The sequence below is a fragment of the Pseudomonas sp. WT-JTC genome, assembly GCF_056711565.1.
This window is the reverse complement of the sequence record NZ_CM160042.1, coordinates 4,971,605-5,028,621: the sequence shown is the minus strand read 5'-3', so window position 1 is coordinate 5,028,621 and position 57,017 is coordinate 4,971,605. Positions and strand designations below refer to the sequence as shown.

Here is a 57,017-nt window from a genome sequence, read left to right as displayed (position 1 = left end):
TATCCGTTCCCTGTGCTGTGCCGCTTTGGCGGTCTCGGCGGTCAGCCTGAGCAGCACGCTGCTGGCGGCCGAGGAAGTGAAAATCGGTTTCCTGGTCAAGCAAGCGGAGGAGCCCTGGTTCCAGACCGAATGGGCATTTGCCGAAAAGGCCGGGAAAGAGAAGGGTTTCACCCTGATCAAGATCGCCGTGCCGGACGGTGAGAAAACCCTGTCTGCAATCGACAGTCTTGCGGCCAATGGCGCCAAGGGGTTCGTGATCTGTCCGCCAGACGTGTCCCTCGGCCCGGCGATCATGGCCAAGGCCAAGCTCAACGGGTTGAAAGTGATCGCCGTCGATGACCGTTTCGTCGATGCCAGCGGCAAGTTCATGGAAGACGTGCCGTACCTCGGTATGGCTGCGTTCGAAGTCGGCCAGAAGCAGGGCAGTGCCATGGCCACTGAGGCGAAGAAGCGCGGCTGGGACTGGAAAGACACCTATGCGGTGATCAACACCTACAACGAACTCGATACCGGCAAGAAGCGCACCGACGGTTCGGTGAAAGCCCTGCAAGATGCCGGCATGCCGAAAGACCACATCCTGTTCGCGGCCCTGAAAACCCTCGATGTGCCGGGTAGCATGGACGCCACCAACTCGGCCCTGGTGAAACTGCCGGGTGCGGCGAAGAACCTGATCATCGGCGGCATGAACGACAACACCGTGCTCGGCGGCGTGCGTGCCACCGAGAGCGCAGGCTTCGCTGCGGCCAACGTGATCGGCATTGGCATCAACGGTACTGACGCCATCGGCGAGCTGAAGAAACCCCACAGCGGCTTCTATGGCTCGATGCTGCCGAGCCCGCACATCGAGGGCTACAACACCGCAAGCATGATGTACGAGTGGGTCACCACCGGCACTGAACCGGCGAAATTCACCGCCATGGACGATGTGACACTGATCACCCGCGACAACTTCAAGCAGGAACTGGAAAAGATCGGCCTGTGGAACTGACGGCTGTTTGATTTCAGTGGCGGCCTCGGCGACGGGGCTGCCTGATCGGTGTGAAGAGGTGGGTTATGCACGCGCAAACAAATACACGACAAAACAGCGGCAGCTTGCGCTTCAACGGGATCGGCAAGACCTTTCCCGGGGTCAAGGCGCTGGACAACATCAGCTTCGTCGCCCATCCGGGGCAGGTTCATGCCTTGATGGGCGAGAACGGCGCCGGCAAGTCGACGCTGCTGAAAATCCTCGGCGGGGCCTACATTCCCAGCAGCGGTGCCTTGCAGATCGGCGAGCGGACGATGGACTTCAAGTCCACCGCCGACAGCATCGGCAGTGGCGTCGCGGTGATCCATCAGGAGCTGCATCTGGTGCCGGAAATGAGCGTGGCGGAGAACCTGTTTCTCGGGCATCTGCCAGCCAGTTTCGGCCTGATCAATCGCGTTACCCTGCGCCAAAAGGCACTGGCCTGTCTCAAAGGCCTGGCCGATGAAATCGACCCGCAGGAGAAAGTCGGGCGCCTGTCCCTCGGCCAGCGACAGCTGGTGGAAATTGCCAAGGCGTTGTCCCGTGGCGCCCATGTGATTGCCTTCGACGAACCCACCAGCAGCCTTTCGGCACGGGAGATCGAGCGCTTGATGGCGATCATCGGCCGGCTGCGGGATGAGGGCAAAGTGGTGCTCTATGTCTCTCATCGCATGGAAGAGGTGTTCCGCATCTGTGATGCAGTGACGGTGTTCAAGGACGGGCGGTACGTGCGCACGTTCGACGACATGAGCCAGTTGACCCACGATCAATTGGTCACCTGCATGGTCGGGCGCGACATCCAGGACATCTACGATTACCGCCCCCGCCAACGCGGCGCCGTGGCGCTCAAGGTCGACGGTTTGCTCGGGCCCGGGTTACGCGAGCCGGTGAGTTTCGAGGTGCACAAAGGCGAAATCCTCGGCCTGTTCGGCCTGGTTGGCGCCGGTCGCACCGAGCTGCTGCGCCTGCTCAGCGGCCTGGCGCGCAACAGCGCCGGACGCCTGGAGCTGCGAGGCCATGAACTGCAACTGCATTCACCCCGGGACGCCATTGCCGCCGGAATCCTGTTGTGCCCCGAGGACCGCAAGAAGGAGGGCATCCTGCCGCTGGCCAGCGTCGCCGAGAACATCAACATCAGCGCACGCGGCGCCCATTCCACCTTCGGCTGCCTGTTGCGCGGCTTGTGGGAAAAGGACAACGCCGACCGGCAGATCAAGGCGCTCAAGGTGAAAACGCCACACGCCGGGCAGCAGATCAAGTTTCTTTCCGGCGGTAATCAGCAGAAGGCCATTCTCGGCCGCTGGCTGTCGATGCCGATGAAGGTGCTGCTGCTTGACGAACCCACCCGCGGCATCGACATCGGTGCCAAGGCCGAGATCTACCAGATCATCCATAACCTGGCGAAAGAGGGGATCGCGGTGATCGTGGTGTCCAGTGACTTGATGGAAGTCATGGGCATTTCCGACCGCATCCTGGTGCTCTGTGAAGGCGCGCTGCGTGGCGAACTGAGCCGCGACCAGGCCAACGAATCCAACCTGCTGCAACTGGCTTTGCCGCGCCAACGCGCCGACGGCGTGGCGAACTGAGAGGTGACTATGATGACAACCCAAAACAATACCCTGCCGACCACGCGCAGACCGCTGGACCTGCGGCGCTTCCTCGATGACTGGGTGATGCTGCTGGCAGCCGTCGGCATCTTTGTCGCCTGCACCTTGCTGATCGACAACTTCCTTTCACCGCTTAACATGCGTGGCCTGGGCCTGGCGATTTCCACCACCGGCATTGCTGCCTGCACGATGTTGTATTGCCTGGCGTCCGGGCATTTCGACTTGTCGGTGGGCTCGGTGATCGCCTGTGCCGGAGTGGTCGCGGCGGTGGTGATGCGCGACACCAACAGCGTGTTTCTCGGTGTCTGCGCGGCGCTGGTGATGGGGCTGATCGTCGGGCTGATCAACGGCATTGTCATTGCCAAACTACGGGTCAACGCGTTGATCACCACGTTGGCGACCATGCAGATCGTGCGTGGCCTGGCCTACATCTTTGCCAATGGCAAAGCGGTGGGTGTGTCCCAGGAATCGTTTTTCGTCTTCGGTAACGGCCAGTTGTTCGGCGTGCCGGTGCCGATCCTGATCACCATTGTCTGCTTCCTGTTTTTCGGCTGGCTGCTGAACTACACCACCTACGGGCGCAACACCATGGCGATTGGCGGCAACCAGGAAGCGGCGCTGCTGGCCGGGGTGAATGTCGACCGGACCAAGATCATCATCTTCGCCGTGCATGGCGTGATCGGCGCGTTGGCCGGGGTCATCCTGGCGTCGCGCATGACCTCGGGGCAGCCGATGATCGGCCAGGGTTTCGAACTGACCGTAATCTCGGCCTGCGTGCTGGGCGGGGTGTCGTTGAGTGGCGGGATCGGGATGATCCGGCACGTGATTGCCGGGGTGTTGATCCTGGCGATCATCGAGAATGCGATGAACCTGAAGAACATCGATACGTTTTATCAGTATGTGATTCGGGGTTCGATCTTGCTGCTGGCCGTCGTGATTGACCGTTTGAAACAGCGCTGACACTCATTACACCTGTGGGAGCGGCGGTGCGGCGATCTGACTTGCTCGCGAAGGCGTTGGCACATCCGGCATCAATGTGTCAGAACCACCGCTTTCGCGAGCAAGCCCGCTCCCACAGGGTTCTGTGGTTCCAAACCGGATGTTATTGGCTGTCGCTGTCGTCATCAACCGAGTCACCGCTAGTGGTCGAGCCAAGTCCGCCACTGCTGGGTGTTTTGCTGCCTGGCAAACTCGTACCACCCTGACGTCCTGCATCATTGCCTTGAACCCGTGGATCTGTGCCGGTAGACGGTGGCAGTTTGTGGTCGATCGTGGTGCCATCGGTGTTCATGCCGGGGGCACTCTGGATGGCAGGCGCCCTGGGTTTTTCCACCGGATTGGTCGGGCCGGTGCTGGAACCGAGGGCCGCGGCGAAAGTGGCAGTAGACAAAAGGGCCACGAGAACGAGGGCGATCAACCTGGACAGGATCATGGTGTTGTCTCCAACGATTAGAGTCCTTACCTGATTAGTCCACACTCGATCTGAATGGGTGCATTATCAGCGACGAACGGCTCAGGCTTGCTCCAGTGCCCTGACCGCCGTGGCTCTTCGCCAGATCAATCGGCCCACGGTGATCATCCAGTTGAGCGAAGCGACTGCCAACACCGTGAGCAACAGCGTGGCCATGCCTTGCTCGACGATGATCTTCCCGGCCAGCAAGGGAAAGCCGAACACGCCGATGAAGTACGACAGGCTGAACAGCAGCAAGGATTGCGCGGTGGTGCCGTTCGGCGCTTCATTGGCGGCCAGGCCGTTGATCACCGAGTAGGTCAGGCCGTAGCCGATCCCGAGCATCACCGCCGCGAGCACGTAGCTGAAGCTGCTGTCGACGACAAAACCGAACATCACGATCGATGCCAGCATCAGCCCCGACAGCAGGCACGATGCACGCAATGGATCGCGCTTGACCACGAACCCGGCAACCAGCATGCGACTACTGATCGCCGCACTCATGAAGCCGAGGAAGAACAGCGAATAGTCAAGCGAGCGCGCTGCGGCATAACTGGTTTGAAAGCTCGACAGACCGCCAAACACACAGCCGCCGAGACCGACCATGATGATCGGGAAAACGGCCCTTGACGACAACACTTGACCCGCTGCACGCCAGGAAATCCGCGACACGCTGCTCGATTGCGCGGGCGCCGGTTGCAGTTGTCGGCCCAGGTGCCAGAACAGCAGGACTCCGATCAGGCTGGCCAGCGCCGCCAGATAAAACGCCGCGGTCACCGGATAGCCCAGCACAGTCGCCGCGCGGCCGAGCAACGGGCCGCTGCCAATCCCGGTCATCATGCTGCCCGACAGCAAAGCGAAGTACCTGGCGCGCTGTGCGGGTGTCACAAGGCCCGCCACGATGATCGGGCCGAGTGTGTAGAACACACCCCAGCCCAGGCCCAGCAGCAATCCGAAAAACAACAGCAGATGGCCAAAGCCCGGAGTCAGGGCGAAGCCCAGGCTGGCCGCTACCAGCAATACACCGAACAGTGCCACCGATCGGGCGGCACCGAGCAAGTCGGACAAATGACCGGAAACAATCACCGCCGCAAAGGTGCTGAGCATCGCCGCCGAAATTACACTTCCGGCGTCGTGTTCGTTGCCGCCACGAGAACCAATCAGCAACGACAGCAAGAACGTCGAGCCGTAGGACAACGACAACAGGTAGCTGGCGAGGCAAAACAGGCCGAACAACTTGCTTGAGACAGGAGGTGTTGCGGTAGACATGACGCGGTTCCTTGGCCGGATAAATGAGCGGCGCGTCTATCTAACCACGCAGTGCCCGAATGTCAGGTCCGAGTTTATCGATTCCAGGGTTAGTGCCGGCCGGAGTAAACCCCCTTTGTAGGAGCGAGCTTGCTCGCGAAAAACACAAGGACACCGCATTTATTCAGGCCGCACACGTAATCGTTGACGACCATCGCGAGCGAACTCGCTCCTACAGGTGTTGGGACAGTTCCCTCGCCACAAATACCGCGCCGACTTAGTATGGCGTTTTCCATTTTTGACAAGGCACGTCCATGACGATCGAAATCCGCCCGGCGACCCCCAGTGACGCACCGCAAATCCTCGCGTTCATCACTGAACTGGCCGACTACGAACGTGCCCGCCATGAAGTCATCGCCAGCGTTGCCGACATCGAGCGCAGTCTGTTCAGCGAAGGTGCCACCGCCCATGGCCTGATCTGCCTGCGCGACGGTGCGCCCATCGGTTTCGCGGTGTTCTTCTTCAGCTATTCCACCTGGCTTGGCAGCAATTGCCTGTACCTCGAAGACCTCTACATCACCCCGCAACAGCGCGGCGGCGGTGCGGGCAAGACCCTGCTGCGGCATCTGGCGAAAATCGCCTGCGCCAACGACTGCGGCCGTTTCGAGTGGAGCGTGCTGGAGTGGAATACCCCGGCCATCGAATTCTACAAATCCCTGGGGGCGCAGCCGCAGGAGGAGTGGGTTCGGTATCGGATGGACGGGGCAGTGCTGCGGGAATTCGCAGTGGGTAACTGATCGCTTTTAAAAGATCGCAGTCTTGGGCAGCGCCTGCGGGTGCTGTCGAAGGCTGCGATATTTTTTGTCTTGTCTCATAATATGGGATTGATATTTATATATTGAGATTTTGCCCTGCGCAGGTTTATAGTCCCGCTCACTCACTGCCAAAAACCAAAACAGGTGAAGCGATGCAGGCGCAATTGATCGCGCTCGACTGGGGGACGACCTCATTACGTGCTTACAAACTGGCTGAAGGCGGGCAGGTGCTCGAACAGCGTTCGCTGTCGTCGGGGATCATGCAACTGCCGAAGGCGCCGCGAATCATTGGCGGCCGCGAATCCACCGATGGTTTCGAACTGGCCTTCGACGAAGCTTGCGGCGACTGGCTAGATGCGCAGCCGCAATTACCGGTGATTGCCTGCGGCATGGTCGGCAGCGCCCAGGGATGGCGCGAAGCGGCCTACCGCGATACGCCGGCGAACGTCGCCAACCTTGGTACTTCCTTGCAAACCGTGCGTAGCCTGCGCGGCGTCGATGTGCACATTGTGCCTGGCGTCATCCAGCGTTCGCGTTTGCCGAACGTGATGCGCGGCGAAGAAACCCAGGTGCTCGGTGTGCTGCAAAACCTGACGAACGAGGCGGGCGCCGACCTGTTGATCGGCCTCCCGGGCAGTCATTCGAAATGGGTGGAAGTGGCCGATGGCTGCATCGTGCATTTCGATACGTTCATGACCGGCGAAGTCTTCGCCGTGCTCAGCGAGCACAGCATTCTCGGACGCACCCAGCAGCGTGGCGGGTCCTTCGATGGCGAGGCGTTTGATCGCGGCGTGCTGGTCGCGTTGTCGACGGACGGTGAAACCGGTCCGCTGTCGACGATGTTCAGCGCCCGTAGCCTGGGCCTGACGGGCGAATTGAGCGCCACCGCCCAGGCGGATTACCTGTCCGGCCTGCTGATCGGCCACGAGTTGGCGGCCCTGGCCAATGTCCAGCGGCGTCGGCGCAACAGCGTGCACCTGCCGTCGATCATCCTCATCGGCAATACCCAACTCTGTGCCCGCTACAGGCGGGCGCTCGACGCCTGCGGTTTTGCCCGGGTGACCCTGGCCGAACAGGCCACCGAACGTGGATTGTGGCAACTGGCGCTCGCCGCCGGCCTGGTCACGTCCACCGCATCCCGTTAATCCTGCCTGGAGGTCTGACATGCTCAAACAAGCGCTGGCGCAAAACGGCCTGATCGCGATCCTGCGCGGCCTGCGTCCACAGGAAGCTGCCGCCATTGGCGAAGTCCTGTACGCCGCCGGATTTCGCGTCATCGAAGTGCCGCTCAACTCCCCTGAACCGTACGACAGTATCCGCATCCTGCGCAGTACCTTGCCTGCCGATTGCCTGATCGGCGCCGGCACGGTGTTGACGCCGGAGCAGGTCGAGCAAGTGAAAGCGGCGGGCGGCCAGGTGATCGTCATGCCCCACAGTGATCCCAAGGTGCTGCGCGCGGCGAAGGCGGCCGGTTTGTACCTGTCTCCGGGTGTCGCCACGCCGACCGAAGCCTTCGCGGCGTTGGCCGAAGGTGCGGATGTACTGAAGATGTTTCCGGCCGAGCAGATGGGGCCGGCAGTCGTCAAAGCCTGGCTGGCGGTGTTGCCGGCCGGAACCCTTCTTGTGCCGGTCGGCGGGATCACCCCGGACAACATGCAGGTGTTTATCGACGCAGGCGTCAAAGGCTTCGGCCTGGGTTCCGGCCTGTTCAAACCGGGCATGACGCCTGCGCAAGTGGCGGCCAATGCCAAGGCTTACGTCGCTGCCTGGAAAGCCCTCCGCTAAGACTTTTTGGCGCTGCGAGCGCTGCATCTATCAAGAGCTGCATTGATAAAAAGAGAGCACAGATGAAAATCACCAAACTGACTACCTTCATCGTTCCGCCGCGCTGGTGCTTCCTCAAGGTAGAAACCGACGAAGGCGTCACCGGCTGGGGCGAGCCCGTAGTCGAAGGCCGTGCCCACACTGTTGCCGCTGCCGTTGAAGAATTGTCCGACTACCTGATCGGCAAAGACCCCCGCAACATCGAAGACATCTGGACCGTGCTCTATCGCGGCGGCTTCTACCGTGGTGGCGCTATCCACATGAGCGCCCTGGCCGGTATCGACCAGGCCTTGTGGGACATCAAGGGCAAGGCGCTGGGCGTGTCGGTCAGCGATCTGCTGGGGGGGCAGGTGCGGGACAGGATTCGTGTGTATTCGTGGATCGGCGGCGACCGTCCGGCAGACACTGCGCGTGCGGCGAAAGAAGCGGTCGAGCGTGGTTTCACCGCGGTGAAAATGAACGGCACCGAAGAACTGCAGTTCCTCGATACGTTCGACAAAGTCGACCAGGCCCTGGCCAATGTCGCTGCCGTGCGCGATGCGGTCGGTCCGAACGTGGGTATCGGCGTGGACTTCCATGGCCGGGTGCACAAGCCCATGGCCAAGGTACTGATGAAAGAACTCGATCCGTACAAGCTGATGTTCATCGAAGAGCCAGTACTCAGCGAAAACTACGAAGCGCTGAAGGAACTGGCGCCGCTGACCAGCACACCGATTGCCCTCGGTGAGCGGTTGTTCTCGCGCTGGGATTTCAAGCGCGTGCTCAGCGAAGGCTATGTCGACATCATCCAGCCGGATGCGTCCCACGCTGGCGGCATCACCGAGACGCGCAAGATCGCCAACATGGCCGAAGCCTACGACGTGGCGCTGGCGCTGCATTGCCCGCTGGGCCCGATTGCCCTGGCCGCCTGCCTGCAACTGGACGCGGCTTGCTACAACGCATTCATCCAGGAACAGAGCCTGGGCATCCATTACAACGAGAGCAACGACCTGCTCGACTACGTGAAAGATCCACGGGTGTTCGACTACGACCAGGGCTTCGTGAAGATCCCGAACGGCCCGGGCCTGGGTATCGAGATCAATGAAGAATACGTGATCGAACGTGCGGCCATCGGTCACCGCTGGCGCAACCCGATCTGGCGCCATGCCGACGGCAGTTTTGCCGAGTGGTGATCACTCCCTGACCTACCACTGAACCCTGTAGGAGCGAGCTTGCTCGCGATGGTGTGTCAGTCGACATCAGGCTGAATGACACACCATCGCGAGCAAGCTCGCTCCTACAAGGGGCTGCGCGAAGTTTCGAATCGACCTCAATAAACATAAGAAGAGGCACCCCGCCATGCAATCGCAAACTCTCACCGGGCAGGCGTCGTTGGTGACGCCCAGCCGCAAGCGTTTTTTCATCATGGTGCTGTTGTTCATCACCGTGGTGATCAACTACCTGGACCGCAGCAACCTGTCGATTGCCGCCCCGGCGCTGACCAGTGACCTGGGCATCGATCCGATCCACGTCGGCCTGATTTTCTCCGCCTTCGGCTGGACCTACGCCGCCATGCAGATCCCCGGCGGCTGGCTGGTGGACCGCGTGCCGCCACGGATTCTGTACAGCGTCGCATTGCTGCTGTGGTCGGTGGCCACGGTGATGCTCGGCTTCGCTGCGAGCTTTATCGCGCTGTTCGTGTTGCGCATGGCGGTCGGTGCCCTGGAAGCGCCGGCCTATCCGATCAACAGTCGCGTGGTCACCACCTGGTTCCCCGAGCGCGAACGCGCCACGGCCATCGGTTTCTATACATCCGGGCAGTTCGTCGGCCTGGCCTTCCTGACGCCGGTGCTGGCCTGGCTCCAGCACGAATTCGGCTGGCACATGGTGTTCGTTTCCACCGGTGCGGTGGGCATTGTGTGGGCGGTGATCTGGTACGCGGTGTATCGCGAGCCACGGGATTTCAAAGGCGCCAATGACGCGGAAATTGACTTGATCCGCGAGGGCGGCGGGTTGGTGGACATCCAGGCCGAGCAGGCCAGGGTCAAAGCCAGATTCAGCTGGACGGACCTGGGGATTGTCCTCACCAAGCGCAAGCTCTGGGGCATCTACCTCGGGCAGTTCTGCCTCAACTCGACGCTGTGGTTCTTCCTCACCTGGTTCCCGACCTACCTGGTGAAATATCGTGGCATGGACTTCATCAAGTCCGGCCTGTTGGCGTCGCTGCCGTTTCTCGCCGCGTTTGTCGGTGTGCTGTGTTCCGGTTTCTTCTCGGACTTTTTGATCCGTCGCGGCTGCACGGTAGGTTTCGCCCGCAAGTTGCCGATCATCAGCGGCTTGCTGATTTCCACCTCGATCATCGGCGCCAACTTTGTCGAGTCGACGCCGCTGGTGATTGCCTTCCTCGCGCTCGCATTCTTCGGCAACGGCCTGGCTTCGATTACCTGGTCGCTGGTGTCGACGCTTGCTCCGGCGCGCTTGCTCGGGCTGACCGGCGGGGTGTTCAACTTCATTGGCAACCTGTCGGCGATTGCCACGCCTATCGTGATCGGCTTTCTCGCCACGGGTGATTCCTTTGCTCCGGCGATCACCTACATCTCGGTGCTGGCATTGATCGGCGCGCTGTCCTACATCCTGCTGGTGGGCAAGGTCGAGCGTATCAAGTTGTAGTCGTGGCATCCGGGCGACCATAATGCCGCCCGTTCACTCGCTCAACGGTAAAGGCTGGATATGCAGGAAGACGCCCCAAAAATCGCCAAGGACGCCGCGCCGACCGGTACCCAGACCCTGCTTCGCGGGTTGGGTGTGGTCCAGGCCGTGGCCAGCGGCGCCCGCGATCTCAAGGAAATCGCCCGGCTGATCGGCACTACGCGCAGTACCACCCATCGCCTGGCCAGTTGCCTGGTCGACGAGCGTTATCTGCGGGTGGTGCCGCAAGTCGGTTATCTGCTGGGGCCGAAACTGATCGAGCTGGGCTTTCAGGCCCGTGAAGAATTGCCCTTGGTGACCCTGGCCGGGCCGTATCTGGATGAGCTGTCGGCGTTGACCGGCGACACCGTGCACCTGGGCATTCGCGAAGGCGACGAGGTTTTGTACCTGCTGAAGAATCCGGGGCGCAATGGTCCGGAAATGCGTTCGCGGGTCGGCCATCGCATGCCGTTGGCACGCACCGGGATTGGCAAGGCGTTGATGCTCGATGATTCGCCGCAGGATTGGCAGCGGCTGTACGACATCAGCCTGCCAGCGGGTGGGAAAAGTCAGTTCTGGCCGCAGCATCCCCAGCAGTCTTGGGAACAGCTTGAGCAGCGCATGACCGAGTACGTGGCCGGTGGCTACGCGTTCGATCTGGAAGACAATGAACCGTCGATCCGCTGCGTGGCGGCGCCAATTCGTGATGCGAGCAAGCGCATTGTGGCGGCGATCAGCATTGCCAGCACCGTGCCTTACATGCCACTGGAAAAAATGGCCGAGCTGATTCCCCTGATCAAAGGGGTCACGGCGCGGCTGTCGGCGGAGCTCGGTTGTAGGAGCGAGCTTGCTCGCGAAGGTCGATAACGCTAACGCGTATTGTCTGAATGCACGCGGTGTATTGGCGTTTTTCGCGAGCAAGCTCGCTCCTGCAGGCAATGATGTAATGCCCGGAATTGCGGGCAACAAAAAGGCCCCCGTTTCGGGAGCCTTGATGTTCGCGGTTCGGCTTACATGTTCGGGTAAGTCGGGCCGCCGGCGCCTTCCGGCGCCACCCAGGTGATGTTCTGTGCAGGGTCCTTGATGTCGCAGGTCTTGCAGTGAACGCAGTTCTGGGCGTTGATCTGGAAGCGCTTCTCGCCGTCTTCCTTGGTGATTACTTCGTACACGCCGGCCGGGCAGTAGCGTTGGGCCGGTTCGTCGTACAGCGGCAGGTTCTTGGTGATCGGGATGCTCGCATCAGCCAGCTTCAGGTGACACGGCTGCTCTTCTTCATGGTTGGTACCCGAGATGAACACCGAGCTGAGTTTGTCGAAGCTGATCTTGCCGTCCGGTTTCGGGTAGTCGATCTTCTTGCAGTCGGCCGCCAGTTTCAGGCACGCGTAATCCGGCTTGGTGTCGTGCAGGGTGAACGGCAGTTTGCCGCCGAAGATGTTCTGGTCCAGCCAGTTGAAACCGCCACCGACGATGGCGCCGAACTTGTGGATCGCCGGGCCGAAGTTGCGGCTGGCGAACAGTTCGTCGTAGAGCCAGCTCTTCTTGAACGCGTCAACGTAGGTGGTCAGTTCTTCGGTGCCGTCCTTCTCTGCGAACAGTGCGTCAGCCACCGATTCTGCGGCGAGCATGCCGGACTTCATCGCGGTGTGGCTGCCCTTGATCTTGGCGAAGTTCAGGGTGCCGAGGTCGCAACCGATCAGCGCGCCGCCCTTGAAGACCATTTTCGGCAGCGAGTTCAGGCCGCCCTTGCAGATGGCGCGGGCGCCGTAGCTGATGCGCTTGCCGCCTTCCAGGTACTGCTTGAGCACCGGGTGATGCTTGAGGCGCTGGAACTCGTCGAACGGCGACAGGTAGGTGTTGTTGTAGGACAGGTCGACGATCAGGCCGACGACCACCTGGTTGTTTTCCAGGTGATAGAGGAACGAGCCGCCGGTGTTCTCGGCGCCCATGATGTCCATCGGCCAACCGGCGGTGTGCACCACCAGGCCTGGCTGGTGTTTGGCCGGGTCGACTTCCCAGATTTCCTTCAGGCCGATGCCGTAGTGCTGGGCGTCGGCATCGCTGTCGAGGTTGAAACGCTTGATCAGTTGCTTGCCGATATGGCCACGGCAGCCTTCGGCGAACAGCGTGTATTTGCCACGCAGTTCCATGCCCGGGGTGTACAGGCCTTCCTTCGGATTGCCTTCGCGGTCGACACCGAGGTCACCGGTGATGATCCCGCGCACCACGCCATTCTCGTCGAACAGCGCTTCCTGAGCGGCGAAGCCCGGGTAGATCTCCACGCCCAGGTTCTCGGCCTGCTGGGCCAGCCAGCGGCACAGGTTGCCCAGGGAGATGATGTAGTTGCCTTCGTTGTGCATGGTCTTGGGCACAAAGAAGTCTGGAACTTTCTGCGCGCTTTCAGCGTTCTTCAGAACGAAGATGTCGTCGCGGGTGACGGGGGTGTTCAGCGGCGCGCCGAGTTCCTTCCAGTCCGGGAACAGTTCGTTCAGGGCGCGTGGTTCGAACACGGCACCGGACAGAATGTGAGCACCGACTTCGGAGCCTTTTTCGACCACGCAGACGCTGATTTCCTTACCGGCTTCGGCGGCCTTCTGCTTCAAGCGGCAGGCGGCGGAAAGACCAGCGGGGCCGGCACCGACGATGACCACGTCGAATTCCATGTATTCGCGTTCCACAGGTTATCTCCTACTCAAGGCTCAACAGTTTTTTTTCTAATTTGGAGGTTGGGTGTCGCATCCATGAATCCCGGCGCAGCGCCGGAAGCGGACAATCGATTGACCACCTTTCTCTTTGGGTGGCGCATTATATCTACACCACTCTCAGCGTCCAATACAAACGTTTGTTTGAATTGGCTCAAAGCCAGAGAAATCAAAGTCACGCGCCTTATGAACGGCTGTTTTGGCGTATTGACCGGAATAGGCGTTCCGGTCAAGATACGGGCGGTTTTGCGCTCGCCGTAGGCTGACTGTTGGTTTCAAGAGCACCTCTAAAGACAGGGCGATGGCAGTAGAGAGTGATGCGCCGCGCGGGTTTGCTGTGCAGTTTACACGCCGCGATGTTGAATGACTTGTCAGTCACCACTGACGAACGGTCATCCACAGCATGAGCGTTGGTCACTTGACACATTTGCCGGCGTTTTTGGAGGTGCCCTTGCGCCCGATGAGCATCAACCGCCAGGTTCGCCTAGGCGACTTTCTTTTCACCGGAGAGTAACGAGGAATCCATGAAGGTTCTTGTAGCTGTCAAACGCGTTGTGGATTACAACGTCAAGGTTCGCGTCAAGGCGGACAATTCCGGCGTCGATCTTGCCAACGTCAAGATGTCGATGAACCCGTTCTGCGAGATCGCCGTGGAAGAAGCCGTACGCCTGAAAGAGAAGGGTGTTGCGACTGAAATCGTCGTCGTCTCCGTAGGCCCGTCCACCGCTCAAGAGCAACTGCGCACCGCGCTGGCTCTGGGTGCCGACCGCGCCATCCTCGTCGAGTCCGCCGAAGACCTGACTTCCCTGGCCGTTGCCAAGCTGCTGAAGGCCGTTGTCGACAAGGAACAGCCTCAGCTGGTGATCCTTGGCAAACAAGCCATCGACAGCGACAACAACCAGACCGGCCAGATGCTCGCTGCATTGAGCGGCTACGGTCAGGGCACGTTCGCTTCGAAAGTCGAAATCAGTGGCGACAGTGTTGCCGTGACTCGCGAAATCGACGGCGGCGCGCAGACAGTTTCCCTGAAACTGCCGGCCATCGTCACCACCGACCTGCGTTTGAACGAGCCGCGCTACGCGTCTCTGCCAAACATCATGAAAGCCAAGAAGAAGCCTCTCGAGACGCTGACTCCGGACGCTTTGGGCGTTTCCACCGCCTCCACCAACACAACCTTGAAAGTCGAAGCGCCGGCTGCACGCAGCGCGGGTATCAAGGTCAAGTCGGTGGCTGAACTGGTCGAGAAACTGAAAAACGAAGCGAAGGTAATCTAAATGACTATCTTGGTTATTGCTGAACACGACAACAAAGTGCTGGCCCCGGCCACGCTGAACACCGTTGCTGCTGCCGCCAAAATCGGTGGCGACATCCACGTTCTGGTTGCCGGCCAGGGCGCTGGCGCCGTGGCTGAAGCCGCTGCGAAAGTGGCTGGCGTGGCTAAAGTGCTGGTGGCCGACAACGCCGCCTACGCTCACCAGTTGCCGGAAAACGTTGCTCCGCTGGTTGCAGAGCTGGGCAAGGGTTACAGCCACATCCTGGCTGCCGCCACTTCCAACGGCAAAAACATCCTGCCGCGCGTTGCCGCTGCACTGGACGTTGACCAGATCTCCGAGATCATCTCGGTAGAAAGCGCTGACACCTTCAAGCGTCCGATCTATGCCGGTAACGCCATCGCTACCGTTCAATCGAACGCTGTGGTCAAAGTGATCACCGTGCGTGCCACCGGTTTCGACCCGGTTGCAGCTGAAGGTGGTTCGGCTGCCGTTGAAGCCGTTGGCGCTGCTCACGACGCTGGTATCTCCAGCTTCGTTGGCGAAGAGCTGGCCAAGTCCGATCGTCCGGAACTGACCGCTGCCAAGATCGTCGTTTCCGGCGGCCGCGGCATGCAGAACGGCGACAACTTCAAACACCTGTATGCCCTGGCCGACAAGCTGGGCGCAGCCGTGGGCGCTTCCCGCGCCGCGGTCGACGCAGGTTTCGTACCGAACGACATGCAGGTCGGTCAGACCGGCAAGATCGTTGCTCCACAGCTGTACATCGCCGTCGGTATCTCCGGCGCGATCCAGCACCTGGCCGGCATGAAAGACTCCAAAGTGATCGTGGCGATCAACAAGGACGAAGAAGCGCCGATCTTCCAGGTGGCCGATTACGGCCTGGTGGCGGACCTGTTCGAAGCCATCCCTGAGCTGGAGAAGCTGGTCTAATCCGGCTGCTTCACTTATAAAGAGCCCGGCCTTTTGGCCGGGCTTTTTTTTGCCCTTCATTTACCTGTAGGAGCGAGCTTGCTCGCGATGGACTCAAATGCGCCGCGTTTTTCCAGAATGAACGCGTCATCGTTAACGTACATCGCGAGCGAGCTCGCTCCTACAAGGGGGGCATCACCAGGTTTGAGTGGAGTGTGTCGTCATGGATCTGCGCCTTGTGTGGAGCATGCTGGGATTGACGCTATTGCCGGCGCTGTCTTTTGCCGCAGGCAAATGCGAACGCCTGGTGGTAACCGGCAGCCCGGACGCGCCACCGTACCTGTGGCAAGACCCGCAGAATCCCAAACACCTGATCGGTGCAAGCGCCGATTTGCTGCAGCAAGTGGCGGGTGAGTTGGGGCTCAAGGTCGAACTGCTTTATGCCGGCAAACGGGCCCAGGCCCTTGACGAAGTGCGCAGCGGGCGAATGGATATGCTGGCGGACGCAGCCTTGACGGTCAGCGAGCTGGAAACCCTGGATTACATCCATCCACCCTTACTGGAAAACGACTATCTGGTCTGGACGCGCAAGGACTCGACGCTGGTCTACAACCAGGCACAGGACCTGCACGGCCACCCCGGAGCCGTGTCGGAAAAGGCCCGATTGACTCCGCAATTCAGCACGTTTGCCGGACAGCAATTAACCCTCGCACGTACGTCCAGCCTGACCCAGGCCTTTCAGAAACTGCTGTTGGGTGAGGTCGAGTTCGTACTGGCAGGACGTTACTCGGGCATGGCAACCGCACAGACACTGGGCATGGCCGGTGATTTGGTCGCACGCTCGCAACCGGTCGACAAGCCTGGCCTGTACCTGGCGATTTCCCATGACTCGGCCTGCAACGATCCGTGGTTGCGCGGACAGTTGGCCAAAAAGATGACAGAATTGCCCGCGTCCGGACTGACGGAGACCGTGCTGATGCGCAACATCGAGCGTTGGAAGGCACAGCGCTCACAATCGCAGCAATCCTCGCAACAACCCGTCAGTACCCCAAAACAGTAGGGATATTTAGTGAGTATTCGACCTCTTTTCGCTGCCGTGGCCTTTGTGCTCCTGGCCGGTTGTGCAGCCGATCCTGCGCCGAATGAACAGATTCGCCTGACCGAACAGGCACTCGAACAGGCCAAGGCTGTGGGCGCCACCGCTGACGATGTGCCGGAAATGAAACTGGCCGAAGACAAGTTCAACCGCGCCAAGGGCAACATGACTGACCAATCTTTCAAAAACGCACGCATGCGGGCCGAACAGGCCGAGCTCGATGCGCGTCTGGCTGAAGCCAAGGTGCTGACGGCCAAGAGCGAGGAACAGTTGAACGTGCTTGACGCCCGTATCGCCCGCCTGCGCAAGCAACTGGGAGATGCCGAATGAGCCTCAAGAGCAAAGCCGTCGGCGGTTTGATCCTGGCCGGCTGCGCCGTGCTGTCCGGTTGCGCCAGCCAGCACAGCGAGAGCGCGTTGCAGCAGGCTGGAGCCGACTTTCAGAAGGTCAAGGAAGATTCCAATGTGCTGCGAATCGCCCCCAAGGACGTGATTCGCGCTGGTGAGTCCCTGGCCCGCGCCGATCGTTTGTCCAGCTATTGGGGCAGCGGTTCGGACGTGGTGCATTACGCCTACCTGAGCCAGCGCTATAGCGCCATTGCCCGGGAGCACACCAATCAGGCGCTTAACGAAGAGCAAGCGGCGAAGCTCGAACTGGAGCGGCAGCGCCTGCAACTGGCACTGCGTGAATCCAAACTGTTCAGTGTGCAGCAGCAGGGCAAATGGCTTGAAGAACAGATCCTGGCATTGACGACCGCCCAGACCGACCGTGGTCTGGTGATGACACTGGGCGACATGTTGTTCGACACGGGCGAAGCGGAATTGAAACCTTCGGCCAACCGTGTGGTGCTGAAGATTGTGCAGTTCCTGCAACTCAACCCCAAGCGCGTGGTGCGGATCGAAGGTTATACGGACAGTACCGGGGGCAAACAGGAAAACCTCAAGCTGTCCCGTGACCGCGCACAATCGGTGGCCGACGTGCTGATGGACCTGGGCATCGACGACAGGCGCATCCAGGTCGAGGGTTATGGTGACGAGTATCCGGTGGACGCAAATGCGTCGGAACGGGGGCGAGCGCAGAACCGTCGGGTGGAAATTGTGTTTTCCGACGAAAAAGGCCAGCTCGGCGCTGCCCGCTAGGGGTTGCGTCGCTGGAAAGCCCGGCCTGCCACGCAGCGCCGGGTTTTTTTATGCCTGCCGATTACCGCACAAAACAGTACAGATTTTGCTGACACTGCACTGTACGGTCGACTATTGTGGCAACTGTCCCCGTACACTTCTAAACTGTTCCGGTATTGTTTCACACAAGAATAAAATGCCCGTGAAATCGAGTGCTGCGTCATGACCAATCTTTTGCTCTATCAACGTATTGCTCAACAACTGGCCGAAGACATCCGCCGTGGGGTCTATCAGCCGGGAGAGCGCGTGCCTTCGGTGCGCAAGATGAGCTCGCAGCTCAATGTCAGCCATGCGACGGTGTTGCAGGCGTATGCCAATCTCGAAGATCAGGGGCTGATCCGCGCCCGGCCGCAGTCGGGTTACTACGTGCACCAGACGCCGGCACTCACCGCACCTACGCCGGACATCGCCCGGGTCGAGCGCCCCGGCCTGGTCACCCGCAGCAGCATCATTCAACAGGTTTTGGTGGAATCCCGTCGCGAAGGCGTGTTCCCGCTGGGCGCTGCAGTACCGAGTGTCGACTATCTGCCGGTGCGGGCACTGCATCAGCAATTGGCCAAAGTCACCCGTTTCCATAGCCCGCGGGCCTTCAGTTACATGTTCAGCCCCGGTTTCGAGCCGTTGCGCCGACAAGTGGCGATCCGCATGCGCGATGCCGGCGTGGTGGTCGATCCGTCGGAAGTGGTGATCACGCACGGCTGTGTCGATGCGCTGCAGATGTCTTTACGCGTGTTGACCCGTCCGGGCGATCTGATTGCGGCCGAGTCGCCGACCTATTACGGGTTGCTGCAACTGGCCGACCTGTTGGGCCTCAAGGTCATCGAGATCCCCAGTGATCCAGCCACGGGCATGAGCCTGGAAGCCCTGCAACTGGCAGCCAACCAGTGGTCGATCAAGGCGTTGGTGCTGACCACCCGGCTGAGTAATCCATTGGGCGGCACCATGCCTGAAGAGCGGCAGAAACAACTGCTGCGCCTGGCGTCGGATTTCGATATCCAGATTGTCGAAGATGATATCTACGGTGAGCTGATGTTCGAGCAGGGGCGCACCAAGTCCCTCAAGGCCTACGATCGGCTGGACCGGGTGATCTATTGCTCAAGCTTCTCTAAAACCCTGTCGCCGGGAGTGCGGATCGGCTGGATGATTGCCGGTAAGTATCAGCAGGAAATCCAGCGCTTGCAGACGTTCAGTACGCATTCTGCGTGCAGCGTCACCCAGATGGGTATCGCCGCTTACCTGGAAAATGGCGGGTACGATCGGCATTTGCGCTTCATCCGCCAGGAATACCGCAAGAACCTCAGTGCCTTCCAGCTGGCGGTGCAGCAGTATTTCCCGGAAGGCACGCAGATGACCCGGCCTACCGGTGGCTTCATTCTGTGGGTGAGTCTGCCGGGCCGAGTCAACACCCAGGAGTTGCACGTGCGGGCCTTGCAGCAGGGCATCAGTATTGCGCCGGGACTGATTTTCAGTAATACCGAGCAATTCAATCACTGCATTCGCCTCAATTGCGGCACGCCATGGAACCGTGAAGCCGAGCGTGCGTTGATGACCCTGGGCATGCTGGCCACCCAACTCTGCCAGGAGATGGCCGGCGGTTTGTAACAGGCTGCTACTGTGCTTGTCTTGTGGGCTGCAACAGGCGAGCATATGCACCTCTGCCGTTTGCACCCACCGTGGGATACATGAAACCTATTCTTCCTGCCGCCTGGCTATTGCTCTGTCTGTTTGCGAGTATTCAGCCGGCATCCGTCGTTGCCGCTTCCGAGCAGGAACAGGCTACCGGCAGTTTCCACGTAGCACCGATAAAAGCCGAACCCGCAAAAAAAGCCTCGTCGGCCAAAAAACCGGCGACGCCCGCGAAAAAGCATCCACCCATTGCCTCCAAGTCGAAACCGGCCAGCGAAGTGGTAAAGACTGAGCTTCCATCCGCCAATCTGGACCTGAGCTTGCCCAAGGATATGGTTCAAGAACTGAAGCCTGTCGGAACGGTACCGTTGACCAAGCGTGAATCGCTGTTGCCCCAGATGTTCGGTGACAAAAGCGGTAGCAGCCCGTTCCAGCTCAACGGACGCCTGCTCAGCAATGAAATGCAGCTGCAACTGCGCAATGAAGAGCGCCGCGAGGTCGAAGGCGCAGCACTGGATTTCGAGTTCAAACAGTAAGTCGTCAAGATCCACGTGCCGCAGGACAGACGCTTTGTCGGAGACTGCATGGTCACGTTCGTTTGCGTTGAAAAACCCGCTCGCAGGTAATTTAAAACAACTGTTTTAGCGGGTACTCTGTGCCCCGTCCTTTAACACATTGCTCGTCGCGAGGAGCTTGTCGTCATGAAATGCCGTGAGGGCTGTGGCGCGTGTTGCATTGCCCCGTCCATCAGTTCACCGATTCCCGGTATGCCCAACGGCAAAGCCGCGGGGCAGCGTTGCCTGCAACTTTCCCCGGATAACCTGTGCAGCATTTTCGGCCAGCCGGAACGGCCGGCGGTGTGTTCGGCCTTCGAGGCCGACCCCGAGGTGTGCGGAAGCAGCAGCGAGGAAGCCATTCGGCTGATCGGCTGGTGGGAGCAAATGACGGCGGCGTGATGTGTTTTACGAACGGAACTTCAACAATAAGGAATAAGACTATGGGTTCGCTGCATCGTATTGCTGTGCTGTGTGGTTTGACGGTCGTGCTGGCCACCTCGGCGGCCCAGGCCGAAGACTGGAAAGTCGCGAAAAACGAAGACGGCATCAAGATCTCCCTGAGTGAAGTGGCCGGGTCCGACTACAAGGCCTACCAGGGCGTCACGCTGATGAAGACCACCGTGGCCAAGCTGCGTGCGTTGCAGGAGGATGTGCCCGGAGCCTGTGCCTGGATTCACGAATGCAAAAACCAGAAGCTGCTCAAGCACGAAGGTGACCAGAGCTGGACCTACACTCAGTTCAACACCCCGTGGCCGGTTACTCCGCGTGATTCGGTGCTGCACGTCACCACCATCGAAGGTGCCGATGGCAGCCTGACCCGCAAGCTCGAAGGTGTACCGAAATACATTCCTGAAGAAAAAGGCTTCGTCCGGGTCGCCAAAGTCAATGGTTTCTGGAAGTTCGTACCCAAGGGCGACCAGATCGAAGTGACCTATCAGGTGCACACCGAACCGGGCGGCAGCGTGCCGTCGATGGTGGCCAACAAGTTTGTGGTGGATGCCCCGTTCAATACCTTGAAAGCCCTCAAGGAACGCGCCGAGAAGTAACGGTTTCGTTCTTTCAAGATGACTTCGTAGCGCCCCGACCGGTTCGGGGCGTTTGCATTTTTGACGGGGGAGGTGGGCGCTTTAATTTGTTTCCGAATATGCGTTGCACGAAATTTTCACCAAGTCTCCAAGACAATTCGCCGGCTCTCCCGCCACACGCTGCATAGTCCTGAATGCAGGATGAAAGAGTCGGGATGAGGGTAGTAATCAATGGCAATGCAGCCGTTGATCGTGCAACATTTGCGCACCGCGCAAACCCCGGGCCTTGTTACGGGCCGAAAAGAGGGCAAGGCGCAGCTGTATTTTCGAAACTTAAACTTCCAATGGGTCCTAAAACGACATGGCAATCCCGGACGCCCTGAATCAGCAGCGAGCCTCTAGTCGCCTGCTGCAACCGACCGTCAAATCGCATCTGGCCTACACGCTGTTGTGTGCCTTGGTCATGATGGTCATGTTCAGCCTGCTGCGCGTCGCGCTGCTGGTTTACAACCGCTCGATGATCCTCGACACACCGGCCTCGACCTTCCTCGAGGCATTCGCCAACGGTCTGCGCTTCGACGTGCGTCTGGTGGTCTATCTGAGCATTCCGTTGCTGCTGGCATTGTTCAGCGCCCGGGCCATGGCGGCACGCGGGCTGTTCCGTCTCTGGCTGACGATCGTCTCCAGCATCGCGCTGTTCCTGGGCCTGATGGAAATGGACTTCTACCGTGAGTTCCACCAGCGCCTCAACGGCCTGGTCTTCCAGTACGTCAAGGAAGATCCGAAAACCGTGATGAGCATGCTCTGGTACGGTTTTCCGGTGGTTCGCTACCTGCTGGCATGGGCCGTGGGCACCTGGATCCTGAGCCTGGCATTCAAGGGCGCCGACCGTGCAACCCGTCCCCGTGGCCCATTCAGTGGCGGCAGCATCGGCACCCGCCAGGTTGCCCCATGGTATGCGCGCATTGCGGTATTCGTGGTGTGCCTGCTGATCTGCGTGGTTGCCGCACGTGGCACCCTGCGCCAAGGCCCGCCATTGCGTTGGGGTGACGTCTACACCACCAACTCGATTTTCGCCAACCAGTTGGGCCTCAACGGTACCCTGCAATTGGTGGCGGCTGCCAAGAGCCGGATGTCCGAGGAACGCGACAACATCTGGAAGGCCACCTTGCCGCAGGAGCAAGCCCAGCAAATCGTGCGTGACATGTTGGTGCTGCCGGACGAAAAACTGGTCGAGGCCGACATGGCCGCCGTACGTCGTGACTACACGCCACCGGCCGACAAGACGCTGCCGATCAAGAACGTCGTGGTGATCCTGATGGAAAGCATGGCCGGTCACTCGGTCGGAGCGTTGGGTGGCCCGGACAACATCACGCCGTACCTCGACAAACTGTCGAAGGAAGGCCTGATGTTCGACCGCTTCTTCTCCAACGGTACCCATACCCACCAGGGTATGTTTGCCACCATGGGTTGCTTCCCGAACCTGCCGGGTTTCGAATACCTGATGCAGACCCCGGAAGGCAGCCACAAGCTGTCTGGCCTGCCGCAATTGCTCAGCGCCCGTCACTATGACGACGTGTACGTCTACAACGGCGATTTTGCCTGGGACAACCAGTCGGGGTTCTTCAGCAACCAGGGCATGACCAACTTCATCGGCCGTAACGACTTCGTTAACCCGGTGTTCTCCGACCCGACCTGGGGCGTGTCCGACCAGGATATGTTCGATCGCAGCCTGCAAGAGCTCAAGGCGCGGGAAAACGGCAAGCCGTTCTATGCGTTGCTGCAAACCCTGTCCAACCACACGCCATACGCCTTGCCGACGCCATTGCCGGTCGAGCGCGTGACCAATCGCGGCACCCTGAACGAGCACTTGACCGCCATGCGTTATGCGGACTGGGCGCTGGGCCAGTTCTTTGAAAAGGCCCGCAAGGAGCCGTACTTCAAGGAAACCCTGTTCATCATTGTCGGTGACCACGGTTTTGGCAACGAACAGCAGATCACCGAAATGGACCTGGGCCGCTTCAACATCCCGATGCTGATGATCGCACCGGGCATCCAGGAGAAGTTCGGCCAGCGTGACCACACCGTGGGCACCCAGATCGACATCGTACCGACCATCATGGGCCGCCTGGGCGGCGAAACCCGCCAGCAATGCTGGGGCCGCGACCTGCTCAACCTGCCTGAGGGCGACAAGGGTTTTGGTGTGATCAAACCTTCGGGTAACGAGCAGACCACGGCCATCCTCAGCGACGACCAGATCCTGGTGTTGCCGAAGGAAAAGGACATGGCGCCAAAGTTGTACCAGTATGAAATGGGCGCTACGCCGCACGCCGAGATCATTGACGATGCACCGCGTACCGCCGAGTTGAAACTCAAGCTCGAAGCGTTCCTGCAAACCGCGACCAAGAGCCTGCTGGACAACACCGCCGGTGTCGTTCACGGCACGCCGCAGTAAGTTGTGACGCAATGGAAAAGAGGCCCTTCAAGGGCCTCTTTTTTTTGTCTGGCGAATTTTTATATTCGCCCGAGCAAGAGCAGGATCAACAGTACCACCAACACCACACCGAGGATTCCGGATGGGCCATAACCCCAACTTCTGGAGTGCGGGAAGACCGGTAAACCACCGATCAGTAACAGGATCAGAAGGATGATCAGTATTGTGCTCATGTCTGTTTCCTTGTTGAAAATGCAGCGGATTGACCATGCCAATCAAGGTCAGTGGGATTGAATTGAATTCGAGCTGCTTAAAAAGTCCGACTCTCGCGCTTGCAGGATAATTCCAGGTTATTTTCAAGTAATTTGAACAGGCCTTTAACTTTCTTGTTGTTGCATCAGTTGCTTCAGGCACTCCCGCGGTTTGCTCGGGCCATTCAGCAATCTGATGGAGCATGGGTCGGGCAATTTCCTTCGCTACACTCGATGCATCTTCCGAGAACAACAAGGCTGTTTGCTATGCAAAATCGCATGATGATCACTGGTGCAGGCTCTGGCCTGGGTCGCGAAATCGCGCTGCGCTGGGCGCGTGAAGGCTGGCAACTGGCCTTGTCGGACGTCAGCGAGCCCGGCTTGCAGGAAACCCTCAAGCTGGTCCGCGAAGCCGGTGGTGATGGTTTTATCCAGCGCTGCGACGTGCGCGACTACAGCCAGCTGACGGCGTTCGCCCAGGCCTGCGAAGTCAAGCTCGGTGGCATCGATGTCATCGTCAACAACGCGGGCGTAGCGTCTGGCGGCTTCTTCAGTGAGTTGTCCCTGGAGGACTGGGACTGGCAGATCGCGATCAACCTGATGGGCGTGGTCAAGGGCTGCAAGGCTTTCCTGCCGCTGCTGGAGAAAAGCAAAGGCAAGATCATCAACATCGCGTCCATGGCCGCGCTGATGCAAGGTCCGGCGATGAGCAACTACAACGTGGCCAAGGCGGGCGTGGTGGCGTTGTCCGAAAGCCTGCTGATCGAACTGGCGCATCAGGAAGTCGGCGTGCATGTGGTGTGTCCGTCGTTCTTCCAGACCAACCTGCTGGACTCGTTTCGCGGCCCGACACCGGCCATGAAAGCCCAGGTCGGCAAATTGCTGGAGAGCTCGCCGATCAGCGCCGCCGACATCGCCGACTACATCTACCGGCAGGTCGCTGCCGGCGAGTTCATGATCCTGCCCCACGAACAGGGCCGCATGGCCTGGGCGATGAAGCAGAAGAACCCGCAACTGCTCTACAACGAAATGACCGCCATGGCCGACAAAATGCGCGCCAAGGCCAGGCAATCCGCAAGCTGATCTTGCTCGCAGGCAACGCTGTGGTTAGGGTGGCCGCCATCGGCCATCCTAGCGAGACACGTGCATGCTCAATTACCTGTGGTTTTTCCTCGCCGCGCTGTTCGAGATTGCCGGTTGTTTCGCCTTCTGGATGTGGCTGCGACAGGGTAAAAGCATGTGGTGGGTAGTACCGGCGCTATTGAGCCTGACCCTGTTCGCCCTGCTGCTGACCCGTATTGAAGCCACCTACGCCGGCCGCGCGTACGCCGCTTACGGCGGCATCTACATCATTGCGTCCATCGGCTGGTTGGCCGTGGTCGAGCGGATTCGTCCGCTGGGGTCGGACTGGCTCGGCGTGGCGCTGTGTGTGGTCGGCGCAAGTGTCATCCTGTTCGGGCCGCGATTCTCCGCGTCCTGACGGATCGGCCTTACAATCAAGCGGCCTGTCAGACCTTTCTGTAAGCCTTGTGCGTGATGGCTGTCAGTCCGGTCTGGATTGCTGTCGGAGCATTGTAGGCCTGCAGCGAGCTGGGCATCTTCAAGGGCCAGTAACCCCTGAAGGACACTCCTCATGCTCGTACTCACCCGCGTTGTGGGCGAAACCATTTCCATCGGTGAAAATATTTCCGTGCGTGTTCTCGCGATCAACGGAAGCAACATTCGCTTTGGCGTCGAAGCGCCTCAGGAAGTCAACGTGCACCGCTGCGAAATCTACGAACGGATCCAGAAAAAACTGGCGAAAACCAAGGAACGCTGAACACTTCAGTCAAACAGGTGCTTGGGCACGTCGTGCTTGAGCATCAGTTGGCATTGCTCGCTTTCCGGGTCGAAGACAATCAGTGCCTGCCCCTTGGTCAAGGCCTGGCGCACGCGCAGTACGCGGGTTTCCAGTGGCGTGTCGTCACCATTGTCCGTGCCGTCGCGGGTCACGAAATCCTCGATCAGGCGGGTGAGGGTGTCGACTTGAAGTTGGTCGTAGGGGATCAGCATAGGCACCTCGGTTCAATCAATGGCGCGATGCTACGGCGAATGTCTGGTATCGGCTAGCCTGGGATCCTGTGTTGTCTGATCTGCCGCCTTCGCGAGCAAGTCGAATCGTCGCACCGCCGCTCCCACAGTTGACCGAGTTATTCCATGAAAACGCGGTCGAATGTGGGAGCGGGCTTGCTCGCGAAGACTACCTGTCAGACACCGAATATCTCAGCGTTGCAACTCAACTCTACGACCGCTGCCCCACCAGGCTGTCCACCGAAGGCACCCGCGTATCGCTTTCCATCTGGGTATCGTGTTCGAGCTGATGGCTGAAGCGGTCCAGTGACCCTTTGGCCGGTTGCGCATCGCTGGCAAACACTGGCGGGCTGAGGATGTACGCACCGAGCAGGCGACTCAGGGCGGCGAGGCTGTCGATATGGGTACGTTCGTAACCATGGGTGGCGTCGCAGCCGAAGGCGAGCAGGGCGGTGCGAATGTCGTGGCCGGCGGTAACCGCCGAATGTGCATCGCTGAAGTAGTAACGGAACAGGTCCCGGCGCGCCGGCAGCTCGTTGTCGCTGGCCAGGCGCAGGAGGTGGCGCGACAGGTGATAGTCATAGGGCCCGCCGGAGTCCTGCATCGCGATGCTCACCGCGTGCTCGCTGGAGTGTTGGCCGGTCGCGACCGGTGCAATGTCGATGCCGACGAATTCACTGACGTCCCAGGGCAATGCCGCCGCGGCGCCACTGCCGGTTTCCTCGGTGATGGTGAACAGCGGATGGCAGTCGATCATCAGGTCCTGGCCGCTGTCGACGATGGCTTTGAGCGCTGCCAGCAGCGCGGCCACCCCGGCCTTGTCGTCGAGGTGGCGGGCGCTGATGTGGCCGCTTTCGGTGAACTCCGGCAGCGGGTCGAAGGCGACGAAGTCGCCGACGCTGATGCCCAGCGACTCGCAGTCGGCGCGGGTGGCGCAGTAGGCGTCCAGACGCAATTCGATGTGATCCCAACTGATCGGCAGCTCATCCACGGCGGTATTGAACGCGTGCCCGGACGCCATCAGCGGCAAGACGCTGCCGCGGATCACGCCGTTGTCGGTAAACAGGCTGACCCGACTGCCTTCGGCAAAGCGGCTGGACCAGCAGCCGACCGGCGCGAGGGTCAGGCGACCGTTGTCCTTCACCGCCCGCACCGCCGCGCCGATGGTGTCCAGGTGGGCGGAAACGGCGCGGTCAGGGCTGTTCTTCTTGCCCTTGAGCGTGGCGCGAATGGTGCCGCGGCGGGTCATTTCGAAGGGAATGCCCAGTTCTTCAAGGCGCTCGGCGACGTAGCGCACGATGGTGTCGGTGAACCCGGTGGGGCTGGGAATGGCGAGCATTTCCAGCAGGACTTTTTGCAGGTAACCGAGGTCCGGTTCAGGGATTTTGCTGATCATGGAAACTCCTGATGAGTTGAGGCCATCGATGGTTTCGATGAGAAGATTTTTGGCTGCCAGTCATGCCGCCTTCGCGAGCAAGCCCGCTCCCACTTTGGATCGCATTCCCCTGTGGGAGCGGGCTTGCTCGCGAAGGGGCCAGCCCAGGCAATGCATCACTAAAAGACCACCGGCTGACTGTGCGGAAACAACAAGTCCACAAATCGCTCCGCCGTGGGCTGCGGTTCATGATTGGCCAGCCCGGCCCGCTCGTTGGCTTCGATAAACACGTATTCGGGCTGATCGGCGGCGGGCACCATCAAATCCAGGCCGACCACGGGAATGTCCAGCGCCCGCGCGGCGCGGATGGCAGCATCTGCCAGCGTCGGATGCAAAATCGCAGTGACGTCCTCGAGAGTCCCGCCGGTATGTAGATTTGCCGTGCGCCTTACGAACAGACGCTCGCCGGCCGGCAGAATGCTGTCGTAGTCATGACCGGCTGCATTCAAGGTGCGCCGGGTCTCGTGATCCAGCGGGATCTTGCTTTCACCACCCGTGGCCGCTTGTCGCCGCCGGCTCTGGGCTTCGATCAAGGCGCCGATGGAGTGTTGGCCGTCGCCGACCACCTCGGCTGGCCGGCGAATGGCGGCCGCGACCACTTCATAACCGATCACCAGAATCCGCAGGTCAAGGCCTTCGTGGAAGCTTTCCAGCAGTACGCGGCTGTCGAATCGGCGGGCGGCTTCGATGGCTTGCTGGACTTCTTCGATGGTCTGCAAATCCACCGCCACGCCTTGGCCCTGTTCGCCGTCCAGCGGTTTGACCACCACTCTGAGGTGCTCATCGAGGAACGCCAGATTGTCATCGGCGGTACCGGCCAGTTGCTGCGCCGGCAGGTTCAACCCGGCAGCCTTGAGCACTTTGTGGGTCAGGCTTTTGTCCTTGCACAGGCTCATGCTGATGGCGCTGGTCAGGTCGCTCAGGGATTCACGACAGCGTACCCGGCGCCCGCCATGGCTGAGGGTGAACATCCCGGCGTCGGCGTCATCGACTTGCACATCGATGCCACGACGGTGTGCTTCCTCGACAATGATCCGCGCATACGGATTGAACGCGGCCTCCGGGCCGGGCCCGAGAAACAGCGGTTGATTGATACCGTTCTTGCGCTTGATGGCGAAGGTCGTCAGGTTGCGAAAACCGAGCTTGGCGTAAAGGTTTTTCGCCTGGCGGTTGTCGTGCAGTACGGACAGGTCGAGGCAAGCGAGCCCGCGACTCATGAAATGCTCGATCAGATGCCGCACCAGCACTTCACCGACACCCGGCCGCGCACAATGCGGGTCGACCGCCAGGCACCACAGGCTGCTGCCGTTTTCCGGATCGTTGAAGGCCTTGTGGTGGTTGAGGCCCATGACGCTGCCGATGATCGCGCCGCTGTCCTCGTCTTCGGCCAGCCAGTACACCGGGCCGCCCAGGTGACGCGCAGTGAGCAGGGTGGGATCGACCGGCAGCATGCCGCGCGCCTGATACAGCTGATTGATCGCCTGCCAGTCGGCATCGCTTTGCACGCGTCGAATGCGGAACCCGCGAAACACCCGGGTCGCTTGGCGATAATCGCTGAACCACAGACGCAAGGTATCGGACGGGTCGAGAAACAGCTGTGTCGGCTCCAGCCCCAGCACTTGCTGGGGCGCGGCGACGTACAGCGCAATATCCCGCTCGCCGGGCTGTTCGTTGAGCAACTCCCCGGCGAGGCTTGCGGCATCGGCAAAGGTGTGGCCGATCAACAAGCGCCCCCAGCCGCAATGCACGGCAATCGGAGCTCCGCCGAGTTCACTGCGATCCTCGGCCAGACGAGCCTGCAAGCGTTCGTAGGAAGGTGACTGGCCGCGCAACAGGCGTTGGCTGAAAGCCGTGGCATGAGGTTTCATCGGTCATATTCCTTGTTCGCTGAGCCACAGGTTGAGGGCCGCCAGTTGCCACAGCTTCGAACCGCGCAACGGCGTCAATTGTCCCTGTGGATCAGTCAGCAGACGGTCGAGCATCGCGGGGTTGAACAGCCCGCGATCCTGGCTGGGATCGAGCAGCAACTCGCGCACCCATTCCAGCGTATCGCCCTGCAAATGCTTGAGGCCCGGCACCGGGAAGTAACCTTTCTTGCGGTCGATCACTTCACTGGGAATCACTTGTCGCGCAGCTTCTTTCAAGACCTGCTTGCCGCCGTCCGGCAGTTTGAAGCGCCCCGGAATCCGTGCCGACAACTCCACCAGGCGGTAGTCGAGAAACGGCGTGCGTGCTTCCAGACCCCAGGCCATGGTCATGTTGTCGACGCGCTTGACCGGGTCGTCCACCAGCATCACCGTGCTGTCCAGGCGCAAGGCCTTGTCCACCGCGGCATCGGCACCGGGCTGGGCGAAATGGGCTTTGACGAAGTCACCGGCGGCGTCATTCGCGGTCAGCCATTTCGGTTGCACGGTGGCGGCGTAGTCGTCGTAGCTGCGATCGAAAAACGCTTCGCGGTACGCGGCATACGGATCACTCGCTCCGTCCACTTGCGGATACCAGTGGTAACCGGCGAACAGTTCATCCGCGCCCTGGCCGCTCTGGACCACCTTGCAATGTTTGGCCACCTCCCGTGACAACAGGTAGAAGGCGATGCAGTCATGGCTGACCATCGGTTCACTCATGGCCCGGAACGCGGCGGGCAGCTGCTCGATGATCTGTTTTTCATCGATGCGCAATTGGTGGTGCCGGGTGCCGTAGTGTTTGGCGATCAGGTCCGAATACTGGAACTCGTCACCGCGCTCGCCACCGGCGTCCTGGAAGCCGATGGAGAAGGTCGACAGGTTGTCCACGCCGACCTCCCGTAACAAGCCCACCAGCAGGCTTGAATCGACGCCACCGGACAGCAGCACGCCGACATCCACCGCCGCACGCTGACGAATCGCCACCGCTTCGCGAGTGCTGTCGAGTACACGGTCGCGCCAGTCTTCGAGGGTCAGGTTCATCTCATCGGCATGCGGGCCGTAGGGCAGGGTCCACCAGGTTTTCTGCTCGGTGCGACCATCGGCTTCGATGCGCATCCAGGTGGCCGGCGGCAGTTTTTCGATGCCCGCCAGCAAGGTGCGCGGTGCCGGGACCACGGCGTGGAAATTCAGATAATGATTGAGCGCTACCGGATCGAGAAGCGGATTGATGTCGCCGCCCTTGAGCAGTGCCGGTAGTGCGGAAGCAAAGCGCAGGCGCTGGCCGGTGCGTGACAGGTACAACGGTTTCACGCCGAGACGGTCGCGGGCGATGAACAGGCATTGGGCATCGCGTTCCCAAACAGCCAAGGCAAACATGCCATTGAGCTTCGGCAGCAGGGCTTCGCCCCAAGCGTGATAACCCTTGAGCAACACTTCGGTGTCGCCAGCGGAATAGAAGGCGTAACCCAGGCTTTCAAGCTCGGCACGCAGTTCGGGAAAGTTGTAGATCGCGCCGTTGAAGGCCAGGGACAAGCCCAATTGCGGGTCGATCATCGGCTGCGCCGAGCCGTCCGACAGGTCCATGATTTTCAGGCGCCGATGGCCCAGGGCAACCGGTCCCTGGCTGTGAAAGCCCCAGGCGTCGGGGCCGCGAGGGGCCAGGTGATGGGTGATTCGCTCCACGGCTGCAAGGTCTGCAGGTTGATGATCAAAACGTAACTCGCCAGCTAATCCGCACATAAATTCCTTACCGGTTTTTCCGTTGGGGAGGGTCAATCGATACCGCGCCAAAACGGCGGGCACTCAGAAACTGACCCACCTCGGTAAGGGGAGTTTTAGATTAATGAGTTATAAGCTGGCGAGACCCGAGCCGAGAGCCGCTGTGCGGGCGCCCTCGACGGCGGTATCGACTATTTGCCCCGGATCAGGCGTCGCAGGGCAAACCGATTGGGGTGACAGGCTTCGGCCACGCTTCTGGGCAGCGGCAGGGGCTCATTGTCCAGCCACGCCGCCAGCAGTTCCCCGGACAATGGCGCAGTGATCAGGCCACGCGAACCGTGGCCGCTGTTGACGTATAAGCCGTCGAGCCACGGGCATGCGACGTCGGGCACCTGCCGGGCATCCTTGCTCAGTGCGGCATAGGCTTGGGCAAACGACTGCGCGTCGGCCAACGGGCCGACGATCGGCAGATAGTCGGGGCTGGTGCAGCGAAAGGCGGCGCGACCCTGGAGGCTTTCGGGGGCGAGGCGGTCGATCGCCAGGCGGGTGACCAGATCGTGGGAAATCTCTTCGAGCATGGCCAGGTTGCCGAGGTGTTCTGCGGTGGTCGGCGTCAGGTCATCGCTCTTGAAATCGAAACTGGCCCCCAGGGTGTGTTCGCCCGAACGGGCAGGGGCGACATAGCCTTCGGCACACACTACGGTGTTCAGGGCGAGGCTCTGCGGGGTTTGCGTCAGACGGGTGATTTGCCCGCGAATGCGTTTGAGCGGCAACCCGGCGCTCTCGGGGAAACGCTGGATTTCAGCAGCACCGGCAAGCACCACCACGGGTGCACTGGCAAGCAAACGCTCGCCGTCCCAGGCTTGCCACTGGCTTTCAACCTTGCGCAGTTGCAGTACATCGTGATGGGTGAGCAATTGAATCTGTGGATGCGCAGCCTGCCACTGGCACAACGCCGGTGGATGCACCCAGCCGCCTTCGGGATAGAACAGGCCGCCGTGTGCCAGGCCGACTCCGGCCACGGCCTGTGCCTCAGGTTGACCCAGCAGGTGCAGCAGGTCCGGCGCAAACGCTGCCGCCAATTGCACCTGGCGTTCGGCTTCCTTGGCATTGAACGCCAGTTGCAGCACGCCGCAATCATCCCAGTCGCGACCCCGTTGCAAGTGTTCGAGCAGTCTGCGGGTGTAGCCAAAACCGCTGACGATCATTTGCGACAGCGCCGTGCCATGGGCCGATAACTTCAGGTAGAGCACGCCCTGTGGGTTGCCCGAGGCTTCCTGGGCAATGGCGTCGTGGCGTTCCAGCAATGTCACTTGCCAGCCCCGTGCGGCAAGGCTGGCGGCGCTGGCACAACCGGCCAGCCCGGCACCGATCACCAGTGCCTGACGCTCGCCGGCCAGCGGAGCGGGGTGGGCAAACCAGGGTTTGTCCTGGGCCGGGGCCGGCGTTTCCCGGGGCCAGCCGAGGAACTCGCCGCGCAGGATTTCCCATTTGTGGCCGATGCCGGGGGTGCGTTTCATCTTGAAACCGGCGGCGTTGAGCAGGCGCCGCACCCAGCCAGTGCTGGTGAAGGTGCTGATGGACGCGCCGGGAGCGGCCAGGCGCGCCAGTTCGGCAAACAGTTCGGCGGTCCACATGTCGGGGTTTTTCGCCGGAGCGAAACCGTCGAGGAACCAGGCGTCGATTCGGGCATCGAGTTGGGGCAGTTGTTCCAGCGCATCGCCGATCAGCAGGGTCAGGGTGACGCGGCCGTTGTCCAGCGTCAGGCGCTGAAAACCCTGATGGATCGCCACGTACTGCGCCAGCAACTGATCGGCAAACACCTTGAGTTCCGGCCACAGCGCCAGGGCACGTTGCAGGTCGGCCGGGCTCAACGGGTATTTTTCGACGCTGACAAAATGCAACCGAGCCCCGGCCGCCGCGTGTTGCTCGAACACCTGCCAGGCGCACAGGAAATTCAGCCCGGTGCCGAACCCCGTTTCACCGATGACCAGTCGCCCGCCCTCGGGCAAGGCCGCAAAGCGTTCGGCCAGGCGGTTCTGCTCGATAAAGACATAGCGGGTTTCGTCCAGCCCCGACTGGTCGGAGAAATACACATCGTCGAACACTCGCGAATACGGGCGACCTTGGTCGTCCCAGTCGAGCTGGGCGTGGGGCAATACAGGTTTCATGGCAGGCTCGGTAACGGCAAGGTCGCCATTCTAGCCGATCGGCGGAGTGGCCAAGCTCTTTGTGGCGAGGAGGACCCTCAGGAAAATCTCTGCTGGCCTTCAGTTCAATCCGCTAGGCTTGCTCACATCTGCAAGGGAGCCGCTCATGTTTGAATCTGCTGAAATCGATCACGCCATCGACAAAGACATCTATGACGCCGAAGTACCGGCCCTGCGCGAAGCGTTGCTCGAAGCGCAATTCGAATTGCAGCAGCAACGCCGGTTTCCGGTGATCGTTTTGATCAACGGCATCGAAGGCGCCGGCAAGGGCGAGACGATCAAGTTACTCAACGAGTGGATGGACCCGCGCCTGATCGAGGTTCGCACGTTTGATCAGCAGACCGACGAAGAGCTGGCGCGGCCACCGGCCTGGCGTTACTGGCGGATGCTCCCGGCCAAGGGCCGCATGGGAATTTTCTTCGGCAACTGGTACAGCCAGATGCTGCAGGGACGGGTCCATGGCGAGTTCAAGGATCCGCGACTCGACCAGGCGATCAATGCCGCCGAGCGTCTGGAAAAGATGCTGTGCGATGAAGGTGCGCTGATCTTCAAGTTCTGGTTTCACCTCTCCAGGAAGCAAATGAAGGCACGCCTCAAGGCGCTGGCCGACGACCCGCTGCACAGTTGGCGCATCAGCCCGCTGGACTGGCAACAGTCGCAAACCTACGACAAATTCGTGAAGTACGGCGAGCGCGTCCTGCGCCGCACCAGTCGCGACTATGCACCATGGCATGTGATCGCCGGGGCGGATGCACATTATCGCAGCCTGGCCGTGGGGCGCATTCTGCTGGAGGGGCTGCACGGTGCATTGCAGCGGCCGACGATCCATCCGGAAAAGGTCAGCGCCGCGCCAGTGTTCCCCAGTGTCGATCAAGTGAACCTGCTTGACAGCCTGGACCTGACCCTGCAGCTGGACAAGGAAGATTACGAAGAACAACTGATCACCGAACAGGCGCGGTTCTCCGGGTTGATGCGTGACAAACGCATGCGCCGCCATGCGTTGGTGGCGGTGTTCGAGGGCAACGACGCGGCCGGCAAGGGCGGGGCGATCCGCCGGGTAGCGGCAGCGCTGGATCCGCGCCAGTACAGCATCGTGCCGATTGCTGCGCCCACCGAAGAAGAGCGGGCGCAACCGTACCTGTGGCGTTTCTGGCGGCACCTTCCGGCCCGGGGCAAGTTCACCGTGTTCGACCGCTCCTGGTATGGCCGGGTGCTGGTGGAGCGCATCGAAGGTTTCTGCAGTCCGGCAGACTGGTTGCGCGCCTACAGTGAGATCAACGACTTCGAGGAACAGGTTACCGACGCCGGTGTGATAGTGGTCAAGTTCTGGCTGGCCATCGACAAACAGACGCAACTGGAGCGCTTCCAGGAACGCGAGGAAATTTCCTTCAAGCGCTTCAAGATCACCGAGGACGACTGGCGCAACCGTGAAAAATGGGACGACTATCGTGCGGCCGTCGGCGACATGGTCGACCGTACCAGCACCGAGATTGCGCCATGGACTCTGGTGGAAGCCAACGACAAGCGTTGGGCGCGGGTCAAAGTCTTGCGCACCATCAACCGGGCACTGGAGGAGGCTTTTGAAAAATCCGACCGGCATGAACGCAAGAAGGGCAAGGGCAAGGATTGAGGCGATGGTTGCGCATACGCGGGGTGAATGATTGTCGCAGCCGGTAATTGGGTGGGCTTATGCTCGGTCCACTCTCAACCGATAACAACAATGAGGTATGCCATGCGTGAAGTGGTGATTGTCGACAGCGTACGGACCGGCCTGGTCAAATCCTTTCGCGGTAAATTCAATATGACCCGCCCGGACGACATGGCGGCCCATTGTGTGAACGCGTTGTTGGCGCGCACCGGTATCGACCCTGCCAGCGTCGAGGACTGCATCGTTGGCGCCGGTTCCAACGAAGGTGCCCAGGGCTTCAACATCGGTCGCAACGTCGCAGTGCTGTCGCGCCTGGGCATCGGCACGGCTGGCATGACCCTCAATCGTTTCTGTTCCTCGGGCTTGCAGGCGATCGCCATTGCCGCGAACCAGATCGCCTCGGGTTGCAGCGACATCATCGTCGCCGGTGGCGTCGAGTCCATCAGCCTGACCATGAAAAGCGTCAACACCGATAACCTGATCAACCCGCTGCTCAAGGAGCAGGTGCCGGGCATCTACTTCCCGATGGGCCAGACCGCTGAGATCGTTGCCCGTCGCTACAACGTCAGCCGCGAAGAACAGGATCTGTACGCCCTGCAAAGCCAGCAACGCACCGCCCAGGCGCAGGCTGCCGGCCTGTTCAGCGACGAAATCGTGCCGATGGCGGTGAAATACCAGGTCGAGGACAAGGCCACGGGCCAAGTGCAGATTCTCGACGGCGTTGTCGATCGCGACGACTGCAACCGCCCTGATACCACCCTGGAAAGTCTGGCCGGGTTGAAACCGGTGTTCGCCGACGATGGCTCGGTGACGGCCGGCAACTCCTCGCAACTGTCGGACGGCGCGTCCATGACCCTGGTGATGAGCCTGGAAAAAGCCCTGGAACTGGGGCTCAAGCCCAAGGCCTTCTTCCGTGGTTTTACCGTGGCCGGTTGCGCGCCGGACGAGATGGGCATCGGCCCGGTGTTTTCGGTGCCGAAACTGCTCAAGGCCAATGGCTTGCGGATTGACGACATCGACTTGTGGGAACTCAACGAAGCGTTCGCCTCGCAGTGCCTGTACAGCCGTAACCGGCTGGAAATCGACAACGCCCGGTACAACGTCAACGGTGGGTCGATTTCCATCGGTCACCCGTTCGGCATGACCGGATCGCGCCAGGTCGGGCATCTCGTTCGCGAATTGCAGCGACGCAACCTGCGTTACGGCATCGTCACCATGTGCGTGGGGGGCGGGATGGGGGCTACGGGGTTGTTTGAGGCGGTGAGGTAAACCCCGGTTTTTGCGTTGTCTGCCAGATAGCTTTCGCGAGCAAGCCCGCTCCCACAGTGTTCAGCGGCGATCACTAATCTTGTGCACGCCACAAAACCTGTGGGAGCGGGCTTGCTCGCGAATGCAGACGCCGCGGTCTTTCACATTACGACCCACACAGTTTCATTCGCGGCCAGCCCGAAACTGTCCCTGTGTACGCCACCGCTGCGGGCCTAGAATGACGGCTCCTGTATTTTGGCATTGGGGTTCGCATGCACATTTCATCGGGTCGCTGGGTCTACGGTCTGTTCCTGGCCTTGTTGACCGCGTTGTTGTGGGGAATCCTGCCGATCAAGCTCAAGCAGGTATTGCTGGTGATGGACCCGGTGACGGTGACCTGGTTTCGCCTGATGGTGTCCGGCGGCTGTCTGTTCATTTACCTGGCTGCGACGAAACGCCTGCCCAGCCGAAAGGTGCTTGGCCCGCGTGGGGGCTGGCTGGTGCTGATGGCGGTGCTCGGCCTGGTGGGCAATTACGTGTTGTATCTGATGGGGCTCAACCTGCTCAGTGCCGGCACGGCGCAACTGGTGGTGCAGATGGGGCCGATCATGCTGCTGATTGCCAGTGTGTTTGTGTTCAAGGAACGCTTCAGCCTGGGACAGGGGATTGGCCTGCTGGTGCTGCTGATCGGTTTTGCGCTGTTTTTCAACCAGCGCTTGAGCGAACTGCTCACATCGTTGACCGATTACACCGCCGGGGTGCTGCTGGTGTTGCTGGCGTCCACGGTCTGGACCTTCTATGCCCTGGGGCAAAAGCAATTGTTGACGGTGTGGAATTCGCTGCAGGTGATGATGGTGATCTACCTGTTTTGCGCGCTGCTGTTAACGCCGTGGGTGCATCCGCTCGAAGCCTTGCAATTGAACCCGTTGCAGGGTTGGCTGCTGCTGGCGTGCTGCCTCAACACCCTGATTGCCTATGGCGCGTTTGCCGAGGCCCTGGCCCATTGGGAAGCCTCCCGGGTCAGCGCGACGCTGGCCATCACGCCGTTGGTGACCTTTGCGGCGGTTGCCATGGCTGCATGGCTGTGGCCCGACTATGTGCATGCCGAGACGATCAATGGTTTGGGTTACGGCGGCGCGGTGCTGGTGGTGCTGGGATCGGCGCTGGTGGCGTTGGGGCCGTCGCTGATTGCCGGGTTGCGGGCGCGAAAGGCCAAAATGGTCATTGGCTGAGTATTTTCGCCGAACCCTTCGCGAGCAAGCCCGCTCCCACAGGGATCTGATGTGTGACATAGATCAAATGTGGGAGCGGGCTTGCTCGCGAAGACTGACTGTCAGACGCTACAAAACTCAGCCCTTGGCCCCAGCCTCCAGCATGTTCTCCGGCCTTACCCACGCATCGAACTCTTCGTCGGTCAGATACCCGAGCTGCAACGCCGCCTCGCGCAGGGTCAGTCCTTCGCTGTAGGCCTTCTTGGCGATCTCCGCCGATTTGTCATAGCCAATGTGCGGGTTGAGCGCCGTTACCAGCATCAGGCCACGCTCCAGGTGTTCAGCCATTTTTTCCGCATCCGGCTCCAGACCGGCCACGCAATGCTGCTGGAAGTTGCTGCAGCCATCACCCAGCAAACGGATCGATTGCAGCAGGTTATGGATGATCACCGGTTTGAACACGTTCAGCTGCAAGTGGCCCTGACTGGCTGCAAAGCCGATGGCGACGTCGTTGCCCAATACCTGGCAGGCCAGCATCGACAAGGCTTCGCACTGGGTCGGGTTGACCTTGCCCGGCATGATCGAACTGCCCGGTTCATTGGCCGGCAACTTGACTTCGGCGAAGCCGGCACGCGGACCGGAGCCCAGCAGGCGCAGGTCATTGGCAATTTTCATCAGGGTCACGGCGAGGGTTTTCAGCGCGCCGGACAACGTGGTCAAAGGCTCATGACCGGCCAGTGCGGCGAACTTGTTCGGCGCGGTAATAAACGGCAAACCGGAGAGGGCGGCCAGTTCCGCGGCGATGGCTTCACCGAAGCCGTGGGGTGAATTCAGCCCCGTGCCGACCGCCGTTCCGCCCTGGGCCAGCTCGCAGACCGCGGGCAGTGCGCTGCGGATCGCCCGCTCGGCGTAATCGAGTTGCGCGACGAAGGCCGAGATTTCCTGGCCGAAGCTGATCGGTGTCGCATCCATCATGTGGGTGCGGCCGGTCTTGACCAGTTTCATATGGCGGGCGGACAGCTCGGCCAGCCCGCCGGACAGTTCGCTGATCGCCGGCAGCAAGTGCTGTTGCACGGCCTGGGCGGCCGCGATGTGCATGGCGGTGGGGAAACAGTCGTTGGAACTCTGGGAGCGATTGACGTGATCGTTGGGGTGCACCGGGGACTTGCCGCCGCGCGGGTTGCCGGCCAGCTCGTTGGCGCGACCGGCGATCACTTCGTTGACGTTCATGTTGCTCTGGGTGCCGCTGCCGGTTTGCCAGACCACCAGCGGAAACTGGTCGTCGTGGTCGCCGGCGAGCACTTCGTCGGCCGCCTGCTCGATCAGACGGGCGATATCGGCGGGTACGTCGCCGTTACGATCATTGACCCGTGCCGCGGCTTTCTTGATCAGCGCCAGGGCATGCAACACTGCCAGCGGCATGCGTTCGTTGCCAATGGCGAAGTTGACCAGCGAGCGTTGCGTCTGAGCGCCCCAATAGGCTTCATCCGGGACTTCAACCTCGCCGAGGCTGTCGGTTTCGATACGGCTCATCTTGCTCACTCCTGTAGGTCCGATTGCGCAGTTTAGGCCGTGCTCGACGACCGTGGTTCCATCAGTCTGGATTTGACCATTCAACCCCTCTAAATCAAGTGCGACAAGGCTTGGGGTTGAGCGACACACTTTTTTAGGCGCAGAATGGACGCCCTTGGGGTCTTACCTCGCCAGCTAGAATAGGAAACTCGATGACTCGTCTTCGTGCCATCTGTACCGCCGTTGCTTTGGTCTGCGCCAGCGGCCAGGTTCTTGCCGACACCGCCAGCCATAACGCCAGTGCCGAGGCTTTCCTGACCATGGCGCACGCTGACAAACTGGGCACCCCGGTGTACATGCAAGTACAGCAGATGTTTGCCCAGCGTTTCGAACAGACCAAAGCTCCCGAGTCGAAAAAAGCCTTGCTGGAAACCTACCAGGCCAAGGCCAAGGCCGCTCTGGACCAAGCCATTGGCTGGAACAAGCTGAAGCCGGACATGATCAACCTCTACACCACCAACTTCACCGAGTCCGAGCTCAAGGACCTGGTTGCGTTCTACCAGTCGCCACTGGGCAAGAAAGTCCTGGAAAAAATGCCCCAGCTGACCCAGCAATCGGCCCAGATGACCCAGGCCAAGCTGGAAAGCGCGGTGCCTGTGGTCAACAAGCTGCTGGCTGACATGACCGCCGAGCTGACGCCGAAAGATGCGGCCGCTCCAGCCAAGAAAAAGCCTTAAGCGGAGTACGGTATGACCATGCAACAACGCATCGAATCGACGCTGGCCTTGCTTCAGCCGGAGCATCTGCAGGTGCTGGATGAGAGCCACATGCACAGCCGCGGGTTACAGACCCACTTCAAGGCTGTGGTCGTCAGCACACAGTTCGAAGGCCTGAACCGGGTCAAGCGCCACCAGAAAGTCTACGCCACGCTCGGCGAGCTGATGGGCGAGTTCCATGCGTTGGCGCTGCATACCTACACGCCGGAGGAATGGGCCAGGATCGACGCGGCCCCGGCCTCGCCGACCTGTGCCGGCGGCAGCAAGCACTAAGCACCGGTTTTTTGTTAGAATGCCCAACGCGCCGCTAACCCGGCGCGTTTTTTTTCGCATCCGGTTCACCCCTTACGAGGGTAGCCACCTGGAGATTTACCCATGACACAACAGATTGTCGTGGCGGCACTGTATAAGTTCGTCACCCTGGAAGATTACGTCGCCCTGCGCGAGCCACTGCTGCAAGCGATGGTCGACAACGGCATCAAAGGCACGCTGCTGATTGCCGAAGAAGGCATCAACGGCACCGTGTCCGGTAGCCGCGAAGGCATTGACGGGCTGATGGCCTGGCTCAAGAACGACCCGCGCATGGACGACATCGACCACAAAGAGTCGTACTGCGACGAACAGCCGTTCTACCGCACCAAAGTCAAACTCAAGAAAGAAATCGTCACCCTCGGCGTGGAAGGCGTGGACCCGAACAAAAAGGTCGGCACCTACGTTGATCCGCAAGACTGGAACGCGCTGATCAGCGACCCGGAAGTACTGTTGATCGACACGCGTAACGATTACGAAGTCTCGATCGGTACCTTCGAAGGCGCCATCGACCCGAAAACCACCAGTTTTCGCGAATTTCCCGACTACATCAAAGCCAACTTCGACCCGGCCGTGCACAAGAAGGTCGCGATGTTCTGCACCGGTGGCATCCGTTGCGAGAAAGCGTCGAGCTACATGCTCAGCGAGGGTTTTGGTGAGGTCTACCACCTCAAGGGCGGCATCCTGAAGTACCTCGAAGAGGTGCCGCAGGAAGAAACCAAATGGCAAGGCGACTGCTTTGTGTTCGACAACCGCGTGACGGTGCGCCATGACCTGAGCGAAGGCGACTACGATCAATGTCATGCCTGCCGCACGCCGGTCAGCGTGGAAGACCGCGCGTCCGAGCACTACGTGGCCGGCATCAGTTGCCCGCATTGCTGGGATAAGCTGAGCGAGAAGACCCGTCGCAGCGCCATCGACCGGCAGAAACAGATCGAACTGGCCAAGGCTCGCAACCAGCCTCACCCGATCGGCTACAACTATAAGCAAGCATCCTCCGAGGCCTGAACCATGTCTGCGCGCCTGCTCTATGTGATGGACCCGATGTGTTCCTGGTGCTGGGGGTTCGCCCCGGTGGCCAAGGCGCTGGTCGAGCAGGCGCAAGCCGCAGGCGTGGATGTGCACCTGATCGTGGGAGGTTTGCGCACTGGCAGCGGTTCAGCGCTGGAACCGTCTACCCGTCGCTATATCCTTGAACATTGGCAGGCAGTCACCGAGGCCACCGGGCAGCCGTTCAAGCTCGAAGGCGCGTTGCCCGACGGCTTTGTCTATGACACTGAACCTGCCTGCCGGGCATTGGTGACGGCCCGCAGCCTGGCGCCGGATTGCGCGTGGAAACTGCTCGGGCTGATTCAGCACGCGTTTTATGCCCAGGGTCGCGACGTCACGCAGGCCAGCGTGTTGGTTGAGCTGGCGGAGCAGGCCGGTTTGCCACGCATCGAGTTCGCCGGTGCGTTCGACCGGGCCGATATGCACGCAGCCACCGCTGCCGATTTCACCTGGGTCCAGGACCTGGGCATTGCCGGTTTCCCCACCCTGCTGGCTGAGCGTAACGGCCAACTGGCGCTGTTGACCAATGGCTATCAGCCTTTGAGCGAGTTGTCCCCGCTGCTCGGCCGCTGGCTGGAGCGTGCTGCCTGTGCATGACCTGCCCGACGATGTCGCTACCGCTAAACGTGTCGACCGCCTGAGCTGGGCGGAAATCCGCCGCCTGGCCCTGCATCACAAGAAATCCCTGTGGATCGCCAACGGCGTGGCCGTGCTGGCGACCTTGTGCAGCGTGCCGATTCCCTTGCTCCTGCCGTTGCTGGTGGACGAGGTATTGCTGGGGCACGGTGATGCCGCGCTGAAGATCATGAACCACGCGCTGCCCGAAGGCTGGCAGAAAGCCGCGGGCTACATCGGCCTGATGTTGCTGGTGACCTTGACCCTGCGTTGCACGGCGTTGCTGTTCAACGTGGTGCAGGCGAAATTGTTCGCCGGGTTGGCCAAGGACATCGTCTACCGCATTCGCATACGCCTGATCGAACGGCTCAAGCGTATCTCGCTGGGTGAATACGAAAGCCTGGGCAGCGGCACGGTGACCACGCATCTGGTCACCGACCTCGACACGCTGGACAAATTCGTCGGTGAAACCCTCAGCCGTTTCCTCGTGGCCATGCTGACCCTGGTTGGCACTGCCGGCATCCTGATGTGGATGCACTGGAAACTGGCGCTGCTGATTCTGTTGTTCAACCCTTTGGTGATCTACGCCACGGTGCAGTTGGGCAAGCGGGTCAAGCACCTGAAGAAACTCGAGAACGACAGCACTTCGCGCTTTACCCAGGCGCTGACCGAAACGCTGGATGCCATCCAGGAAGTTCGCGCCGGCAACCGTCAGGGGTTTTTCCTCGGGCGCCTGGGCCAGCGTGCCCGGGATGTGCGCGATTATGCGGTGAATTCGCAGTGGAAAACCGACGCATCGAACCGGGCCAGCGGATTGCTGTTCCAGTTCGGCATCGATATTTTCCGGGCTGCGGCGATGCTCACGGTGTTGTTCTCCGACCTGTCCATTGGCCAGATGCTCGCGGTGTTCAGCTACCTGTGGTTCATGATCGGTCCGGTGGAACAACTGCTGAACCTGCAATACGCCTACTACGCTGCCGGCGGTGCACTGTCGCGGATCAACGAACTGCTGTCCCGCGCCGACGAACCCGAGTACCCGGGCGGAGTCGACCCGTTCATCGGTCGCGAAACCGTCGGGATCGAGGTTCAGGGCTTGAGCTTCGGCTACGGTGACGAACTGGTGCTGAGCCAGATGAATCTTTCCATCGCTCCCGGCGAAAAAGTCGCGATCGTCGGCGCCAGCGGCGGCGGCAAGAGCACTCTGGTGCAACTGCTGCTGGGCTTGTACACGCCCTTGGCCGGGACCATTCGTTTTGGTGGTTCGACCCAGCAAGAGATCGGCCTGGAAACCGTGCGGGAAAATGTCGCTGTGGTCCTGCAACACCCGGCGCTGTTCAACGACACCATCCGGGCCAACCTGACCATGGGTCGTGAACGCAGTGACGAGGCCTGCTGGCAGGCACTGGAAATCGCCCAACTGCACAACACGGTCCGGGATTTGCCCAATGGCCTGGACAGCATCGTCGGGCGCTCCGGCGTGCGTTTATCTGGCGGGCAGCGCCAGCGCTTGGCCATTGCACGGATGGTGCTGGCCGAACCGAAAGTGGTGATCCTCGACGAAGCGACTTCGGCGCTGGATGCCGCCACCGAGTACAACCTGCACCAGGCACTGGCGCGGTTCCTGAGCAACCGCACCACGTTGATCATTGCTCACCGTCTTTCGGCGGTAAAACAGGCCGACCGGGTGCTGGTGTTCGATGGCGGGCAGATCGCAGAGGATGGCGATCATCAGCAACTGATTGCCGACGGTGGACTGTACGCCAAGCTTTATGGTCATTTGCAGCGGTTGTAGCGAGACGACATCAAGGTTGCAGGGCGCCACTTCAAAACTAAAAAAACATCATCGCGACCGAACTCGATGGCCGCGATACTCCCTCCCGGCATAGCTTATCGCTTGCCGGGACCGGAATCGCAACCTAGTCTAGCTAAAGCGATTTCGTCCGGAAGACGAGCTAGCGGTGCTAAATCAAGGGACCTCATGAATCAAACGCGGACTCTCGGAACGCCACGGTTGTTGGGCATCGTCTGGCCATTTATCGCCGTTGTGTTGTTTCAAGCCTTGTTGGGCGGCGTTAGCCTTTATGTGCTGTCGGCGGTTCGCGGCTATGTTGCCGGCGAAAGCCTCTGGTCCAAGGGCCAGAAAGACGCCATCTATTACCTCAATCTCTACGCCGACAGTGGCGACGAAGCGATTTTTCATAAATACCAGAACGCCATTTCCGTGCCTCAGGGCGGGCATGAGTTGCGTGTGGCGCTGGATAGTCAGCCGCCGGACATCGAGGCCGCACGTGTGGCGATTCTCAAGGGCGGCAATCATCCTGACGATGTCGCCAGCCTGATTTGGCTGTACCTCAACTTTCGTCACTTCAGTTACCTCGAAAAAGCCATCGACCTCTGGACCGTGGGTGATGCCTATCTGGTCCAACTCGATGGCGTTGCGCGGGACATGCATCAGCACATCACCTCCAGCCCGGCCTCCGGTGCGGATGTGCAGCGCTGGAAGGAGCAGATTTTCGCCATCAACGACGGCGTGACGCCGGCGGCGAAGGCATTCAGCGATGCCCTGGGTGAAGGCTCGCGGATGATTCTGCGTCTGTTGTTGGTGACGAATCTGGCCACCGCCCTGGGCCTGATTGCATTGGCCTTGATGCGCACTCGTAAGCTGCTCAAGCAGCGTCATGCCTTCGCCGATGCACTGCAACTGGAGAAGGAGCGGGCGCAGATCACCCTGCAATCAATTGGCGACGGCGTGATCACCACGGACGTTTCCGGTGCTATTGCCTACATGAATCCGGCGGCCGAGGCGTTGACCCACTGGAAGGCCGAGCAGGCGACAGGATTGCCGCTGGCGGCGCTGTTCAACCTGCTGGATGAAAATGCGCAGACCGATGGTTTCACCCTGATCGAGCATATTCTCAGCGGCCAGCTAAGTGGCGGCAGTGAGCACTCAAGGCTGATTCAGCGCCTGGACGGCAGCACGGTGTCGGTCACATTGGTGGGTGCGCCAATCCGCAATGCTGGCAAAGTCAGCGGGACGGTGCTGGTGCTGCATGACATGACCCAGGAGCGGCAATACATCGCCAATCTGTCGTGGCAGGCGACCCACGATGCCTTGACCGGGCTCGCCAACCGCCGCGAGTTCGAATATCGCCTGGAGCAGGCGCTGCACAACCTGACCCGCTACCCGGGGCGACATGCCCTGATGTTCCTCGATCTGGATCAATTCAAACTGGTAAACGATACCTGCGGTCACGCGGCGGGCGATGAATTGTTGCGGCATATCTGTGCCTTGTTGCAATCGGGGCTGCGCGAAGGCGATACCCTGGCGCGCCTTGGCGGCGACGAGTTCGGCATCCTGCTGGAGAACTGCGCACCGGAAGCAGCGGAGAAAATTGCCGAGAGCCTGCGCCAGACTGTGCAGAATCTGCATTTTGTCTGGAAGGGCCGGCCTTTCGTCACCACTGTCAGTATCGGGCTGGTCCATGTCGCGCAGAATCCGACGACGCTCGAAGCCTCGCTGCGTGCTGCCGACATGGCGTGCTACATGGCCAAGGAAAAGGGGCGGAACCGGGTCCAGGTCTATCATCCGGATGACTCGGAGTTGTCCCTGCGCTTCGGCGAAATGGCCTGGGTGCAGCGTTTGCACATGGCGCTGGAGGAGGACCGCTTTTGCCTGTACGCCCAGGAAATTGCCCCCTTGGGCCATATCGGTCAGGACGGCGGGCACATTGAAATTCTGCTGCGATTGCACGATGAAGCCGGGCGGATGATCTTGCCCGACAGTTTCATACCGGCTGCCGAGCGTTATGGCTTGATGATCTCGCTTGATCGTTGGGTTGTGCAGAACGTGTTCAAGATCATTGCCCAATGCCGGACCGGGCAAGACCATGGACCGTTGGCCATGTGTGCGATCAATCTGTCAGGCACGACGATCGGGGATGAGGCGTTCCTGGATTTCCTGCGCCAACAGTTTGTGACGTATTCGATTCCGCCTGAAATGATTTGTTTTGAAATTACCGAGACCAGTGCTATTTCAAATCTTGGCAGCGCCATCCGATTCATTAATGAACTCAAAGGCTTAGGATGCCATTTTTCACTGGATGATTTTTGTGCCGGAATGTCCTCATTCGCGTATCTGAAACATTTGCCTGTAGACTTCCTGAAGATCGACGGGAGTTTCGTAAAGGATATGCTGGACGACCCGATTAACCGAGCCATGGTCGAAGTGATCAACCATATCGGTCATGTCATGGGTAAGCGCACGATTGCCGAGTTTGTCGAATCGCCCCAGATCGAGCAGGCATTGCTTGAGATCGGGGTGGATTACGCTCAAGGGTATGTGATTGAACGCCCGCATCTGTTTACCAGCGATAGCTTGCTGAGTCGTCCCGCCAGGCCCCAACCGATATTGTTCAAGGCGCCTGGCACGTTCCGTTGAAACTCCTGCCGGTCTTACAATCACAATCAAAAGGAGCTCGACAGTGATCGACACATTCAACCGAACCGGACCGCTCATGGAAGCTGCAAGTTATCCTGCCTGGGCCCAGCGCCTGATCCAGGATTGCAGCGAGAGCAAGCGCCGGGTTGTCGAACACGAACTGTACCAACGCATGCGAGACAACAGACTCAGTGCGAAGACCATGCGCCAGTACCTGATCGGTGGCTGGCCGGTGGTCGAACAGTTCGCGTTGTATATGGCACAAAACCTGACCAAGACCCGCTTTGCCCGTCATCCCGGCGAAGATATGGCCCGCCGCTGGCTGATGCGTAATATCCGCGTCGAATTGAACCACGCCGATTACTGGGTGCACTGGAGTCGCGCGCACGGTGTCAGCCTGGAAGACCTGCAGGCACAGCAGGTTGCGCCGGAGCTTCACGCCTTGAGCCATTGGTGTTGGCACACCAGTTCAGCCGACTCGCTGATCGTGGCGATTGCCGCCACCAACTACGCCATCGAAGGGGCGACCGGGGAATGGTCGGCGATCGTTTGTTCCAACGGTATCTACGCCGCCTCGTTCCCCGAGGAAGATCGCAAGCGGGCGATGAAGTGGCTGAAGATGCACGCCCAGTACGACGATGCCCATCCATGGGAAGCCCTGGAAATCATTTGCACATTGGCGGGCACCAACCCGAGCAAATCCCTGCAGATGGAGTTACGCCAGGCTGTTTGCAAGAGCTACGACTACATGTACCTGTTTCTTGAGCGTTGCATGCAGTTGGAGCACGCAGAGAGAGCGCCGGTCTTTCGTGAACGGATGGCACTGGTTGAGAGCTGATTCAACGTCTGCTTGAAAACTGTGGGAGCGGGCTTGCTCGCGAAGGCGGAATATCAGTGACATCCATGCCACCTGATACACCGCCTTCGCGAGCAAGCCCGCTCCCACATTGTCTTGTGTCGTGGCGAATGGCTCAGCCCGCCATCTCCAGCCGGTTACGACCTTCGCGCTTGGCCACATACAGCGCGCTGTCTGCCCGTCGCAACAGGCTTTCGGCAGACTCGCCGGGCAACAGGGTCGAACAGCCGAGGCTGACCGTCAGCAAGATCGTATGAGCATCGGCCAGGTATTCTTCAGACTGCACTGCAAACCGCAGCCGTTCACCGACCATGGCCGCGGCCTCGCGGCTGGTGTTCGACAGCAGGATCAGGAACTCTTCACCGCCATAGCGGAACACCATGTCCACGTTGCGCAACTGATGTTTGATCGAGGCAGCGACCGCCTTGAGCACGTGATCGCCAGTGCTGTGGCCATGGATGTCATTGACTTGCTTGAAATGATCGATGTCCAGCATCAGCACCGACAACGGTTGCAGATGGCGCCGGGACAGCTCGATTTCCCTTTGCAGCGTCTGGTCCATGGCGATGCGGTTACCGGTGCCCGTCAATGGGTCGCGCAGTGCGCTTTGGGTGGCGGTACGGTAAAGCAGCGCGTTGCGCATCGGGAAAAGCAGCGCGGCCAGCAGTGATTCGAGATGACCCTGTTCCTGTTCGCTGAAACGCTGATTGCGGCGAAAAACCAGCTCGCCCAAGTGCTCGCCTTCGTGACTGAGGCTGTAACTGATGGAATGGTGGCCGCGCTGGCCAAACTCCAGGCGCAGGTCGCTGCTCTTGTGTTGGTAGATCAAGGCGTCCAGCGGCACCAATCGTTGAATCTCGCGATAGAACGTTCCGAGAATGCGTTGCGGCTCCAGACTGGTTTGCAGCTGCAGGCTCAGTTGCTGGCGCATTTGCGCAAGGCTGACAGGCCTTTCCAGAATAGGCGGCTGCTGACCAAAGCCCAGGCGCTGCAATTTGGCGCTATCGAAGTCAATTGCGTTGGTCTGGGAGGGTGGTTTCATAAGGCGTGCGCCCCTAAGCAGTAAGGCTGTCTTACAAGCAGGGTGAGAGCGGCTTAGGGCTGCGCGTCGTACTGGTCCGTCAGTCCCGTAGGACATTTCGTACAAGTTTAATCCGCTTTGTGGAAGATGAGTAACGTCTGCACTCAAGCTTCACCCCCTCGTCTGCTTTCACGTTGCGTGTTTGAGCAAACTTAGAGCGAAAGTCGTGCCATTCGGTTCATCTGGATAAAATACGTATTAAATCAATCGGTTGTTGTTTGACTTTGGCCTGTAAGGCGATACGTGTGACGTTTGATTGACAGGTGCCTGGCCTGAATTGGAGGGGCTTCAAGTGCCGCGGCGGGAAGCCGGCGCGGCAACAAAAAAGCGACGTGCGGTCGTTACTGGGCGTCGAACGCCTGGCCATTGATGCCGGTGCTGTCCGGGCCCATCAGGTAAAGGTAGACCGGCATGATCTCCTCGGGCGTCGGGTTGTTCAGTGGGTTTTCGCCCGGGTAGGCCTGGGCGCGCATACTGGTGCGGGTAGCGCCCGGGTTGATGCTGTTGGAACGTACCGGGGCCACGGTGTCGACTTCGTCAGCCAGGGTTTGCATCAGGCCTTCGGTGGCGAATTTGGAGACGCCGTAAGCGCCCCAATACGCACGTCCCTTGCGGCCGACGCTGCTGGAAGTGAACACCACCGAGGCATCCTGCGACAGCTTGAGCAGCGGCAGCAGCGTGCTGGTGAGCATGAACATGGCATTGACATTGACTTGCATGACGCGCATGAAGTTTTCGCCGGACAACTGTTCGATCGGCGTGCGCGGGCCAATGATCGAAGCGTTGTGCAACAAGCCGTCGAGATGACCGAATTCGGTTTCGATCATCGCAGCCAGCTCATCGTATTGATGGGGCAGGGCGGTTTCCAGGTTGAACGGGATTACCGCCGGTTGTGGATGGCCGGCGGCTTCGATTTCGTCGTAGACCTGGGACAGGTTGGCTTCTGTCTTGCCCAGCAGCAGCACGGTTGCGCCGTGGGCTGCGTAGGTTTTTGCTGCGGCGGCACCGATGCCGCGACCGGCGCCGGTGACGAGGATGACCCGATCCTTGAGCAGTTCAGGGCGGGCGGAATAATCGAACATAAAAAACCTCAACAAATCAGGGTTCAGGCGACCGTTGCACGATCACTGTAGGAGCGAGCTTGCTCGCGATGGTCGTTAACGCTTACGCGAAAAGCCTGACTGCCTGCGGCGTTCTCAGGTGTTTCGCGAGCAAGCTCGCTCCTACAGAGGTCAACGACAGACTCAGCAACTACAGAGGGCGCTATCCAAAACCTTGCGCAACTCCAGAGGATGATCGACCACTACGTCCGCCCCCCAATTTCGCGGGTTGTCATCCGGGTGGATGTAGCCGAAGGTCACGGCGGCAGTCCTGGTTCCGGCATCACGGCCCGACTCGATGTCGCGCAAGTCATCACCTACGAACAGCACGCTGGCCGGGTCTAGGTCGAGCATCTTGCACGCGAGGATCAGTGGCTCTGGATCGGGTTTGCTGTTCTTCACGTGATCCGGGCAGATCAGCAGCGCCGAACGCTCGGCCAGCCCCAGTTGCTGCATGATCGGCTCGGCAAACCGCAGTGGCTTGTTGGTGACCACGCCCCAGATCAGGTTGGCTTTCTCGATATCGGCGAGCAATTCAGCCATGCCGTCGAACAGCTTGCTGTGAACGGCACAACCCACGAGGTAGCGCTCCAGGAACTCCTGGCGCAATTCCTCGAAGCCCGGCGATTCCGGGTCCATGGCGAAGGTCACGGCGACCATTGCCCGGGCGCCGCCGGAAATCTCGTCGCGGATGTGCTTGTCGTTCATCGGTGGCAATCCGCGGTCGGCACGCATCGCCTGGCAGATCGCAATGAAGTCCGGCGCGGTGTCGAGCAGGGTGCCGTCCATGTCGAAAAGAACTGCTCTGATTGGCATCGGCTTACTCCTCGCGCAGGGTCTGGATCATGTAATTGACGTCCACGTCTGAGGCCAGCTTGTAGTGCTTGGTCAGCGGGTTGTAGGTCAGGCCGATGATGTCCTTGACGGTCAGGCCGGCCATGCGGCTCCAGGCACCGAGCTCGGAAGGGCGGATGAATTTCTTGAAGTCGTGGGTGCCGCGCGGCAGCAACTTCATGATGTATTCGGCGCCGACGATGGCGAACAGGTACGCCTTCGGGTTGCGGTTGATGGTCGAGAAGAACACCTGGCCGCCGGGCTTGACCATGCGGAAGCAGGCGCGGATGACCGACGACGGATCCGGCACGTGCTCGAGCATTTCCAGGCAGGTGACCACGTCGAACTGCTCGGGCATTTCCTCGGCCAGGGCTTCGGCGGTGATCTGCCGGTATTCGACGTTGACGCCCGACTCCAGTTGATGCAACTGGGCAACCGCCAACGGCGCTTCACCCATATCGATACCCATGACGGTCGCGCCGCGCTGGGCCATGGCTTCGCTGAGGATGCCGCCGCCGCAACCGACGTCGAGGACCTTTTTACCGGCCAGATTGACCCGCTCGTCAATCCAGTTGACTCGCAGCGGGTTGATGTCGTGCAGCGGTTTGAATTCGCTTTCGCGGTCCCACCAGCGATGGGCCAGGGCTTCGAATTTGGCGATTTCGGCGTAGTCGACGTTGCTCATGGTTTAAGTCCTCTAAAACTTGAAAATTCCTGTTGCCCCGGATTGTGCTCCAGGGTGCTTACGATTCGGTACGGCCGCTGATGCGCTTGCCCCAATTCTTCGCAGCAGCGCCTAGCTGTTGTTCATCGAGGCGTGTCAGGCGACGGTCATCGAGCAACTGCTTGCCGGCAACCCAAAGGTGTTTCACGCAGTCGCGGCCGGTGGCGTATATAAGCTGCGAAACCGGGTCGTAGACCGGTTGCTGGGCCAGGCCGGAAAGGTCGAAAGCCACCATGTCCGCCGCCTTGCCGATTTCCAGTGAGCCGACGTCGGCCTCGATACCCAGTGCCCGGGCGCCGTTGAGAGTGGCCATGCGCAAGGCACGATGGGCATCCAGCGCGGTAGCCGAGCCGGCGACAGCCTTGGCCAGCAAGGCCGCGGTGCGGGTTTCGCCGAGCAGGTCCAGGTCATTGTTGCTCGCCGCGCCATCGGTGCCGACTGCGACATTCACCCCGGCCTGCCACAAACGCTCGACCGGGCAGAACCCGCTGGCCAGCTTCAGGTTCGACTCCGGGCAATGAATCACATTGCTGTTGCTTTCTACCAGCAGCGCCAGGTCTTCATCGCTGATCTGGGTCATGTGAACCGCCTGGAAGCGCGGCCCCAACAAGCCCAGGCGCGCCAGGCGGGCCAGTGGGCGTTCACCGCGCTGCTCGACCGATTGCTGCACTTCGAAAGCGGTTTCATGCACGTGCATGTGGATCGAGGCGTCCAGTTCTTCGGCGATCACCCGGATTTTTTCCAGGTTTTCGTCGCCTACGGTGTAGGGTGCATGGGGACCGAAAGTGATTTTGATGCGCTCGTGGTGCTTGAGATCGCCAAACAGTTCGACGCCCTGACGAATGGCTTCATCCGCGGTAGCGGCGCCCGGAATGGGGAAGTCGAGGATCGGAATCGCGATCTGCGCGCGAATGCCGCTGTTGTGCACGCGCTCGCTGGCAACCTTCGGGAAGAAATACATGTCAGAGAAACAGGTGATGCCGCCTTTGATCTGTTCGGCGATGGCCAGGTCGGTGCCGTCGCGTACGAATGATTCATCGACCCACTTGGCTTCGGCTGGCCAGATGTGATTTTCCAGCCAGGTCATCAATGGCAGGTCATCGGCCAGGCCACGGAACAGCGTCATCGCCGCGTGCCCGTGGGCATTGATCAGGCCGGGGCTGAGCAACATGTCGGGCAATTCGCGGGTTTCGCTTGAGTTAAGCTTCAGAGCGGCGGAACGTGGGCCGATAAACACGATGCGTCCATCACGGATGCCCACGCCATGTTCTTTGAGGACAACACCAGCGGGTTCGACGGGTACCAGCCAGGTCGGCAGCAATAACAGGTCGAGCGCAGCGGCAGTGTTCGGCATCGAGGGTCGGTTCCAGTGCTTTTGTAAAGGATGGCGAAGTATACCCGAGCGTCTTCGCGGGGGGATCGCTATAATCGGCGGCTTTTGTTCATGAGTGCGGGGTGAGGGATGCGCGATCGACTGTTGGCTGCGGAAAAGGTAAAGGCCATCGATTGGCGTGATGGCGCTCTCCATCTGCTGGATCAGCGTATTTTGCCGTTCGAGGAAACCTGGATCGCCTACACCAGCGCAGCCGGTGTGGCCGAAGCCATTCGCTCGATGGTGGTGCGTGGCGCACCGGCCATCGGCATCAGTGCCGCCTATGGCATCGTGCTCGCGGCCCGTGCCCGGATTGCCGAAGGTGGCGACTGGTACGCCGCGCTGGAAGAGGATTTTGCGCTGCTGGCCGATTCCCGTCCCACTGCGGTCAATCTGTTTTGGGCGCTGGGGCGCATGCATGATCGGCTCGATCGCCTGAAAGACAATGCCGATCCGCTTGAGGTGCTGGAGGCCGAGGCCATCGCCATTCACGAAAGTGATCGCGAAGCCAATCTGACCATGGCGCAACTGGGTGTCGACCTGATCCGCAAGCATCAGGGCAACGCGCAGGCGATCCTGACCCACTGCAACACGGGTGCGCTGGCCACGGGCGGCTTTGGCACGGCGCTGGGGGTGATTCGTGGTGCATTCATCGAGGGCATGGTCGAGCAGGTCTATGTCGACGAAACCCGCCCATGGCTGCAGGGTTCGCGGCTGACCGCGTGGGAACTGGCCAATGAAGGCATTCCCGTGACCCTCAATGTCGATTCCGCCGCGGCGCATATCATGAAGACCAAGGGCCCTACCTGGGTCATCGTCGGCGCTGACCGGATCACTGCCAATGGCGACGTGGCCAACAAGATCGGTACCTATCAACTGGCCGTCAACGCCATGCACCACGGCGTGCGCTTCATGGTGGTGGCGCCGAGTTCGACCATCGACATGAACCTGGCCAGCGGCGATGACATTCCGATTGAGGAGCGTGATGGTCGCGAGTTGCTGGAGGTCGGTGGCAAGCGGGTGGGCGCGGATGTCGAAGCATTCAATCCGGTGTTCGATGTGACGCCGGCGGACCTGATCGATGCGATCGTCACTGAAAAAGGCATCGTCGAGCGTCCGGATACGGCGAAGATGGCTCAGTTGATGTGCCGCAAGCGCCTGCATTAAGGCTCTTTGGCGACAGATAAATTGTATTCGCGAGCAAGCCCGCTCCCACATTGGACCAAGTCGGTCGCAAAATTTGTATGCGACGCCGATCCGGTGTGGGAGCGGGCTTGCTCGCGAAGAGGTCCGCAAAGTCAACAAATCAGCCAGAATCGAGCCTGAAATCTGCATTCATCAAGCCTCTAAGCCCCTCTCGTCCTCTTCAAGCCTGTCATCGGTCAACTAACTACTCTCCATGCGCATCTAGGGGATAGGTGCGTGGCGGCTCTTGTGATAACATCCGGCGGTTTCCAGGGTTGCCCCAAGTGGCGACCCGTACTGCGCAGATCCATGGCATAACTCGTTGATTTGTCGTAAGTCGGTGCATGGCAATCAGCCTGTATCGGCGAGCTTCGTTGGTCCCATATGGATGTGACGAAGTTTCACCAGAAAAAGGAATCAGGCTTCTCATGGGCGAACTGGCCAAAGAAATCCTCCCGGTCAATATCGAAGACGAGCTGAAGCAGTCCTACCTCGACTACGCGATGAGCGTAATTGTCGGGCGGGCACTGCCGGATGCGCGCGATGGCTTGAAGCCCGTGCACCGGCGCGTGCTGTTCGCGATGAGCGAGCTGGGCAACGACTTCAACAAGCCGTACAAGAAATCTGCCCGTGTTGTCGGTGACGTGATCGGTAAGTATCACCCGCACGGTGATACCGCGGTGTACGACACCATCGTTCGGATGGCGCAGCCATTCTCCCTGCGCTACCTGCTGGTAGACGGCCAAGGCAACTTCGGTTCGGTGGACGGCGACAACGCCGCGGCCATGCGATACACCGAAGTGCGCATGACCAAGCTGGCGCACGAGCTGCTGGCTGACCTGCACAAGGAAACCGTGGACTGGGTGCCGAACTACGACGGCACCGAGATGATCCCGGCGGTCATGCCGACCCGTATTCCCAACCTGTTGGTCAACGGCTCCAGCGGTATCGCCGTGGGCATGGCGACCAACATTCCGCCGCACAACCTCGGTGAAGTCATCGACGGTTGCCTGGCGCTCATCGACAATCCCGAGCTGACCGTCGATGAACTGATGCAATACATTCCCGGTCCGGACTTCCCGACCGCCGCGATCATCAACGGTCGCGCGGGCATCATCGAAGCCTACCGCACCGGTCGCGGGCGCATTTACATGCGTGCCCGCTCGATGATCGAAGACATCGACAAGGTCGGTGGCCGTCAGCAGATCGTCATCACCGAACTCCCATACCAGCTGAACAAGGCGCGTCTGATCGAGAAGATCGCCGAGCTGGTCAAGGAGAAGAAGCTTGAAGGCATCACCGAGCTGCGCGACGAGTCCGACAAGGACGGTATGCGCGTCGTGATCGAGCTGCGTCGCGGCGAAGTGCCAGAGGTCATCCTCAACAACCTCTACGCCCAGACCCAGCTGCAAGCGGTGTTCGGTATCAACATCGTCGCGCTGATCGATGGCCGTCCGCGGATCCTGAACCTCAAGGATTTGCTGGAAGCCTTCGTCCGTCACCGTCGCGAAGTGGTTACCCGTCGTACCGTGTTCGAACTGCGCAAGGCGCGCGAGCGTGGTCACATCCTTGAAGGTCAAGCCGTTGCCCTGTCGAACATCGACCCGGTCATCGCCCTGATCAAGGCCTCGCCAACGCCGTCGGAAGCCAAGGAAGCGCTGGTCAGCACGCCTTGGGAGTCCTCGGCTGTGGTGGCGATGGTTGAACGTGCCGGCGCCGATTCGTGCCGTCCGGAAAACCTCGATCCGCAATACGGTCTGCGCGACGGCAAGTACTTCCTGTCGCCAGAACAGGCGCAAGCCATTCTGGAACTGCGTCTGCACCGCCTGACCGGTCTGGAACACGAAAAACTGCTGGCCGAGTATCAAGAGATCCTCAACCAGATCGGCGAGCTGATCCGCATCCTCAACAGCGCCACGCGCCTGATGGAAGTGATCCGCGAAGAGCTGGAAGTGATTCGCGCCGAATACGGCGACGTACGTCGTACCGAGATCCTCGATGCCCGACTCGACCTGACCCTGGGTGACATGATCCCGGAAGAAGAGCGCGTCGTGACCATTTCCCACGGTGGCTACGCCAAGACCCAGCCGCTGGCTGCGTACCAGGCCCAGCGTCGTGGTGGTAAAGGCAAGTCGGCGACCGGCGTCAAGGATGAGGACTACATCGCTCACCTGCTGGTTGCCAACAGCCACACCACGCTGCTGCTGTTCTCCAGCAAGGGCAAGGTGTACTGGCTGAAAACCTACGAAATCCCCGAGGCATCCCGCGCTGCCCGTGGTCGTCCGCTGGTCAACCTGCTGCCGCTGGACGACGGTGAGTACATCACCACCATGCTGCCGGTCGAGGAATACACCGAAGGTCACTACATCTTCATGGCCACCGCCAATGGCACCGTGAAGAAGACCCCGCTGGAATCCTTCAGCCGTCAACGCAGCGTCGGCCTGATCGCGCTGGAGCTGGACGAAGGCGACGTGCTGATTTCCGCGGCCATCACCGATGGCGAGCGCGAAGTGATGCTGTTCTCCGATGGCGGCAAGGTCACCCGCTTCAGGGAATCCGACGTTCGCGCCATGGGCCGTACCGCCCGCGGTGTGCGCGGCATGCGTCTGCCGGAAGGCCAGAAGCTGATTTCCATGCTGATCCCGGAAGAAGGCAGCCAGATCCTCACCGCTTCCGAGCGTGGTTTTGGCAAGCGCACGGCGATCACCGAGTTCCCTGAGTACAAGCGTGGCGGTCAGGGCGTTATCGCCATGGTCAGCAACGAGCGTAACGGCCGCCTGGTCGGTGCGGTTCAGGTGCTCGACGGCGAGGAAATCATGCTGATTTCCGACCAGGGCACCCTGGTGCGCACCCGTGTCGACGAAGTGTCCAGCCTGGGTCGTAACACCCAGGGCGTGACCCTGATCAAGCTGGCCAATGACGAAACGCTGGTCGGGCTGGAGCGGGTTCAGGAGCCGTCGGAAGTCGAGGGTGAAGAGCTGGAAGGCGAAGAGGGTGAAGGGTTTGTCGGTGAAGTCGTGATTGACGACGTTGCCGAAGACCAGCAACTCGACGCCGCCGCTGATGAAGAGCCACAAGAGTAAGTGGATATGAGGGGGCGGATGAAAATTCGCCCCCTTGTTGTTTGTGAGGTCCCCCTGTAGGAGCGAGCTCGCTCGCGATGGTCGTCAACGATGACGCGGGTTTTCTGATTAAACGCGGTGTCTTCAAGTCCATCGCGAGCAAGCTCGCTCCTACAGTAGATCGCTCCCATGCTATTGCGTGGGAGTGATCACGGCGTTTTTATTGCGTGATACCCCCAAATCAGAGCGAGATTGGATGTGAGCAAGAGAGCCTATAACTTCTGTGCCGGTCCTGCGGCGCTTCCCGAAGCTGTCCTGCAGCGCGCCCAGGGTGAACTCCTCGACTGGCACGGCAAGGGTCTGTCGGTCATGGAAATGAGCCATCGCAGTGATGAGTTCGTGTCCATCGCCACCAAGGCCGAGCAGGATCTGCGTGATCTGCTGAATATCCCCTCGAACTATAAAGTGCTGTTTCTGCAAGGTGGCGCCAGCCAGCAATTTGCTCAGATTCCTCTGAACCTGTTGCCGGAAAACGGCTCGGCCGACTATATCGATACCGGTATCTGGTCGCAGAAAGCCATCGAAGAAGCTTCGCGCTATGGCCACGTCAACGTAGCCGGCACCGCCAAGCCTTACGACTATTTCGCCATTCCCGGCCAGAACGAATGGAAGCTGTCGAAAGACGCGGCCTACGTCCACTACGCGCCGAACGAAACCATCGGCGGTCTGGAGTTCCAGTGGATTCCGGAGACCGGTGATGTTCCGCTGGTCGCCGACATGTCTTCGGACATCCTGTCGCGTCCGATCGATGTTTCGCGTTTCGGCATGATCTACGCCGGCGCCCAGAAAAACATCGGCCCGAGCGGTATCGTCGTCAACATCGTTCGCGAAGACCTGCTGGGCAAGGCTCGTTCCCTGTGCCCGACTATGCTCAACTATAAGATCGCGGCCGATAACGGTTCGATGTACAACACCCCGCCGACCCTGGCGTG

Annotated in this window: 50 protein-coding genes (2 of these 50 running past the window's edge); 35 read left to right on the top strand and 15 right to left on the bottom strand. The window is 60.3% G+C overall.

Going from position 1 to position 57,017, the window contains the following annotated elements; genetic code table 11:
- The 3 genes from AC06G5_RS22720 to araH all read left to right on the top strand — a co-directional run.
- A protein-coding gene (locus tag AC06G5_RS22720) for a substrate-binding domain-containing protein (RefSeq protein WP_480458340.1) crosses the window boundary here: on the top strand, nt 1-988 show its 3' portion. It extends 17 nt beyond the left edge of the window; the window shows 988 of its 1,005 coding nt (coding positions 18-1,005); its start codon lies beyond the left edge, outside the window; it ends in the stop codon at nt 986-988.
- A gap of 65 nt (nt 989-1,053) precedes the next feature.
- On the top strand, nt 1,054-2,592 hold the full coding sequence (gene araG, locus AC06G5_RS22715) for an L-arabinose ABC transporter ATP-binding protein AraG (protein WP_480458339.1): 1,539 nt from the start codon (nt 1,054-1,056) through the stop codon (nt 2,590-2,592).
- Nucleotides 2,593-2,604: 12 nt separating this feature from the next.
- Nucleotides 2,605-3,573 carry an L-arabinose ABC transporter permease AraH gene (gene araH / locus AC06G5_RS22710; RefSeq protein WP_413422687.1) on the top strand — a complete coding sequence of 323 codons (969 nt, stop codon included), beginning with the start codon at nt 2,605-2,607 and terminating at the stop codon, nt 3,571-3,573.
- A 142-nt stretch (nt 3,574-3,715) separates the two neighbouring features.
- On the opposite strand, the gene AC06G5_RS22705 is transcribed toward araH, so the two are convergent.
- Both AC06G5_RS22705 and AC06G5_RS22700 read right to left on the bottom strand, forming a co-directional pair.
- Complete coding sequence (locus tag AC06G5_RS22705) at nt 3,716-4,045, bottom strand: hypothetical protein (protein WP_413422689.1); 330 nt, start codon at nt 4,043-4,045, stop codon at nt 3,716-3,718.
- A gap of 81 nt (nt 4,046-4,126) precedes the next feature.
- On the bottom strand, nt 4,127-5,332 hold the full coding sequence (locus tag AC06G5_RS22700) for an MFS transporter (RefSeq protein WP_413704203.1): 1,206 nt from the start codon (nt 5,330-5,332) through the stop codon (nt 4,127-4,129).
- 293 nt (nt 5,333-5,625) lie between these two features.
- Between AC06G5_RS22700 and AC06G5_RS22695 the strand changes: the two genes are divergently transcribed.
- The 6 genes from AC06G5_RS22695 (at nt 5,626) to AC06G5_RS22670 (ending at nt 11,484) form a co-directional block, all read left to right on the top strand.
- Nucleotides 5,626-6,108 (top strand): N-acetyltransferase family protein, encoded by a 483-nt coding sequence (locus AC06G5_RS22695; RefSeq protein ID WP_480458338.1) that lies wholly within the window; start codon nt 5,626-5,628, stop codon nt 6,106-6,108.
- A 170-nt stretch (nt 6,109-6,278) separates the two neighbouring features.
- Nucleotides 6,279-7,271, top strand: a complete 993-nt coding sequence (locus AC06G5_RS22690) for a 2-dehydro-3-deoxygalactonokinase (RefSeq protein ID WP_413422695.1) — start codon at nt 6,279-6,281, stop codon at nt 7,269-7,271.
- Nucleotides 7,272-7,290: 19 nt separating this feature from the next.
- On the top strand, nt 7,291-7,911 hold the full coding sequence (locus AC06G5_RS22685; protein WP_413704204.1) for a 2-dehydro-3-deoxy-6-phosphogalactonate aldolase: 621 nt from the start codon (nt 7,291-7,293) through the stop codon (nt 7,909-7,911).
- 62 nt (nt 7,912-7,973) lie between these two features.
- On the top strand, nt 7,974-9,122 hold the full coding sequence (gene dgoD, locus AC06G5_RS22680) for a galactonate dehydratase (RefSeq protein ID WP_085715455.1): 1,149 nt from the start codon (nt 7,974-7,976) through the stop codon (nt 9,120-9,122).
- Between the two features lie 166 nt (nt 9,123-9,288).
- Nucleotides 9,289-10,599 (top strand): MFS transporter, encoded by a 1,311-nt coding sequence (locus AC06G5_RS22675; protein ID WP_413422701.1) that lies wholly within the window; start codon nt 9,289-9,291, stop codon nt 10,597-10,599.
- A 60-nt stretch (nt 10,600-10,659) separates the two neighbouring features.
- A complete protein-coding gene (locus AC06G5_RS22670; protein ID WP_413422703.1) occupies nt 10,660-11,484 on the top strand; it encodes an IclR family transcriptional regulator in 825 nt (274 codons plus the stop codon).
- Between the two features lie 143 nt (nt 11,485-11,627).
- Here the strand turns inward: AC06G5_RS22670 and AC06G5_RS22665 are convergent, their stop codons facing one another.
- Complete coding sequence (locus AC06G5_RS22665) at nt 11,628-13,292, bottom strand: electron transfer flavoprotein-ubiquinone oxidoreductase (protein ID WP_480458337.1); 1,665 nt, start codon at nt 13,290-13,292, stop codon at nt 11,628-11,630.
- Between the two features lie 548 nt (nt 13,293-13,840).
- On the opposite strand from AC06G5_RS22665, the gene AC06G5_RS22660 reads away from it, so the two are divergent.
- The 10 genes from AC06G5_RS22660 to AC06G5_RS22615 all read left to right on the top strand — a co-directional run bounded on the left by AC06G5_RS22660 (nt 13,841) and on the right by AC06G5_RS22615 (nt 23,436).
- Nucleotides 13,841-14,590, top strand: coding sequence for an electron transfer flavoprotein subunit beta/FixA family protein (locus tag AC06G5_RS22660; RefSeq protein ID WP_110749773.1), 750 nt, complete (start codon nt 13,841-13,843; stop codon nt 14,588-14,590).
- Nucleotides 14,591-15,520, top strand: coding sequence for an electron transfer flavoprotein subunit alpha/FixB family protein (locus AC06G5_RS22655; RefSeq protein ID WP_339555659.1), 930 nt, complete (start codon nt 14,591-14,593; stop codon nt 15,518-15,520).
- A 202-nt stretch (nt 15,521-15,722) separates the two neighbouring features.
- Nucleotides 15,723-16,559, top strand: a complete 837-nt coding sequence (locus AC06G5_RS22650; RefSeq protein ID WP_480458336.1) for a substrate-binding periplasmic protein — start codon at nt 15,723-15,725, stop codon at nt 16,557-16,559.
- 9 nt (nt 16,560-16,568) lie between these two features.
- Nucleotides 16,569-16,925, top strand: a complete 357-nt coding sequence (locus AC06G5_RS22645; protein WP_413704207.1) for a DUF4398 domain-containing protein — start codon at nt 16,569-16,571, stop codon at nt 16,923-16,925.
- Nucleotides 16,922-17,734 (top strand): OmpA family protein, encoded by an 813-nt coding sequence (locus AC06G5_RS22640; RefSeq protein WP_413422712.1) that lies wholly within the window; start codon nt 16,922-16,924, stop codon nt 17,732-17,734. Before AC06G5_RS22645 ends, AC06G5_RS22640 begins: the two co-directional genes overlap by 4 nt.
- A gap of 201 nt (nt 17,735-17,935) precedes the next feature.
- Nucleotides 17,936-19,375 (top strand): aminotransferase-like domain-containing protein, encoded by a 1,440-nt coding sequence (locus AC06G5_RS22635; protein ID WP_007973699.1) that lies wholly within the window; start codon nt 17,936-17,938, stop codon nt 19,373-19,375.
- Nucleotides 19,376-19,455: 80 nt separating this feature from the next.
- The gene (locus AC06G5_RS22630; protein WP_413422714.1) at nt 19,456-19,935 is read left to right on the top strand and encodes a translation initiation factor 2; all 480 of its coding nucleotides are present in this window, start codon (nt 19,456-19,458) and stop codon (nt 19,933-19,935) included.
- A 165-nt stretch (nt 19,936-20,100) separates the two neighbouring features.
- Entirely contained in the window at nt 20,101-20,355 is a 255-nt protein-coding gene (locus AC06G5_RS22625; RefSeq protein WP_008017747.1) for a YkgJ family cysteine cluster protein, read from the top strand.
- A gap of 41 nt (nt 20,356-20,396) precedes the next feature.
- Nucleotides 20,397-21,002, top strand: coding sequence for an START domain-containing protein (locus AC06G5_RS22620; protein ID WP_480458335.1), 606 nt, complete (start codon nt 20,397-20,399; stop codon nt 21,000-21,002).
- A 340-nt stretch (nt 21,003-21,342) separates the two neighbouring features.
- Complete coding sequence (locus AC06G5_RS22615) at nt 21,343-23,436, top strand: LTA synthase family protein (RefSeq protein WP_413422718.1); 2,094 nt, start codon at nt 21,343-21,345, stop codon at nt 23,434-23,436.
- 59 nt (nt 23,437-23,495) lie between these two features.
- Here AC06G5_RS22615 and AC06G5_RS22610 read toward each other — a convergent pair whose 3' ends face one another.
- Entirely contained in the window at nt 23,496-23,648 is a 153-nt protein-coding gene (locus AC06G5_RS22610; RefSeq protein WP_413422720.1) for a DUF3309 family protein, read from the bottom strand.
- Between the two features lie 285 nt (nt 23,649-23,933).
- Here AC06G5_RS22610 and AC06G5_RS22605 point away from each other — a divergent pair, with 285 nt between their 5' ends.
- From AC06G5_RS22605 to csrA, 3 genes are all read left to right on the top strand, one after another.
- Nucleotides 23,934-24,749, top strand: a complete 816-nt coding sequence (locus AC06G5_RS22605; RefSeq protein ID WP_413422722.1) for an SDR family oxidoreductase — start codon at nt 23,934-23,936, stop codon at nt 24,747-24,749.
- 64 nt (nt 24,750-24,813) lie between these two features.
- Nucleotides 24,814-25,146, top strand: coding sequence for a YnfA family protein (locus AC06G5_RS22600; protein WP_413422724.1), 333 nt, complete (start codon nt 24,814-24,816; stop codon nt 25,144-25,146).
- A gap of 153 nt (nt 25,147-25,299) precedes the next feature.
- Complete coding sequence (csrA, locus tag AC06G5_RS22595) at nt 25,300-25,485, top strand: carbon storage regulator CsrA (protein WP_413422726.1); 186 nt, start codon at nt 25,300-25,302, stop codon at nt 25,483-25,485.
- 5 nt (nt 25,486-25,490) lie between these two features.
- On the opposite strand, the gene AC06G5_RS22590 is transcribed toward csrA, so the two are convergent.
- From AC06G5_RS22590 to mnmC, 5 genes are all read right to left on the bottom strand, one after another.
- Nucleotides 25,491-25,718, bottom strand: a complete 228-nt coding sequence (locus AC06G5_RS22590; RefSeq protein ID WP_008017754.1) for a YheU family protein — start codon at nt 25,716-25,718, stop codon at nt 25,491-25,493.
- Between the two features lie 229 nt (nt 25,719-25,947).
- Nucleotides 25,948-27,132 (bottom strand): osmoprotectant NAGGN system M42 family peptidase, encoded by a 1,185-nt coding sequence (locus AC06G5_RS22585; protein ID WP_480458333.1) that lies wholly within the window; start codon nt 27,130-27,132, stop codon nt 25,948-25,950.
- Between the two features lie 158 nt (nt 27,133-27,290).
- Complete coding sequence (ngg, locus tag AC06G5_RS22580) at nt 27,291-29,039, bottom strand: N-acetylglutaminylglutamine synthetase (RefSeq protein WP_413422730.1); 1,749 nt, start codon at nt 29,037-29,039, stop codon at nt 27,291-27,293.
- A 3-nt stretch (nt 29,040-29,042) separates the two neighbouring features.
- Complete coding sequence (locus AC06G5_RS22575; protein ID WP_413422732.1) at nt 29,043-30,815, bottom strand: N-acetylglutaminylglutamine amidotransferase; 1,773 nt, start codon at nt 30,813-30,815, stop codon at nt 29,043-29,045.
- Nucleotides 30,816-30,985: 170 nt separating this feature from the next.
- The gene (gene mnmC, locus AC06G5_RS22570; protein ID WP_480458331.1) at nt 30,986-32,965 is read right to left on the bottom strand and encodes a bifunctional tRNA (5-methylaminomethyl-2-thiouridine)(34)-methyltransferase MnmC2/FAD-dependent 5-carboxymethylaminomethyl-2-thiouridine(34) oxidoreductase MnmC1; all 1,980 of its coding nucleotides are present in this window, start codon (nt 32,963-32,965) and stop codon (nt 30,986-30,988) included.
- Nucleotides 32,966-33,110: 145 nt separating this feature from the next.
- On the opposite strand from mnmC, the gene pap reads away from it, so the two are divergent.
- From pap to AC06G5_RS22555, 3 genes are all read left to right on the top strand, one after another.
- On the top strand, nt 33,111-34,634 hold the full coding sequence (gene pap, locus AC06G5_RS22565) for a polyphosphate:AMP phosphotransferase (RefSeq protein WP_413422736.1): 1,524 nt from the start codon (nt 33,111-33,113) through the stop codon (nt 34,632-34,634).
- A gap of 102 nt (nt 34,635-34,736) precedes the next feature.
- Nucleotides 34,737-35,921 carry a thiolase family protein gene (locus AC06G5_RS22560; protein WP_480458330.1) on the top strand — a complete coding sequence of 395 codons (1,185 nt, stop codon included), beginning with the start codon at nt 34,737-34,739 and terminating at the stop codon, nt 35,919-35,921.
- A 251-nt stretch (nt 35,922-36,172) separates the two neighbouring features.
- A complete protein-coding gene (locus tag AC06G5_RS22555; RefSeq protein WP_413425531.1) occupies nt 36,173-37,132 on the top strand; it encodes a DMT family transporter in 960 nt (319 codons plus the stop codon).
- Nucleotides 37,133-37,249: 117 nt separating this feature from the next.
- Here the strand turns inward: AC06G5_RS22555 and AC06G5_RS22550 are convergent, their stop codons facing one another.
- A complete protein-coding gene (locus AC06G5_RS22550) occupies nt 37,250-38,644 on the bottom strand; it encodes a class II fumarate hydratase (RefSeq protein WP_413425533.1) in 1,395 nt (464 codons plus the stop codon).
- 191 nt (nt 38,645-38,835) lie between these two features.
- On the opposite strand from AC06G5_RS22550, the gene AC06G5_RS22545 reads away from it, so the two are divergent.
- The 7 genes from AC06G5_RS22545 (at nt 38,836) to AC06G5_RS22515 (ending at nt 46,649) form a co-directional block, all read left to right on the top strand.
- Nucleotides 38,836-39,360, top strand: a complete 525-nt coding sequence (locus tag AC06G5_RS22545; RefSeq protein ID WP_057400307.1) for a DUF2059 domain-containing protein — start codon at nt 38,836-38,838, stop codon at nt 39,358-39,360.
- 12 nt (nt 39,361-39,372) lie between these two features.
- Nucleotides 39,373-39,672: a BolA family protein gene (locus AC06G5_RS22540; RefSeq protein ID WP_413425535.1), complete on the top strand. Its 300-nt coding sequence runs from the start codon at nt 39,373-39,375 to the stop codon at nt 39,670-39,672.
- Nucleotides 39,673-39,774: 102 nt separating this feature from the next.
- Nucleotides 39,775-40,716 carry an oxygen-dependent tRNA uridine(34) hydroxylase TrhO gene (trhO, locus tag AC06G5_RS22535; RefSeq protein WP_057400305.1) on the top strand — a complete coding sequence of 314 codons (942 nt, stop codon included), beginning with the start codon at nt 39,775-39,777 and terminating at the stop codon, nt 40,714-40,716.
- Nucleotides 40,717-40,752: 36 nt separating this feature from the next.
- Entirely contained in the window at nt 40,753-41,355 is a 603-nt protein-coding gene (locus AC06G5_RS22530) for a DsbA family protein (RefSeq protein ID WP_413425593.1), read from the top strand.
- Nucleotides 41,348-43,165: an ABC transporter ATP-binding protein gene (locus tag AC06G5_RS22525; protein ID WP_413704210.1), complete on the top strand. Its 1,818-nt coding sequence runs from the start codon at nt 41,348-41,350 to the stop codon at nt 43,163-43,165. Before AC06G5_RS22530 ends, AC06G5_RS22525 begins: the two co-directional genes overlap by 8 nt.
- A gap of 186 nt (nt 43,166-43,351) precedes the next feature.
- On the top strand, nt 43,352-45,811 hold the full coding sequence (locus AC06G5_RS22520) for an EAL domain-containing protein (protein WP_413425540.1): 2,460 nt from the start codon (nt 43,352-43,354) through the stop codon (nt 45,809-45,811).
- Between the two features lie 76 nt (nt 45,812-45,887).
- Complete coding sequence (locus AC06G5_RS22515; RefSeq protein ID WP_413704211.1) at nt 45,888-46,649, top strand: iron-containing redox enzyme family protein; 762 nt, start codon at nt 45,888-45,890, stop codon at nt 46,647-46,649.
- A gap of 133 nt (nt 46,650-46,782) precedes the next feature.
- Here AC06G5_RS22515 and AC06G5_RS22510 read toward each other — a convergent pair whose 3' ends face one another.
- The 5 genes from AC06G5_RS22510 to AC06G5_RS22490 form a co-directional block, all read right to left on the bottom strand.
- Nucleotides 46,783-47,709, bottom strand: coding sequence for a GGDEF domain-containing protein (locus tag AC06G5_RS22510; RefSeq protein WP_413425544.1), 927 nt, complete (start codon nt 47,707-47,709; stop codon nt 46,783-46,785).
- 380 nt (nt 47,710-48,089) lie between these two features.
- Nucleotides 48,090-48,830, bottom strand: a complete 741-nt coding sequence (locus tag AC06G5_RS22505; RefSeq protein WP_160385982.1) for a YciK family oxidoreductase — start codon at nt 48,828-48,830, stop codon at nt 48,090-48,092.
- A gap of 162 nt (nt 48,831-48,992) precedes the next feature.
- Nucleotides 48,993-49,664, bottom strand: a complete 672-nt coding sequence (mupP, locus tag AC06G5_RS22500) for an N-acetylmuramic acid 6-phosphate phosphatase MupP (protein ID WP_413425546.1) — start codon at nt 49,662-49,664, stop codon at nt 48,993-48,995.
- Between the two features lie 4 nt (nt 49,665-49,668).
- On the bottom strand, nt 49,669-50,367 hold the full coding sequence (ubiG, locus tag AC06G5_RS22495; protein WP_008017781.1) for a bifunctional 2-polyprenyl-6-hydroxyphenol methylase/3-demethylubiquinol 3-O-methyltransferase UbiG: 699 nt from the start codon (nt 50,365-50,367) through the stop codon (nt 49,669-49,671).
- A gap of 58 nt (nt 50,368-50,425) precedes the next feature.
- Entirely contained in the window at nt 50,426-51,760 is a 1,335-nt protein-coding gene (locus AC06G5_RS22490; protein WP_413425549.1) for a TRZ/ATZ family hydrolase, read from the bottom strand.
- A 108-nt stretch (nt 51,761-51,868) separates the two neighbouring features.
- On the opposite strand from AC06G5_RS22490, the gene mtnA reads away from it, so the two are divergent.
- The 3 genes from mtnA to serC form a co-directional block, all read left to right on the top strand.
- Nucleotides 51,869-52,945, top strand: coding sequence for an S-methyl-5-thioribose-1-phosphate isomerase (gene mtnA / locus AC06G5_RS22485; RefSeq protein WP_413425551.1), 1,077 nt, complete (start codon nt 51,869-51,871; stop codon nt 52,943-52,945).
- A gap of 446 nt (nt 52,946-53,391) precedes the next feature.
- Nucleotides 53,392-56,046: a DNA gyrase subunit A gene (gyrA, locus tag AC06G5_RS22480; protein WP_480458329.1), complete on the top strand. Its 2,655-nt coding sequence runs from the start codon at nt 53,392-53,394 to the stop codon at nt 56,044-56,046.
- Between the two features lie 237 nt (nt 56,047-56,283).
- Nucleotides 56,284-57,017: the 5' portion of a 3-phosphoserine/phosphohydroxythreonine transaminase gene (serC, locus tag AC06G5_RS22475; protein WP_008017789.1), read on the top strand. It continues 352 nt past the right edge of the window; the window shows 734 of its 1,086 coding nt (coding positions 1-734); the start codon lies at nt 56,284-56,286; the stop codon falls past the right edge of the window.

What these genes read in the sequence shown, in the direction of transcription:
- araG (WP_480458339.1), top strand. Translation starts at nt 1,054, where the DNA reads ATGCACGCGCAAACAAATACACGACAAAACAGCGGCAGCTTGCGCTTC.
- araH (WP_413422687.1), top strand. Translation starts at nt 2,605, where the DNA reads ATGACAACCCAAAACAATACCCTGCCGACCACGCGCAGACCGCTGGAC.
- AC06G5_RS22705 (WP_413422689.1), bottom strand. Translation starts at nt 4,045, where the DNA reads ATGATCCTGTCCAGGTTGATCGCCCTCGTTCTCGTGGCCCTTTTGTCT.
- AC06G5_RS22700 (WP_413704203.1), bottom strand. Translation starts at nt 5,332, where the DNA reads ATGTCTACCGCAACACCTCCTGTCTCAAGCAAGTTGTTCGGCCTGTTT.
- AC06G5_RS22695 (WP_480458338.1), top strand. Translation starts at nt 5,626, where the DNA reads ATGACGATCGAAATCCGCCCGGCGACCCCCAGTGACGCACCGCAAATC.
- AC06G5_RS22690 (WP_413422695.1), top strand. Translation starts at nt 6,279, where the DNA reads ATGCAGGCGCAATTGATCGCGCTCGACTGGGGGACGACCTCATTACGT.
- AC06G5_RS22685 (WP_413704204.1), top strand. Translation starts at nt 7,291, where the DNA reads ATGCTCAAACAAGCGCTGGCGCAAAACGGCCTGATCGCGATCCTGCGC.
- dgoD (WP_085715455.1), top strand. Translation starts at nt 7,974, where the DNA reads ATGAAAATCACCAAACTGACTACCTTCATCGTTCCGCCGCGCTGGTGC.
- AC06G5_RS22675 (WP_413422701.1), top strand. Translation starts at nt 9,289, where the DNA reads ATGCAATCGCAAACTCTCACCGGGCAGGCGTCGTTGGTGACGCCCAGC.
- AC06G5_RS22670 (WP_413422703.1), top strand. Translation starts at nt 10,660, where the DNA reads ATGCAGGAAGACGCCCCAAAAATCGCCAAGGACGCCGCGCCGACCGGT.
- AC06G5_RS22660 (WP_110749773.1), top strand. Translation starts at nt 13,841, where the DNA reads ATGAAGGTTCTTGTAGCTGTCAAACGCGTTGTGGATTACAACGTCAAG.
- AC06G5_RS22655 (WP_339555659.1), top strand. Translation starts at nt 14,591, where the DNA reads ATGACTATCTTGGTTATTGCTGAACACGACAACAAAGTGCTGGCCCCG.
- AC06G5_RS22650 (WP_480458336.1), top strand. Translation starts at nt 15,723, where the DNA reads ATGGATCTGCGCCTTGTGTGGAGCATGCTGGGATTGACGCTATTGCCG.
- AC06G5_RS22640 (WP_413422712.1), top strand. Translation starts at nt 16,922, where the DNA reads ATGAGCCTCAAGAGCAAAGCCGTCGGCGGTTTGATCCTGGCCGGCTGC.
- AC06G5_RS22635 (WP_007973699.1), top strand. Translation starts at nt 17,936, where the DNA reads ATGACCAATCTTTTGCTCTATCAACGTATTGCTCAACAACTGGCCGAA.
- AC06G5_RS22630 (WP_413422714.1), top strand. Translation starts at nt 19,456, where the DNA reads ATGAAACCTATTCTTCCTGCCGCCTGGCTATTGCTCTGTCTGTTTGCG.
- AC06G5_RS22625 (WP_008017747.1), top strand. Translation starts at nt 20,101, where the DNA reads ATGAAATGCCGTGAGGGCTGTGGCGCGTGTTGCATTGCCCCGTCCATC.
- AC06G5_RS22620 (WP_480458335.1), top strand. Translation starts at nt 20,397, where the DNA reads ATGGGTTCGCTGCATCGTATTGCTGTGCTGTGTGGTTTGACGGTCGTG.
- AC06G5_RS22615 (WP_413422718.1), top strand. Translation starts at nt 21,343, where the DNA reads ATGGCAATCCCGGACGCCCTGAATCAGCAGCGAGCCTCTAGTCGCCTG.
- AC06G5_RS22610 (WP_413422720.1), bottom strand. Translation starts at nt 23,648, where the DNA reads ATGAGCACAATACTGATCATCCTTCTGATCCTGTTACTGATCGGTGGT.
- AC06G5_RS22605 (WP_413422722.1), top strand. Translation starts at nt 23,934, where the DNA reads ATGCAAAATCGCATGATGATCACTGGTGCAGGCTCTGGCCTGGGTCGC.
- AC06G5_RS22600 (WP_413422724.1), top strand. Translation starts at nt 24,814, where the DNA reads ATGCTCAATTACCTGTGGTTTTTCCTCGCCGCGCTGTTCGAGATTGCC.
- csrA (WP_413422726.1), top strand. Translation starts at nt 25,300, where the DNA reads ATGCTCGTACTCACCCGCGTTGTGGGCGAAACCATTTCCATCGGTGAA.
- AC06G5_RS22590 (WP_008017754.1), bottom strand. Translation starts at nt 25,718, where the DNA reads ATGCTGATCCCCTACGACCAACTTCAAGTCGACACCCTCACCCGCCTG.
- AC06G5_RS22585 (WP_480458333.1), bottom strand. Translation starts at nt 27,132, where the DNA reads ATGATCAGCAAAATCCCTGAACCGGACCTCGGTTACCTGCAAAAAGTC.
- ngg (WP_413422730.1), bottom strand. Translation starts at nt 29,039, where the DNA reads ATGAAACCTCATGCCACGGCTTTCAGCCAACGCCTGTTGCGCGGCCAG.
- AC06G5_RS22575 (WP_413422732.1), bottom strand. Translation starts at nt 30,815, where the DNA reads ATGTGCGGATTAGCTGGCGAGTTACGTTTTGATCATCAACCTGCAGAC.
- mnmC (WP_480458331.1), bottom strand. Translation starts at nt 32,965, where the DNA reads ATGAAACCTGTATTGCCCCACGCCCAGCTCGACTGGGACGACCAAGGT.
- pap (WP_413422736.1), top strand. Translation starts at nt 33,111, where the DNA reads ATGTTTGAATCTGCTGAAATCGATCACGCCATCGACAAAGACATCTAT.
- AC06G5_RS22560 (WP_480458330.1), top strand. Translation starts at nt 34,737, where the DNA reads ATGCGTGAAGTGGTGATTGTCGACAGCGTACGGACCGGCCTGGTCAAA.
- AC06G5_RS22555 (WP_413425531.1), top strand. Translation starts at nt 36,173, where the DNA reads ATGCACATTTCATCGGGTCGCTGGGTCTACGGTCTGTTCCTGGCCTTG.
- AC06G5_RS22550 (WP_413425533.1), bottom strand. Translation starts at nt 38,644, where the DNA reads ATGAGCCGTATCGAAACCGACAGCCTCGGCGAGGTTGAAGTCCCGGAT.
- AC06G5_RS22545 (WP_057400307.1), top strand. Translation starts at nt 38,836, where the DNA reads ATGACTCGTCTTCGTGCCATCTGTACCGCCGTTGCTTTGGTCTGCGCC.
- AC06G5_RS22540 (WP_413425535.1), top strand. Translation starts at nt 39,373, where the DNA reads ATGACCATGCAACAACGCATCGAATCGACGCTGGCCTTGCTTCAGCCG.
- trhO (WP_057400305.1), top strand. Translation starts at nt 39,775, where the DNA reads ATGACACAACAGATTGTCGTGGCGGCACTGTATAAGTTCGTCACCCTG.
- AC06G5_RS22530 (WP_413425593.1), top strand. Translation starts at nt 40,753, where the DNA reads ATGTGTTCCTGGTGCTGGGGGTTCGCCCCGGTGGCCAAGGCGCTGGTC.
- AC06G5_RS22520 (WP_413425540.1), top strand. Translation starts at nt 43,352, where the DNA reads ATGAATCAAACGCGGACTCTCGGAACGCCACGGTTGTTGGGCATCGTC.
- AC06G5_RS22515 (WP_413704211.1), top strand. Translation starts at nt 45,888, where the DNA reads ATGGAAGCTGCAAGTTATCCTGCCTGGGCCCAGCGCCTGATCCAGGAT.
- AC06G5_RS22510 (WP_413425544.1), bottom strand. Translation starts at nt 47,709, where the DNA reads ATGAAACCACCCTCCCAGACCAACGCAATTGACTTCGATAGCGCCAAA.
- AC06G5_RS22505 (WP_160385982.1), bottom strand. Translation starts at nt 48,830, where the DNA reads ATGTTCGATTATTCCGCCCGCCCTGAACTGCTCAAGGATCGGGTCATC.
- mupP (WP_413425546.1), bottom strand. Translation starts at nt 49,664, where the DNA reads ATGCCAATCAGAGCAGTTCTTTTCGACATGGACGGCACCCTGCTCGAC.
- ubiG (WP_008017781.1), bottom strand. Translation starts at nt 50,367, where the DNA reads ATGAGCAACGTCGACTACGCCGAAATCGCCAAATTCGAAGCCCTGGCC.
- AC06G5_RS22490 (WP_413425549.1), bottom strand. Translation starts at nt 51,760, where the DNA reads ATGCCGAACACTGCCGCTGCGCTCGACCTGTTATTGCTGCCGACCTGG.
- mtnA (WP_413425551.1), top strand. Translation starts at nt 51,869, where the DNA reads ATGCGCGATCGACTGTTGGCTGCGGAAAAGGTAAAGGCCATCGATTGG.
- gyrA (WP_480458329.1), top strand. Translation starts at nt 53,392, where the DNA reads ATGGGCGAACTGGCCAAAGAAATCCTCCCGGTCAATATCGAAGACGAG.